A 54430-nucleotide genomic window follows, 5' to 3' on the forward strand; every position below is an offset into this window, starting at 1 on the left:
TGGCCGGGGCGCTGCTGTTCAACCGCGTGTTGGCGGTCGTGCTGTCGGCCGGCTTCCTGACGCTGGCCTACAGCCTGTTCCGCTTCCAGTCGGCCGACCTCTCCGGTCAGCGGAAGGTCAAGAAGGGCAGGGCCGAGGTCGACGCCGCGCCGGTCCTGACCACTGGTCCCTTGCCGCAGCCCCTGTTCGACCGCGCCACGGCCTGGGCCCAGCTCGTGGTCCGAACGCGCCTCGACATGGGCCAGGTGTTCAAAAGCCCGGCCTATTTCGTCTTGCTGTTCCTGGGCCTGGCCAACGCCATGGGCGCCCTTTGGTTCGCCACCGACGCCGACCGTTACGGCGGGGTGATCTATCCGGTCACCCGCGTGCTGCTGAACCCGCTTCTGGGCTCATTCGGCCTGATCCCGATGATCATCGCCATCTATTATTCGGGCGAGCTTGTCTGGCGGGAGCGGGAGCGCAAGACCCACGAGATCATCGACGCCACCCCCGTGCCCGACTGGGCCTTCGTGGCGCCCAAGACCCTGGCCATCGCCCTGGTGCTGGTCTCGACCCTGCTGGTCAGCGTGTTCGCGGCCATCCTCAGCCAGCTCTTTCACGGCTATTTCAAGCTGGAGCTCGACAAGTACCTGATCTGGTACGTGCTCCCGCAGGCGGTGGACTGGATCCTGCTGGCCGTGCTGGCGGTGTTCCTGCAGGCGATCAGCCCGCACAAGTTCATCGGCTGGGGCCTGATGGTGATCTACCTGGTCACCACGATCACGTTCGTGAACCTGGGCTTCGAGCACAAGCTCTACAACTACGGCTCGACCACCGAGACGCCGTTCTCGGACATGAACGGCCTGGGCAAGTTCTGGATCGGGGCCTGGTGGCTGCGCGCCTACTGGACGGCCTTCGCGGTGGTGCTGCTGGTGCTGGCCTATGGCCTGTGGCGGCGCGGGACCGAAAGCCGTCTCCTCCCGCGCCTGCGCCGACTGCCCGTTCGCCTGAACGGCGGCGCGGGCCTCTTGATGGGCGGCGCTCTGGTCGCCTTCGTCGGCTTGGGCGCGTTCATCTACGTCAACACCAATGTCTGGAACGACTACCGGACCAAGATCGACAACGAGAAGTGGCAGGCCGACTACGAAAAGACCCTGCTGCCGTTCGAAGACACGCCGCAGCCCAAGATCGTCGCCATGACCCTGGACGTCGACCTGAAGCCGCACGAGCCCAGCCTTGAGACCAAGGGCTCGTACGTCATCGAGAACAAGACCGGCGCGCCGCTGAAGGAGATCCACGTCCGCTTCGACCGCGACTTGTCGGTCAAGGGCCTGTCGATCGAGGGCGCGCGGCCCAAGAAGACCTTCGAGCGCTTCAACTACCGCATCTTCGCCTTCGACACGCCCATGGCGCCGGGCGAGCGGCGCAAGATGAGCTTCATCACCCTGCGCGCGCAGCGGGGCTTCCCCAACAGCGACCAGGAAAGCCGGGTCGTCGACAACGGGACCTTCGTCAACAACCTGGAGATCGCGCCGATTCTGGGCATGGGCCGCGACGGCTTGCTGCAGGACCGCGCCAAGCGCCGCAAGTACGGCCTGCCGCCCGAGCGCCGCATGGCCAAGCTGGGTGACGTTCCGTCCCGCCAATTCAACGGCCTGCGCAAGGACGCCGACTTCGTCAGCTCGGACATCACCGTCACCACGGAGGCCGACCAGACCCCGATCGCGCCGGGCTACAAGATCTCGGACACGATCAAGAACGGCCGTCGCGTGGCCCGCTTCGTCACCGAGGCGCCGATCCTGCCGTTCGTGTCGATCCAGTCGGCCCGCTACAAGGTGGCCGAAGAGACCTACAAGGGCGTCCAACTGGCGGTCTATTACGACGCCCAGCATCCTTGGAACATCGACCGGATGAAGACCGCGATGAAGCGGTCGCTGGACTATATGGGGACCAATTTCAGCCCGTATCAGTTCCGCCAGCTACGGTTCCAGGAGTTCCCGGACTACGCCCAGTTCGCCCAGGCGTACGCCAACACCATTCCGTGGTCGGAGGGGATGTTCTTCATCTCCGACTACCGTGACCCGACCAAGATCGACATGGTCACCTATGTCGGGGCGCACGAGATCGGCCACCAGTGGTGGGCCCACCAGGTGATCGGCGCCGACCAGCAGGGCAGCACGATGCTGAGCGAGACCTTCGCCCAGTACTCGGCCCTGATGGTGATGAAGCACACCTATGGCGAGGCCCAGATCCGCAAGTTCCTCAAGTTCGAGCTGGACAGCTATCTGCGCGCGCGGGGCGGCGACGTCATCGACGAGCAGCCGCTCTACAAGGTCGAGAACCAGCAATACATCCACTACCGCAAGGGCTCGCTGGTCATGTACCGGCTGCAGAGCGAGATCGGCGAAGAGGCGGTCAACCGCGCCCTGCGCAAGCTGATCGCCGACCACGCCTTCAAGGGCGCGCCCTATGCGATCACCACCGACTTCCTGACCGCGCTCCGCGCCGAGGCCCCGGCCGACAAGCAGGCCCTGATCACCGACCTGTTCGAGAAGATCACGCTCTACGACCTGAAGACCAAGAGCGCCGAGGTGAAGAAACGGGCGGACGGCAAGTTCGACGTGACGATCACGGTGGACGCCCAGAAGAAGTATGCCGATGGCAAGGGCAAGGAGACCGCCGCGCCCCTCAACGAAACGATGGACATCGGCCTGTTCACGGCCAAGCCGGGCGACAAGGGCTTCGACGCCAAGGACGTCGTGGTCTATGAGCGCCGTCCGATCCGCTCGGGCGTGCAGAGCTTCACCTTCGTCACGGGGAAGGCGCCGAAGTTCGCGGGGATCGACCCCTACAACACGGTGATCGACCGCAACGGCGACGACAACACGCTGGCGGTCGGCAAGTGAGCGGGGGAACTATCAGGCTGGACGCGGACGCCCTGAACGCGTTCCTGCGCCGCGCCTTCCCCGAGACCGATCCAGAGCACATGCCTTCCGTGCTGGAGGTCGAGCCGGGGAGGGTTTTGCTGAAGCTGCCTTATCAGACCCGGCAGTTGCGGCCGGGCGGGGTGATCTCGGGACCGACCCTGATGACCCTGGCGGACGCGGCGGCCTATGCCTTGATCCTGGCGCACATCGGCGAGGTGGCCATGGCGGTGACCACCTCGCTCAACATTCATTTCCTGAGGGGTTGCCAGCCCGGCGATCTCTACGCCGAGGGGACGCTCCTCAAGCTCGGCCGCCGCATCGCGACCGCCGATGTCCTGATGTGGACGGAAGGGCGCGAGCGGGCCGCCGCCAAGGCGACGGTCGCCTACGCCATTCCCTAGTTTACGCTTTTAGCGCTTCGGCGCGGCCTTTTCGTCGGCCTTCATCTGGGCCTTGTCGGCCTTGTCCTGGGCCTTGGCGACGTCCTCGCCGGTGTCAAAGCCCTTCTTCAGGCCTTCAGCCATGTTCAGGTGCTCCTGAACCTTCGGAGCCGTGGCGGCGGCGAAGGCCTTGATGGCGGGGGTGTCGCCGTCCTGGGCGTAGCGCTGCAGCAGGTTCAGGGCCGACTGGTGGGCGTCGACCTGGCCGTCGGCGTACTTCTTGTCGAAGTCCTTGGCGTCGGCCTTGGTCAGGTCGTCGATCTTGCCCTGGGCGTCCTCCGACAGCATGGTCGGCAGGGTGATGGTCGCGCCCGAGGCGGCGATGGCGGACTTAAGCTCCATGCTGGTGGCCATGTGGGCCTTTTCCATCGCGGCGGCGAACTTCTTCACCGACGGATTGGTCGAGCGCGTGAGGGCCAGCTTGGCGGCGGCGATCTCGAACATGTCGCTATCGGCGGCCTTCATGGCGAAGACGTCGGCCTTGGTCTCGTCCGCCGGGGTCGGGATGGTGGCCGCGGGATTGGCGTCCGGGGTCGCGGCCTGTTCGGCGGGGGTGGCGGCGCCCTTGGTCTCTTCGGTCTTCTGACCGCAGGCGGCCAGGCTGAGGGCGGCGATGGCGGCGGCGCCGAACATGATATGACGGTTCATGGCTCTGTCTTTCCCTGTGTGTTTTTCTTAGAGGTTCGTGGACAGGCGCCGCGTACGGCGTCGTGTGATCAACAAAACTTCACGGGGCCGTGAACGGTTCCGGCAAAGGTGGGGGAAGAATCGGATGACGCAGGGTCCGCTGGCCGGATTGCGGGTGATCGAGATGGGCTCGCTGATCGCCGGGCCGTTCTGCGGCCAGGTGCTGGGCGACTTCGGGGCCGAGGTCATCAAGCTGGAGGATCCCAAGGTCGGCGACCCGATGCGCCAGTGGGGCCGCTCCAAGCCCCAAGGCCTGTCACCCTGGTGGCCGGTGATCGGCCGCAACAAGAAGTCCGTCACCGTCGATCTGCGTACGGACGAAGGCCGCGACGTCGCCCGCGTCCTGATCGCCAAGGCCGACGTGGTGGTCGAGAACTTCCGCCCCGGCACGCTCGAGAAGTGGGGCATGGGCTATGACCAACTGGCCAAGACCAATCCCGGCCTGGTCATGGCGCGGGTGTCGGGCTTCGGCCAGACGGGTCCCTATGCCAGCCGCGCCGGCTACGCCCTGGTCGGCGAGGCCATGGGGGGGCTGCGGCACATCACCGGCGAGCCCGACCGGCCGCCGGCTCGGGCCGGCATCTCGATCGGCGACAGCCTGTCGGGCCTGAACGCCGCGCTCGGGGTGATGATGGCCCTGCATGCCCGCCAGCGCACGGGCAAGGGCCAGGTGGTCGACGTGGCCATCTACGAGAGCGTGCTGACGGTGATGGAGAACCTGATCACCGAATACGACCTGACCGGCTATGTCCGTGAGCGCTCGGGGGCGGTGCTGCCGGGCATCGCGCCGTCGAACGTCTATCCGACCAAGAGTGGCGAACTCGTCCTGATCGGCGCCAACCAGGACACCCTGTTCAGGCGGCTGTGCGACCTGATGGGGCGGCCGGACCTGGCCGACGATCCGCGCTACCGGGATCACGCCGCGCGCGGTTCGCACCAAGCCGAGCTCGACGCCCGCATCGCCGCCTGGACCGCCGACCATGAGATCGACGACCTGCTGCCGAAGCTGGAGGGGGCGGGCCTGGCTACCGGCCGGATCTACCGCGCCCCGGACATGATCGAGGATCCCCAGTTCGTCGCGCGGGACTCGATCGTCACCACGCCGCATCCGGTGTTCGGCCAGATCAAGATGCAGAACGCGTTCCCGAAGCTGACGGAAACGCCGGGCGGGGTGCGATGGACCGGGCCGACCCTGGGCGAGCACACGGACGCGGTGCTGACGGACGTCGCGGGGCTGAGTGGGGAGACGGTCGAGGGACTGCGGAAGCGGGGCGTTATCTGAGGACCCGTCCTCGCCCTTCGAAAGGCTCAGGGGGAGGACTACTTTTAGGGCGGTTCAGTAAGAAACCTCATCCTGAGCTTGTCGAAGGACGAGGTGTCGGCCCCGCTGACGATCAAGCCCGTCCCGTGACCCCCGCCACGGCGCGCGCGATCTGGTGGACGTTGTACGGCTTGCGCACGATCGGGGCGTCGAAGCCCATCGGCGCGGCCTTGTCCGCATAGCCCGTGGCGAACACGAACGGTCGGCCCATGGAGCGCAGGATCTCGGCGACCGGGGCCACCGACTGGCCGTTGAGGTCGGCGTCCAGGACCGCGACGTCGAAGTCCATCTCGACCATCGACAGCGCCTCGCTGAGTTCGGCCGCGCAGCCGACCACCACGACTCCGGCGTCCTCCAGGCCCGCTTCCAGCTCCAGGGCCAGCAGCAGGGAGTCCTCGACGATCAACACCTTCAGGCCGGCGATGGCGCCCGGGCGAACGGTTTCGTCGGCGGCGACCACGGTCTCGACGATGCGCTCGGGGGCGACCTCGGCCGGCTCGACCGGCGGGGCGTCGGCCAGGGCCTCGGCCGCGCCCTGGATCATGGCGGTGACGCCGCTGGACCGGTAGTTGATCTTGGCCGAGCCGCCCAGTTCGCGGCCGGCGACATCCTCGATCAGGGTCGCGCCGAAGCCTTTGGTGGTCGGCGCGACGGCCGGCGGGCCGCCGGTTTCCAGCCATTCCAGGGCGAAGCCGCCCTCGGGCGTGCGCCGCCAGACCACCTCGACCTTGCCGTTCTCGCTGGACAGCGAGCCGTAGCGCATCGCGTTGACCGCCAGTTCGTGCAGCGCCAGCGACAGGGCGGAGGCCGCGCGCGGGGTCAGGAACAGTTCCGGTCCGTCCCAGCGCGTCTGGGTGGGAGCCAGGCCGCCCAGTTCGGCCGCCGCGATCCGCGCCAGGGTCGCGCCGCGCCAGCGGGCGGCGGTCAGCAGATCGTGGGCCGAACTCATCGACTTCAGCCGCGCGGCGAAGGTCTTGAGGAAAACGTCCAGCGAGGCCGATTTGCGCGCCGACTGCGCCGCCACCGACTGGACGACCGCCAGCAGGTTCTTGATGCGGTGGTCCAACTCGGCGACGAGGTTCTCGCGCTGATCTTCCTCGGCCCGGCGCTCGGTGATGTCCTGGACGACGCCGATCAGATAGGCCGGCTCGCCGTCGGCGTCGCGGAGGATAACGCCCGAGCCATGGTTCCAGATCTCGCGGCCGTCGGGGCCGTTGGGGCGGCGGTATTCGGCCTCGTAGCGATCGGCTTCCGCCAGCTGTTCGTCGATCGATTCCTTCAGCCAGGCCTGGTCGTCGGGATGCAGGAACCGGTACAGGGCCTCGCCGTTCTCGGCCGGGATCTCACCGGGCTCGATGTCCGAGATCTTGGCCAGCCGGGGGCTGATCTTGAAGACGTCGCGTTTGATGTCCCACTCGAACTCGCCGAGGCAGGCGGCCGAGATGGCCAGGTTCAGGCGCTCGGTTTCCAGATTGAGGGCGCGACAGCGAACGGTCAGGACTTCCGTGGCCAGCGCGGCCAGGTCTTCCAGGGCCTGGAGATCCTCGTCCGAAGCCGGGCCGTTCAGGCCAGGGCCTTCGACGACGAGCGCGCCCAGAGCCTGGCCTTGACCGTTGCGGATCGGTACGCCCAGCGCCACGGGCCCGTTGGCGGCGATCACCTGGCCGGCCAGGTCGCCAGCGCGCGGACTTTCTGGGCTCGCGTAGCCGACATAGGCCTTGCGCCAGACCCTATCCTTGTCGACCAGCGCGATGGCGGCCTTGGGCGCGTCGAACAGCCGGGCGGCCAGACGCACGAGGCGCAGGAACCGAGGCTCGTTGACCGCGCTATCCAGGATGTCCAAGGCTCTCAAGGCGTTGAGCCGGGCGGCTTCCTGGCGGTCGTCGCTGACGATGGGGGCGTCCTCCATGATTCGACCTTAGACCCGCTTCGCCTTTGGCGCGAGCGCCTTTGGAGGCTTCTTGAGGGCGTGGAAGTTGCGTTCCACAGGGGATTCCACTGTGGTGAAGCTTGGGGCCTTGCGCTAACGTGGAACCCCCACGTCGAGCAGGCGTTGACGAGGCGCAGCTTCAGCGCCCCCGGTCGGTCGCCGTCGCGAACAGGAGATGATCATGCCCAGTCCCGCCGCCGCCAAGGAAGCCGAGAAGGCCAAGTCGGCCACGCTCGAGGCCGTCGAACACGCCGAGCGCAGCTTCGCCCACGCCGCCGACGCCGCGCGCGTCTCGCTGACCGAAGCCGCCAAGCGCGTCGAGAAGTCGGTCGCTGAAGGCTTCGAAACCCTGCGCGCCCAGAGCCGCACCTATACCGACACCGCCGGCCAACAGATCGAGGACGCCCAGCGCTATGCGTCGGAGCGTATCCGTGAGCGCCCGATCACCGCCACCCTCGCCGGCCTCGGCGTCGGCGTGCTGATCGGCCTTCTGCTCTCCGGCGGCCGCAGCGGCAACCGGTGATCTTCGAAAAGACCCTGATGACGCTGGCCGCGGCCGCGGCGATCGCCGCCGCCGCCGCGGTGGCCGTCGTATCCGCCGCCTTCGCGATCTACGCGGTGCTGGTTCCGTTGGTGACGGCGGCCGGCGCGGCCGCGATCGTGGCGGCCGTCGCGGCCCTGATCGTCGCGATCGCCGGCATGCTCGCCGCCCGCAAGGTCGAAGGTCGTCATCACAATCAAGGTCAGCAGCCGCCGCAGCAGGGCTTCGACATGACCAGCCGGGTCATCGAGATCGTGCGCGACAAGCCGCTGATGTCGATCGGCATCGGTCTGGCCGCCGGGATCTTCGCCCTGAAGAACCCGACCCTGACCGCCTCGCTGGCCAAGGCCTTCCTGGACCCCAAGCCGCCGCAGCGATGATCACGCCAATCGTGTTCAAGACCTACGCCACCGGATCCGTTCGGTGGCGTTTGTCTTGCGAGGTTGCTCTTTCTGATTCCCGAAAGCCCTAGGTTTTCAAGGGAATCTATCTCGAAAATTTGAGGGCGCCGCAGCGGCTTTACGCCGTGAAACGGCTTACGCTTTGCCCTGGCGCGCTCTAGATGCTTCCCGCGCGTTCCCTCCTCCCTGGAACGCCTTCCCATGGAGTGAACATGACGTACAAGCTGCCGGACCTGCCCTACGCGTACGACGCGCTGGAGCCGACGATCTCCGCCAACACCCTCCATTTCCACCATGACAAGCACCACGCGGCCTATGTCACGGCCCTCAATGGCCTGCTGAACGGCGACGACAAGGGTTCGCTGGAAGCTGTGATCAAGGGCGCCGGTCCGGGCAAGGTGTTCAACAACGCCGCCCAGGCCTGGAACCACGCCTTTTTCTGGGACGGCCTCTCGCCGACCAAGACCGCCCCGGGCGCCGATCTCGCCGCCGCCATCGACTCCACCTTTGGCGGCCTCGACGCCCTGAAGGAAAAGTTCGTCGCCGAAGGCATCGGCCACTTCGGCTCGGGCTGGGTTTGGCTGGTCTCGGACGCCTCGGGCGCCCTGAAGATCATCTCGACCCACGACGCCGAGAGCCCGGTCACCCAGGACCTGACGGCCCTGCTGGTCGCCGACGTCTGGGAGCACGCCTACTATCTGGACTACCAGAACCTGCGGAAGGGCTTCCTGGAGGCCGTGTTCGACAACCTGCTCAACTGGACCCTGGCCGACAGTCAGTACGCCGCGGCCAAGTCGGGCCAGCAGGGCTGGGCCTATCCGGCTCCGGAATAGGACCCAAATTTCCGGAACGCCCGGGAGTCGGGTGCGTTGTTTCGAAGCGAGGCCGTGGGCTTCGATCGAGACAAACGCCCCGGCTCGAAAGGCCGGGCTCATCCGGAGAGACCCATGCTGAACTGGGCCGTGACCTTCCTGGTGGTCGCTCTGATCGCCGCCCTTCTGGGCTTCACCGGCATCGCCGGGACCGCGATCGGGATCGCCAAGATTCTGTTCTACGTCTTCCTCGTCCTGTTCCTGGTGTCGCTGGTCAGCCACCTTTTTCGAGGCGGGCGCGGCGCGTCGCGCTAGATATTCCGAGACGAAACGGAGGAACGGCGCGGCTCAGGCCGCGCCGTTTTCGTTTGGGTTTCTGCGATCGCAGGCCCAGGTGCGCCAGGCATTGAACTTGCCGTGCTCATAGGCCAGGGCCTGTACGCGCACGCAGCCCGGCTCGACCTCGATGACGTTGAAGCCTGGCGCGGCGCCCCGCTCGCGGTGCGAGAGGGTGCCCGAGCCGATCGCCTGGGTCTTGCCGTCGCCGAACGGGACGGCGGTGACGAACGGCAGGTGGATATGGCCCGACAGGATGACGTCCGCGCCCGCCTGGACGAAGTGGTTGGCTGCGTTGACCCCGCCGTGGACCTTGGCCGTCATCGGTCCGCCCAGCACCTCCATCAGCGGATGATGGCAGACCACCACCTTGAGGTCGCTGGCGGGCGCCGCCCCCAGTTCGCGGACGACGCGGCGGATCTGGCCGCGCGACACCGCGCCCTTCGACCAGTTCCAGCGCACCTGGGCCGCGCGGGCGGTGTTCAGCGAGACGACGGTGACGCCCGGCGCGCGCCAGGCCGCGCCGTCCTCGTCCCCAAACCGATCCTTGAACCGCCCCCAGGTGCGGGTGAAGCGCTCGAACATCTCGCGCGGCCCGACGAAGGGGGTGTCGTGATTGCCCGGCACGACGATCATCGGGTCGGGAAGGCGCCTCAGCCAGGCGGCGGCGGCGTCGAACTCCGGCGTCTTGCCGTCCAGGGTCAGGTCGCCGGCCACGATCACAAGGTCGGGGCGGGCGTCTCGGATCCACGCGGTCGCGGCTTCGACGGCCTCCTTGTTCTCGCCGCCGAAATGGATGTCGGAGAGTTGAACCAGCCTCATTCAGCGGTCTCGTCCGTCGGGACCAGGGCGCGGAAGGCCTTGGGGCGGAAGCGGATCGACACCTCGGGATCGAACCGCGCCGGCTCGCCGTCCAAGATCGCCGGGATGCGGCCGTGGGCGCGGATCCGGCCGGTCCGGCAGCGGCCGGCGTTTACGGAGGGGTCCTCGCGCCACTGACCCCGCGCGGCGTTGAATCCGAGGCGGAAGACGTCGAGCGCGCTGGACGGATCGAGGGCCGCGGCCTCCAGGGCCCGCTCGTCGGCGTCCAGGGCGGTCGAGACCAGCGGGCACATCAGGGTCAGGGCCTCGGTCTTGATTTCGGGACGGCCATCCAGCGACACGCGCAGGCGGCCGGAGAAGGCGCGGCGGAAGGCCCGACCCGCGCGGGCGACGGCGATGCTGAACTTGCCTTCGCGGGCGGCTTCCCGCGCCGTGGCCCAAAGGGCCGGGCTGCCCAGGATTGCGGCGACGAAGAACAGGCGTCCGCCGACCTCGCCGCCGGAAATGGTCCGGGCCTCGCCGCTGTCCAGGCAGGCCTTCATCGCCGTCTGCCAGTCGCGGTCGCCATAAAGGGCGTGCGGCAGCATGTTCATGGTGCCGCCGGGAAGGGGAGCGATCAGGGGACCGTCCGGTCCGGCCATCTCCGCGGCCGCGCGGGCCGTGCCGTCGCCGGCGATGACCAGGATCGCATCCGGCGCGCTGTCGATCGCCTTCCTCAGGCAATCGACCAGCTCGCCCGGTCCTGGCGCGTGGACGGCGCCGGAAACGCCGTACTCCGCCAGCAGCCGCTCGGCGATTTGCGGCGCGTCCGGACCCACGGATCCGGATGCGATATTGGCGATGACCTCGATGCGCTTCACGCGCGCCCCTCTTCTCGTAAAAACTCGCGGACCCAACGGGCGAAGCTCGGCCGTGGTTCCGCTTGCGAACGGAACCGCCGCCTCTGGGAGTCGTTTGCTCGACACGGGTACAGGAGCTCGGAACGGAGAGCCAAGATGAAGATGACCATGATCGCCCTGATGGGCGTGGGCGTGCTCGCCTCGGCGTGCACCTCGACGGGAAATGTGGAGCGCAACGCCGCCGGCGGCGCGGCCATCGGCGCCCTGGCCGGCGCGGTGATCGGCAACAATGTCGGCAGCGGCAGCGCTAGCACCGGCGCTCTGGTCGGCGCGGCGCTCGGCGGCACGGTGGGCGCCGTCAAGGGCTGCAAGGAAGACGGCGGCTGCGGTTCGACCAACGCCAACCGTCGCCAGTACTATGATGAGCGGGCGGGCCGTTATTATTACTACGACTCCCGCAGCGGTCGTTATTACTGGGAAGATGGCGCGCCCCGCTACTAAGCTGGGAACAGGCCACGACGTCCAGGGAAAGGCGATCGGCTCAGCCGGTCGCCTTTCGTGTGTTCGCGGGTTCGAGGAGGGTTCGAATGAAGACGACAAAGATCACCTATGCCGTGCAGGCCATCAGCGTGGCGGGCGTGGTGCTGGCCTTGGCTGGTTGCGCCAGCTCCGAAAGCCCGTGGCGTACGCTGCGCAAGCCCGTGGCCGCCGCGCCGCCCGCCTGCGCCGACTTCCAGTCCTCGGTCTATTTCGAGCAGGACAGCGCCGCCCTGACCAAGGAGGCTCGCATGCTGCTCGACACCGCTCGGACCCAGGCGCGCGGCTGCGCGGTCAAGTCCGTGCGGGTGATCGGCCTGGCTGACGCCGTCGGGACCTCGGCCTCGAACCTGACCCTGTCCAAGCGCCGCGCCGAGACGGTGACCAGGGCCCTGGCCAAGGCCGGCTTCGGCAAGGTCGAGATCGACACCGCCGCCGTTGGCGACGCCGGATCCGTGGCGGCCTCGGGCGCATCCGCGCCGCTGCGCCGGCGGGCGGACATCCTGTTCGATCTGGAGAGCAAGTAGGCCAAAGCAACGGCTGGTCACGCCGGCCCGCTTGGACTCAGACAAAGCGGCCCATACGAAGGAAAGGCGGGCCGGGTGTCCCGGTCCGCCGAAGTTCGCATCAACAAAGGGGGGTGCGAAGGCGGCAGGCTGACTATCGCCAGCCTCAAGTCGGGGGGGCGTCGCCGCCTTCGCAAAGGTGAAACGAGGTTTCGCGCCAACGGTTCCCGCGGTGCGTGATTTTTTCGCGGACGGCCGCTGAGCAGAAAAGCCGGGGCTAAATCGGGGAACGCCGGTGAGCGGAACACGTTGAAGATCCAGGCGGACATGCGGTCCGCCGGGGCAGGGAGCAACGTCGTGATCCGGACCTATCAAGCCGAGCATGGCGGTATGGTTTTTGTTTCGACGCTCACCCAGCGTCAGAAAAGGATGCGCTCGCGGATCATGGCGATGGTCGTGATCGCGGCGATCGGGGCCTCCGCCGGGACGGTGCAGGCCTTCAACGCTCGCGACCGCGCGGACGCCGCCCGAACCTGGACGCCATAAGGAGGTAGGACATCATGCCCGCCGACATTCATCACGACGTCGCGCCCGAAACCCGCGGCCCTCGCCTGAACGCCACCCGCGCCCGCCAAGGCCGCTGGGGCCGTCACATTTTCTGGGTGCTGGTGATTTCCACCGTGCTCGCCGCCCTGGCCCTGTTCGGCGCCTGGTCCTTCCGCGCCCGCGATCTCGCCACGGTCGAGGTGAATAACGGCGCCAAGACCCCCGCCGAGGGTCAGCGCTATGACACCCAGCAGTCGCCGGCGCGTCAGAAGCCTTAAGGCGCGGACATTCCGTGAAATTGAAGGGCGGCCTCGAAAGGGGCCGTCTTTTTGTTTGCCTTGGAAGCGGGTTCGCCCAACGAAAAACGGCCCCCCTTCCGGAGGGCCGTTTCTCGGGTGATTCGAAGAAACCCTGATCAGGCCGCCTTGGCGGTCCGACGAGGGTGGAAGAAGAGCGCCTGGCCGATCGCCGCCTTCACCGTTTCCGGCTGGAAGGGCTTGGTGATCAGGAAGGTGGGTTCCGGGCGCTCGCCGGTCAGCAGGCGCTCGGGGAACGCGGTGATGAAGATCACCGGCACGTCCATGCGGCCCAGGATGTCCTTGACCGCGTCGATGCCCGACGAACCGTCGGCCAGCTGGATGTCGGCCAGGACGAGGCCGGGGGTGCGGCGGGCGACCGCCTCGAGCGCTTCGCCGCGGGTGGCGGCGATGTCGGTGACCTGGTGGCCGAGTTCCTTGACCAAGGCCTCGATGTCGGCGGCGATGACCGGCTCGTCCTCGATGATCAGGACGTCGGTGGCCAGTTCGGCGTCGATCTCGGCCTGGGCGTCGGAGATCAGACGTTCGACCTCGCCGAAGTCGCAATCCAGGATCTGGGAGGCTTCCGACGGCGTGAAGCCCTCCAGCGCGGTGAGCAGGAAGGCCTGCCGCGAACGGGGCGCGATGCGCATGAGACGCTGCGCGGCGTCGTCGCCGGCGGTCAGGCCTTCATCGCGGCGGGCTTCCAGCTGGGCGCCGGAGCTGAGCCAGATGGCGTGAAACACGCGATACAGCGCCACGCGTGGCGACAGATCGCCATCCAGCGACCGCTCGCCGGCGGCCAGCGCCTCGAGCGCCACGCGGACGTAATGATCGCCGGTGGACTGATCGCCGGTAAGGGCGCGGGCGTAGCGGCGGATATAAGGCAGATGCGGCGCCAGCCGAGCTAGAAGACTCATGACCCCTCCCGATGCGGTGTCTTCGAAAACATACCAACGAACGGCAAAGCTAGGCCGTTCCGTCGATGGTCGATAACGCCTCCCCCAACTGAGCGGTTCCGTCCGTTGAGGATATTTGACATCTTAAGCTCAAGCTTATGGAACCGGGCACGGAAAACCACGTTGTCGTCTGGCGGAAAGACATTCGGCCAAAGGGGGCGGACGCCGATGCAAATGCACTTCGGTGTCGAGGACATGATCGAACACGTACCCATGGAAGACAAACGCAAGAGCGCCGCGGCGCTGGATGAAGCCCGTCTGCGCCAGCAGGCCATCGGCGTGAAGCTGCGTCAGATGTTCGATGAGGTCGTCAACGAGGCTGTGCCTGACGAATTCCTCGAAATCCTCCGCAGGGCCGAGCCTCCGAAGGGAGAGCGCTGAGCATGAGCGAACCGCAAGTCGGCCGCTCGCCGCCCGACCCCGTCCGTGACAACCAGTTCAAACGCGAACTGGTCACCCTGATTCCGCATCTGCGCGCCTTCGCCCGCACCCTGACCGGCGACCCGACCGCGGCCGACGACCTGGCGCAGGACGCCATGATGAAGGCCTGGGACGCGCGGGCCAGCTTCCAGCTGGGCACCAACATGAAGGCCTGGACCTTCATGATCCTGCGGAACCAGTTCTATTCTGAAAAACGTCGCAGCTGGCGCCAGAGCCAGCTTGACCAGGAAGCCGCCGAGCGGACCCTGGTGGCGGTCGATGACCCCGAGGCGCCCGTCGCCCTGGACGAACTGCGTCTGGGCCTGGGCATGCTTCCGGCCGAGCAGCGCGAAGCCCTGATCCTGGTCGGGGCCGGCGGCTTCGCCTACGAAGAAGCCGCCGAGATCTGCGGATGCGCCGTCGGCACCGTCAAGAGCCGGGTCAGCCGCGCGCGTCGCGCGTTGCAGGCCATCCTCGAAGCGGGGGCCTATGATCGTGACGGCGCATCGGCGGGTGACGCCATGCATGCGATCCTCGCCGACGCGGAGCGGTTGAGCTCCCTGCGGTGAAGACCTTCGCCGGCCGCGCCGGGCAGGCCGTAACCTCCATCCGAGTCCGCCTGGCCTTCGCGCTGTGCGTGGCTCTGCTGCCCGTGCTGATCATCGGCGGCGCGCAGTCGATCTTCGCCTTTCGGGCGGAAGCCGATTCGCGCCGTCAGAGCCTTGAGCTTGCCGCGGGGCAGAGCGCCGCCAATGCGCGCGCCCGCATCGAGGCCGCCGGCGTGCTGCTGCAGACCCTGGGTCCCGGCTCGGTCGGGCTGGAATGCGCTCAACGACTGGCCGACGTCCGCGCCCGCCTGCCGGGCTACGCCAATCTGATCCGCTTCGACTCGCGCGGCCGCGTGGCCTGCGCGGCCGCCACCACCCCGTTCGACACCGAGCGGGAGCAAAGGCCCTGGTTCCAGGAGTTACGCGACGGCGCGAGCATGGTCGTGGCCTCGGATCCGGGCGCGGTCTACGCCAACGAGCCGGCGGTGCTGGCCGCCATCCGCGCCGGCGCGCCCGACAAATTCGAAGGCGCCATGGCCGCCGTCCTGAACCTGCGAGACCTGAAGGTCGGCACGGTCAACCGCTTCATGCCCGACGGCGCCGAGGTGGCCCTGGCCGATTCGAACGGAGCGATCTTCGCCGCCACCGACCCTTCAGCCTTCTCGACGCCGCCGCGCGGCTGGCGCGAGCGCGCGGCCAAGAGCGGCGCGGCGATCTGGAGCCACGAGGACGCGGCGCATCACGAGCGCACCTATTCGGCCGCGCCCCTGGTCAATGACGATGTCTTCGTCGTGCTGTCGGCCCCCGCGCCGGGCCTGGTGTCCTGGGCGTGGATCAACCCGATATCGCGCCTGCTGCTGCCTTTGCTGGCCTTCTTCCTGGCCCTGGGCGCGGTGCTGATCGTCGCCGAGCGAGAGGTGATTCGCTGGATCGTCTACCTGCAGCGCGTGGCGGCGATCTATGCCCGCGGCCGCTTCACCGTCCGGCCGCTTCAGGCCGAGCGCGCCCCCCCCGAAATCCGCGAACTGGCCGCCACCCTCGACGCCATGGCGGGCGGCATCGTCGCCCGCGACGCCTCTCTGCTGGACAGCCTGGCCGACAAGGACGCGCTGATGCGCGAGATCCATCACCGGGTGAAGAACAACCTGCAGATCATCACCTCGCTGCTGAACATGCAGCAGCGGGCGCTGGCCGATCCGGCGGCCAAGGCGGCGATGAACGACACTCGCCAGCGGATCACCGCTCTGGCCCAGATCTATCGCGCCCTCTACCAGGGACCGGACCTCAAGCGCGTGGACCTGCGGCCGTTCCTGGAAGAACTGACCGCTCAGCTGCTGGCCAACGACATGTCCACCTCGTCGCTGGTGAGGACCGAGGTCCACGCCGATCCACTGGTCATCGACCCCGACCGCCTTGCCCCCATCGCCCTGTTCGCCGTCGAGGCCATCACCAACGCCCAGAAACACGCCTTCGGTCCGAACGGCGGCATGCTGGCGGTGGGCTTCCATGTGCGCGGCGAAGAGGCCGAACTCTCTATCAGCGACGATGGTCCGGGCGCGCCCGACAGCGTCGGCGGCGGGGTCGGTCGCACCTTGATGACCGCCTTCGCCCGTCAGCTGCGTGGAAAGGTGGCGTTCGAAAGCCACACCCCGCGCGGATTGACGGTGCGCCTCACCTTCCCGACGCCCCAGGCGGTGATTCACGCAACCTAGGCCGGAACCGAGCTTCGCCGCTGACGTTCTTGAGGGGCAATCGTTTCAACGCCCCTTTTCCATCCCCTCGGGGGCGAACATCGGAGAAGACCATGCGTAAGCTCGTGATTATCGCCGCCGCCCTCGCGTCCCTGTCGGTCGCGGCCTGCAACACCGTCGAAGGCGCGGGCAAGGACGTCTCGTCGGCCGGCAAGGCGGTCAGCGACACGGCCAAGGACGCCAAGTAAGTCGTCCTATCTGATCTAGAGAAGGGCCCGCCGGTCTCGCCGGCGGGCCCTTTTCGTTTGAGGCCGCGTCACGTCAAAGTATTGCACGCGCGCAACCTTAGGCGGTCCGGACGATATCCGGCTGCAAGATAGCCAAGCGAGGCTTGAGCCCTGATCGAGGGGACCGAGGCGCGCTTGCCGTCAAACACCAAGACCGTCTTCGTGCACAGCGGCTGGCGCTGCTCCAGCACCTATGTGTGGACCCGGTTCCGGGCGCTGTCCGGTGTGCGCGCCTACTACGAGCCCTGGCACGAGCAGCTGGCGCGACTGACTGTCGACACCATCGACGTCGAGACTCCCGACAACAGCGGCCTGCGCCATCCGGGCGGGACGCAGCCATACTTGCGGGAATTCGAGGTCGTTCTCGACCCGGCCGGCGGGGTGCGCCGTTTCGAACCCGGCTTCGCGCTGGACCGTTTCTGGATCGAGCCCGAGACCAGCGACCTGGCCCAGCAGGCCTATGTCGAGGCGCTGGTCGGCGCGGCGCGGGCGCGGGGCGAAACGCCGGTCCTGGCCTGCTGTCGCACCCTGGGCCGCGTGGGATGGCTGAAGCGCCGGTTCGGCGGCTTCCACGTCGCGCTGATCCGCGATCCGGTGCAGCAGTGGTTGTCGTTCTATTCGCTGCGCAGGCGGCCCCGGCCGACCTATTTCGAGCTCTGCCACTATGTGCTGCTGTCCGAGATGGCCGGCTGCGCCGAGGTCTCGCGCACCCTGCTGGGTCGTGATTTCGACGGGGCTGGACCGCTCGAGGCGCGCATCGCCGAAGTCCGCCGGCGCCTGAAGCGCGCGCCGGCCAGCATCTCGTTCCAGGCATTCCTGGCGGTGTGGCTGCGCTCTTACCTCAAGGCCTTGCCGGAAGCCGACCTGGTGGTCGATGTGGACCGCCTGGCCCGCGACCGGGCCTATGCGCGTCGGATCGAGGCGGCGATCGAGGTCGGCTGTGGCCTCAAGCCCGACTTCTCCGACTGCCGCGCCCCGGCGCCGCACGGCATCGCCCCGCCGGTCGAATGGCGCAAGGCCGCGCGAGAGGTGGTCGACCTGATGGACCTGCACGACGCGATCGTCGGTCCCGACGCGCCGCCGATCCTGTTTCGCAAGCTCGCGCCGGCCTTCGCGGCGGTGACGCCGGGGCCGGTGGGCGGGATGACCAAGCTGGGAGAGGCCTTGGGCGGCCTGATGGGCGGGGCGGCGGTCGCCCGCGCGCCGGCCAAGGCTTATGCGGCGGCGGCGACCCGCACCGATGGATCGCGCAGATAGATCCCCGTTCCGCCCGGCGCCGCGGTCAGCACGTCGTCGAACTCCGAGGCGTCGTCTTCCGGATCCAGCACCAGCACGCCGTCGGCCGGCAGCAGGCTGACCAGGGCCTGGACCACCGTGGCCCGCAGCGAGGCGTCCATGTTCCGCAGCACGCCGCGCAGCAGGATCACGTCGAAGCGACCCATGACCGACAGGTCGGAGAGCAGGTTGATCCGCTTCCAGCGCACCATCTGGCGGATGCGCGGCGAGATCGCCCAGGTGTCGTCCTGGTTCTCGAAATACTTGACCAGCATCCTGATCGGCAGGCCGCGCTGGACCTCGAACTGGGTGTAGATGCCGGCCTGGGCCTTCTCCAGCGACCGTTCCGAGAGGTCGGAGCCGAAGAACTCGAACCGCGTCCCGGCCGCCAGGCCGGAGGCTTCATTGGCGGCGATGGCCAGCGAGTAGACCTCCTGGCCCGTGGCGCAGGCCGCGCTCCAGATGCGGATCGGCGTGTCGGGGCGACGCCGTGACAGGGCGGGCAGGACCTCGTCGCGCAACTGGGCGAAGGCCTCGCGGCCGCGGAAGAAGGTGGTGTCGCTGCGGCACAGGGCCTCGACCACGGCCCAGATCAGCCGGTCCTCGCGCTTGGCGCGCAGGGCCGCGAGCAGCGCCTCGATCGAATCGTAGCCCTCGCGCCGCGCCAGGGGCGAGAGGCGGCTCTCCACGAGGTAGGGCTTTTCGGTCTCGACCCGCACGCCGGCGCGGGCGCGGCCCAGAGCCGCCAGCAGGTCCATGTCTTCGGGCGTCACAGCAGGCCGGCCTCGGCGAACTTCGCCTCGATGATGTCGCCGTCGAACGGCTTCATGATGTATTCGTCCGCCCCGGCCTCGATGGCGGCGCGGATGTGGTCGGGACTGTTCTCGACCGTGCAGAAGACGACCTTGGGCGCGGTTCCGCCGGGCTCCCCGCGCAGCTGGCGCAGGAAGTCGAGGCCGTTCATCACCGGCATGTTCCAGTCGAGCAGCACCGCGTCGGGCATGGCCGCGCGGCACCACGCCAGGGCCTCCATGCCATCGGCGGCCTCGGCGATCTCGAAGCCGATGTCCTCGAGGACTCGGCGAGCGACCTTGCGGATCACCCGGCTGTCGTCGACCACCAGACAGGTCTTCACGGCATGCTCCAATTCAGGGCGCCATCGTGCGAGCGGTCTGGTTAAGGAGCGGTTTGCCTAAACCCGGATCGGGGCGCGGCAAATGTAACTTTTATGGCGGAGCTTGGGCCTGCCGCCGCCTACGCCGGAACCCAGGCGGCTATGCTGGCGCGCTCCTCGCCCAGTTCGACCGCGATCTGGCCGCCGGCCGCGCGGACCAGGGCGTTCAGATAGGCCGCCTGAACCCACGGACCGCCCAGGCCCTCGGCCAGCGGCTCGCCCTTCAGGCCGGCCAGGACCTCCGGACGCAGGCGGGCGCGGGGACCCACTGAGTCGGCGATGATCGAGAAGCGGCCGTCGGCGGCGACGCCCTTGACCGTGGCCACGCCGCCGGCGGGCAGGGCGCTGGCGGCGATCTGGGCGATGTTGAGGATGGCGCGCGACGAAGGCTTGTTCATCGCCTGCGGCTCGATCTGCCAGTCCAGGGTTGGCCGGACGTGGGCGAAGACACCCTGGGCCAGCTTTTCCAGCTCGCGCGAGTCGAAGTTCTCGGCCGAGGCCGAGGCGCCGAACGCCACGCGGGTGAACTGCAGCAGGTCGGCCAGCTTGCGGGCCGACGAGGCGATCAGGCCCATGGCGTCGTCGCGCATGTCCTGGGCGGACGGATCGTCCAGCAGATCCAGGCCCGAGACGATGGCGCTGGCCGGGCTGATGAAGTCATGGCACAGGCGCGCGGCCAGCATGGCGGCGAAGTCTGGGCCTTGGACATCCGCTTCGGAGGGCGCGGCGGCCGGGGTCGCAAGGGGGGTTTCGGGGACGATGTCGGTCATGGCGGCGGACTCTGCCGTGATTTGAGGCTTTGGCAAACCGGGGCCGCCGCTCTAAACGAAACCCGTGGTCGATCCGTTTCTAGAGCCCGGCGTCTTGGTGCGCCATCCCGGCCAGCCCGATTGGGGCCTGGGGCAGGTTCAGTCCGTGATCGGACACCGCGTGACCGTCAATTTCGAAGAGGCCGGCAAGCAGACCATCGACGCCAACCGCGTGCGTCTGGTCTTCGTCGGCGACGACCCTCGGGGATAAGAATGACTGAGAACCTGGCGGACTGGGGCCGCGCCCTGGCCAAGATCACCGAAGAGGCCGCGGTGGTCATCCTGCCGTTCTGGCGCACCGAGCTGGCCGTGGTCCAGAAGGCCGACGAGAGCCCGGTCACCGAGGCCGACCGCGCCGGCGAGCGCCTGATCCTGCAGCGCCTGGCCGAACTCTATCCCGATGTGACGGTGATCTCGGAGGAGCACGCCAGCGAGTTCGGCACGCCGGACGCCGTGGGGCCGCGCTTCTTCCTGGTCGATCCGGTCGACGGCACCAAGGCCTTCGTGCGCGGCGATCCCAACTTCACGGTCAATATCGGCCTGATCGACAACGGCGTCCCGGTCGCCGGCGCCGTCTGCGCCCCGGCCACCGGCGAGGTCTGGTTCACGACGGCCCAGGGCGCGGCCAAGCGTGCGAACCCGGACGCCGTCGAGACGCCGGCCCGCGTCCGTCCTTGGCCCGCGGGCGAGGCTTTGGGTCTCGTCAGCCACACCATGCGCGAGGAGAAGGCCGCCGAACTGGCCGCTCAGTACGGTTTCGACCTGCGCACGCCGATGGATAGCTCGATCAAGATGTGCCGCATCGCCGAGGGCTCGGCCGACATCTACCCCCGCCATGGCCCGACCTCGGAGTGGGACACCGCCGCCGCCCACGCGGTGGTGGTCGCGGCCGGGGGGACCTTTACCCAACCCGATGGCTCGCCATTCCTCTATGGCAAGGCGGATCAGGGCTTCCGAAACGGCTGGTTCGTGGTGCGCGGCGGGCCAGCGGCTTAGGGAACGTCTTCCGTCACCGCCTCGGCCGGAGTCGTCATGATCGTCCCGGCCGAGGCCGCCACAATGGCGGCGATGGCCAGCCATTGGGTCGCCGCCAGGTGCTCGCGCAGGATGACCAGTCCCGCCAGCGCTCCCGCTGCCGGCTCCAGGCTCAGCATGACGCCGAAGCCGCGCTTGGGGATGGCGCGCAGGGCGATCATCTCCAGAGAATAAGGAATGGCGCTGGACATCACCGCCGCCACCAGGCCCAGGCCGATCAGCTTGGGTTGAAGGAGCGAAGCGCCGGCCGAGGCGACGCCGATCGGCACGACGATCAGGGCCGCGGCCGTCATGCCCAGCGCCACCGAGCGCCCGGCGTGCAGGTGGCCGGTCCGCTTGCCCAGGATGATGTAGAGCGCCCACATCACCGCCGCGACGCAGGCGAAGCCGACCCCGACGGGATCCAGCGGCTTGGCGCCGGGATCGATCGGCAACAGCAGGGCCAGGCCCAGCACGGCCAGGCCGATCCAGACGAAATGGATCAGCTTGCGCGAGCTGGCGACGGACACCGCCAGGGGGCCGATGAACTCGATGGCCACCGCCACGCCCAGCGGCACCGTGCGGATGGCCATGTAGAAGCTGAGGTTCAGCACGCCCATCACCGCGCCGTACAGCGCGACCCGGCCCAGATCGGCGCGCGAGATCGGATGCCTCCAGGGCCGCCATACGAGCATCAGGATCAGGGCCGCGAAGCCGACCCGATAGGCGCTGGTCCCCTGCGCGCCGACGATCGGAAACAGACCCTTGGCCAGCGACGTCCCGACACACAGCGTGACGATCGCCCCGATCAGGGCCGCATAGGGCAGGAGCAGGGGACGGGCGGCGGGCATCGGCCGCTTTTAGGGGGCGCGGTCGGCAGGCGCTAGCGCTGCCGGATCCAATCTTCGCTCGCATGGCGCACGCGCTGGATAAGGATATCCCGGCCGTCGAGCCGATAGATGATGATGGGGCTTCGATAGGGATGGACGCGCGATAGAGCCTTCAGTTCGGTGCGTTCCCCCGCCGCGAACGGGAAATCCGACAGGAAATTGAAGATTTGCTCCAGGCCTTCATGATAGCGCTCGGCTTGGTCGACTCCGAACATCTCCACGCCTGTCACGTAGATCTGGGTGACGTCGTCCTCGGCCTTGAGGCTAAGCCTATAGGCCATGCCGCCCGCCGGCCTTTTGGCGCGCCGCGGTCAGGATTTCGCTCATCGACTTGGTGCTGACGCCGCCAGCCTCGGCTTCGTCGATAAGCCGCTGCATGGTCGCGATCTTGTCGGCCCGTTCCTGGTCTCGGCGGATCAAGTCGCGCACATAGTCGCTGGCGTTGCTGTAGCGACCGGTCTCGGCCTGTTCTTCAACCCACAGCTTCATGGCGTCGGGAAGAGATACGTTCATCGTCGCCATGGCTCACCTCCGGGGTGAGAATGGCATTCCTTGCCAAAGATTGCCATTCGAAATGGGCGCGAGCGAAGGCGCTAGGCGGCCAGGCCGCCTAGCGCCAGTCATCGTTACTTCTTCACCCAGCCGCCATCCAGCGGCTTCCAGTATTGGCCCGGCGCCAGGCGGCTGTAGAGCTGCTTGGCGGTAGCCTGGCCGGCGGCTTCGGCGGTCACGCCGGTCTTGGCGGCGATGTCCTTGTAGGCGGCGGCGCGGCCGGTGTTGATCTCGGCCACCGAGGCGCGCAGGGACGCGTCGCCGCCGGACACGATGCCCAGATAGCCGTCGGCTTGTTCGCCGACCGTGCCAGCGGCCTTGGCGGCGTCGACCTCGGCCTTGGCGGCGGCGGATTGGGCCATGGCCAGGTTGGCGCCAGCGGCGGTCATCGCCAGGCCCAGGGCCAGAACCGTCATCGTCTTGCGGATCATGTCGGCTCTCCTTCTTAGAACAGGTTGGGGTTTTGCTGGATCAGCGACTGGACTTCCTTGTCCAGCCGCACGCGCACGTCGGCGTCCAGCTTGGCGTAGATATTGATCGGGTCGACCTTCACGCGGACGGTGGGCGTGCAGGCGGCCGCGCCGAGCGCTCCCGTCGCGGCGAGGGCTAGCAAGAGGGCGCGCGTCTTCATGCGTGAAGTCTCCAGTTCGTATTCAGCTTGGCGGGTCAAGGTTGAACCGCACCTGAACGGGGTTGGGCCGGCTTCGAGAAGGCGAGCTTCCAGGCGTTGAGAAGCTCGTCGAAGTTCAGCGACGTGTCGAGGGTCAGATCGACCGGCGTCTTGGCCGGCAGGGCGATGCGCTTGTCGAAGGCGCGGCCGCGCAGCAGGTCCAGGATCCCGACGCGCGCCTTCTCGGCGACCTTGGGATCGTGCTGTCCCTTGATGTGGAAGAGCACGCTGAGGCGGCCATTGTCAGTGCTGTTCACCCCGGCCTCCAGCTGGTCGAAGGCCAGGTTCTCCATCGCCTGATAGGCGAAGTCCTGGATGGCGTTGACCTGGGCCGGGGCCGGCGGCGGCGCGCCTGGACTATCGGCGGGGCTGGCCGCGACCCCGGTCAGGGCCGCGCGCGACAGCTCGACCCGACCCGGCTGGATGGCGGTGATCTTGCCCTCGTGGAAGCGCAGGCCCTCGGGGCCGAAGGTGAAGGGCAGGCGGCCGTCGACCACGGCCTGGACCTTGACCTTCTCGGCCAGGGACGAGGCGGCGATGACTTCGCCCAGGTCGAGGTGCTCGATGACGATGGTCCCGCTGATGGTCTTGTCCAGGCCCAGGGGTACGTCGATCGGCTCGATCGAGATCCGGCCCTTGGCGGCCTCGAACGTGGCCTTCGAGACCTTCAGGCTGTCGGCGGTCAGCTGGAACACCGACTCCACGGCGGTCAGCGGCACGATCGAGTCGATCTTGACGATCTTCAGGGTCTGGCCCGGGGCGGTGGTCAGGGGCGTCAGGCTGTTGAACTCGACGGCGCCGTCCAGCGTGGCCACGAAGCCGATCGGGCTGGTGAAGTCGATCCGGTTGGCGACGAGGCGGCCGCGGCTGGTCGCGTCCCGGGCCGTCCAGGCGAACACGCCGGTAAAGCTGGCCGGGCCTTGCGCGTCGGTGGCGAAGGCGGCCATCGGCGACAGGTCGACCGGTTGCAGGCCGCCCTTGGCGAAGGCCAGTTTCGAGGCGTCGATATCGGCCTGACCGACGCCGGTCGCCACCACGTGGCGCAGGCGGATTTCGCCCAGCGGCGCGCCTACCGGCGTGGTGGCCTGGAAGCTTCCGCTCCACAGACCGCCGGACAGGCCTAGTCGCCCCTTGGCGAGGACCGGGTTGAAGCGGCGCTCGGGCGCGGCGTCGGTGACGGCGGCGCTGGCGACCTGGACGCTGGCGCGCTCGAACCCGTGAACGCCGCCTAGCGTCGCCTCGCCCTTGACGCCCCCCAGCTTTGCCTGGGCGATGGCCAGTTCGCCCTCGGCGTCTTCGAAGCGCAGGGCGGCGCTCCAGCCGTTGGCGCCGGCGGTGACCAGCGGAGCCTTGGCCGGGCACAGCCTAGCCTTGATCGCGGTGATCGGGCTGTCGCCCAGGGCGTAGGCCTTGGCGGTGATCGGCGCGCATTTGGGCATGGCGAGCGTGAAGCGGCCGTCGGCGATCCGCGCCTGACCGGCGATGAGGCCCGTGACGCCCTGGATCGGCGGCAGGTCGAAATCCTCGGCGGCGATGGTCAGCGGCGAGGCCATGACCCCGCCGGACGCGCGCCAGTCGCTGGCCGTGATCCGCACGGTCGGCAGGCGCCCGCCCGACAACGAGGCCCGCAGCGCGCCGCCCGTGCCGCCCGGGCCGGCGTTCAGCAGCAGGCCCCCATTCTTGCCAGAGGGGAGCGCGGCGGCGGTCAGGACCACGCCGTTGGGCGCGGACAGGCGCGCCTCGCGAGGCAGGGTGACCTTGGTGCGCCCGCCGCTGATCTCCAGGCCGACGGCGGGCAAGGCCAGGTCGAAGGTCCGCAGGGCCTGGCTCAGCGGCTTGCCGTAGTCCGGGTTGGGGATCAGGGCCGCCAGACGCTCGGCGTCGGGGCCGGAGATGGCGCTGCGGCCGCTGGCCGAACCGTTCAGGGTCAGGAACAGGCCTTTGGCGCTCTGGTCGATGCGGCCGCTCGCATCTAGGCGCGCCGCAGCCAGGGCCAGCGCGCCCGAGGCCAGCCGGTCGGCCCCGGCATCGATCTTCAGCGGGCCGTTGATGCTGGCGCCGTTCGCGTCGGCGATCAGGCCCAGAGAGTCGGAGGTCGCGCGAGCGTGCAGAGCGCGGACGGCGGTTCCGGCCGCCACCGCCTCGCCGGCCCGCAGCTCGGCGCTCGTGGTTCCGCGCAAGGTCAGGCGACCATCCTGCCGGCCGCCGGCGATGCGGGAGAGGTCCAGGGCCAGGCTGGCGTCGCGGGCGTCCAGCGACGGAGCCGACAGGCGCTCGCCGCGCAGGGCCGCTCGGCCTCGACCCAGGAAGGCGAAGCTGTCCAGTCCGCCGTCCAGGCGTCCGGTCAGGGAGAGGTCGCCGGTCACGACCTGGCCTTGGACGTCGCCGAAGCGGCCGTCCTCGGCGCGCAGGATCAGCCGCGCTTCCAGCGGGCCGCTGGCCGTCATCTTCGCCAGGTCGGGATAGGGCAGGTCGGCGGTCAGCTTGGCGGTGGTCTCGCTCAGGTCGGCGGCCGGCGCTTCCAGGCTGTCGATGGCCATGGAGACGTCGATCGTCAGCCGGTCGCCGCGCTTGCGGGCCGAGACGGTCGCGCCCTTGGCGTCGATGGCGAGGTCGCGGACGGCGTAGCGCAGGGGCGCCAGGCGGCCGTCGAAGCGCAGCAACTGACCGTCGTCCAGGCTGGCGTCGCCGGTGAGCCGGGCGCGGCCGCCGGGGGTGACGAGATCGATCCGCGCGTCCTCGACCAGCACGGCCGGGCCCGGGACGTTCGGCGTCTTCGGTGACTTCAAGACGTCGTCGATCAGCGGCTGCAGGGCGCCGAAACGGACCTGGCCCTTGTCGTCGATACTGGCCAGCACGCGCGGGCGAACCAGGCGCACGGCCTTGGTCTGGATGCCGAACTTCTCGCCGGTCCAGGGCGCGGAGAGGTCGTAGGCGACCTCCAGCCGGTCGGCGGCGAAGATCGGGTTGTCGCGCGAACCCAGGCGGACCTTGCCGGTGAAGCCGGTGGCGTCCAGGTCGTCGAGCTCGACGGCGGCATCGATGCCGTGGTCGCGCAGCCAGGCCTCGGCCAGTTCGCGGCTGATCTCGCGCCGGCCCGACCAGACGAGCAGTCCGGTGGCGATCAAGGCCAGCATCGACAGCGATACGGCTTCCAGGCCCAGATCGGCCAGGCGTTCGCGGCGTGTCGGGTGCTTGGGTTCGGAGGGGGTCGCGGGGTCGGCCATCAGGTCCTTGGCAGTCCAGATCCTTGAGAAAAGCCCCCCGGCCAAGCTTGGATCCCTATTTCGAGAAACCTAGCACGTCCTGCATGTCGTACAGGCCCGGCGATTTGCCCCTGACCCACACGGCGGCGGCGATGGCGCCGCGGGCGAACAGGCCCCGGTCGATGGCCGAGTGCGACAGGGTCAGGCTCTCGGATTCGCCGGCGAAGATCACGCTGTGCTCGCCGATGATGCCGCCGCCGCGCACGACCGAGAAACCGATCGCGCCCTCCTTGCGCGCGCCGGTGACGCCGTCGCGGCCTCGGTCGGCGACCTGGCCAAGGCCGACGTTGCGGCCCTCGGCGGCGGCCTCGCCCAGCATCAGGGCGGTGCCCGACGGCGCGTCGATCTTGCGCTTGTGGTGGGCCTCGTAAACCTCGATGTCCCAATCTTCGGCCGGCAGGGCGGCGGCCGCCTGACGCACCAGGCCCATCAGCATGTTGACGCCCAGCGAGTAGTTGCCCGAGCGGACGATGGCGATCTTCGTGGCGGCGGCGTCGATGCGGGCCAGCTGTTCGTCCGAGAAGCCCGTCGAGCCGATGACCAGCGCAGGTCCGCCTTTCGCGGCGGCCTCCTCGGCCAGCAGCACCGAGGCTTCCGGCAGGGTGAAGTCGATCACCGCCTCGGTGGTCGCAAGCGCCGCCTCGCGCGAGACCAGATCGCCGCCCTCGACGCCGGGGCGCTCGAAGCGCGCGGCCACGGCCGCGTCGGCGCGGCCTTCCAGCGCCTTGGCCACCGCCTGGCCCATGCGGCCGTTGGCGCCGGCGATCGCGATCTTCACGGGCTGGGACAAGTCTGGCTCCAGTACAAAATGTACCTGAGGCAAATCACCCAATCCGCCCCCTCGGGTCAACCTCTCCCGGCGTTCCCAAGCGTCAGCGCGGTTGACGCAAGGCCAATCCCAACAAGCGTTTGCTGGGATTTTCGCGTCCTTCCCCGGTTGTGACGCTCGGCGCCGGTCGCTACGGTGATCGCACATAAGGGCGTGTTCGCATTGATCGGCGCGCCCCTTCTTCGACTTGCGCAGCAGGAATGGGAAACGCCGGATGAGCGACGCGGAACGCAAGACCTTCACGGATGAGGAGGCCTTGGCCTTCCACCGTCACCCCCAGCCGGGCAAGCTGGAGGTGACCCCGACCAAGCCGATGGCGACCCAGCGCGACCTTAGTCTCGCCTATTCGCCCGGCGTCGCCGTGCCGGTCCACGCCATCGCCGCCGATCCGGACATGGCCTACGAATACACATCCAAGGGCAACATGGTCGCCGTGATCAGTAACGGCACCGCCATTCTCGGTCTGGGTGATCTCGGCGCGCTGGCCTCGAAGCCGGTGATGGAAGGCAAGGCCGTCCTCTTCAAGCGCTTCGGCGACGTCGACAGCATCGACATCGAGATCAGCTCCAAGGATCCCGACGAGATCATCACGGTGGTCAAGAACATCGGGATCTCGTTCGGCGGCATCAATCTGGAGGACATCAAGAGCCCCGAGTGCTTCCGCATCGAGACCGAGCTGCAGGACCTGCTCGACATCCCGGTGTTCCACGACGATCAGCACGGCACGGCGATCATCTGCGCCGCCGGCCTGATCAACGCCTGCCACATCACCGGCAAGAAGCTGGAGGACGTGAAGGTGGTGCTGAACGGCCCCGGCGCGGCGGGCATCGCCTCGCTGGAGCTGATCAAGGCCATGGGCGTCCACCCGGCCAACGTCATCGCCGTCGACAGCAAGGGCGTGCTCTACGAGGGCCGCACCGAGGGCATGAACCAGTGGAAGAGCGCTCACGCGGTCAAGACCGACAAGCGCACCCTGGCCGAGGCCGTGGCCGGCGCCGACGTGCTGCTGGGTCTGTCGGCCAAGGGCGCCTTCACGCCCGAGATGATCGCCAGCATGGCGCCCAACCCGGTCATCTTCGCCATGGCCAATCCCGATCCGGAGATCACGCCCGAAGAGGTCCACGCCGTGCGCCCCGACGCGATCATGGGCACCGGCCGCAGCGACTATCCCAACCAGGTCAACAACGTCCTGGGCTTCCCCTACATCTTCCGCGGCGCGCTCGATGTGCGGGCCCGCCGCGTCAATCACGAGATGAAGATCGCCTGCGCGCAAGCGCTGGCCATGCTGGCGCGCGAGGATGTGCCGGACGAGGTCGCCGCCGCCTATCACGGCCGCCAGCTGAAGTTCGGCCCGCAATACATCATCCCCTCGGCCTTCGATCCGCGCCTGATCTGGTACGTGCCGCCGTTCGTCGCCCAGGCGGCGATGGACACCGGCGTGGCCCGCAAGCCGATCGCCGACATGGACGCCTATCGCGCCGGTCTGGCCCAGCGCCTCGACCCGACCGCCGGCTTCCTGCAGAAGATCTCGGGCGCGGTGCTGGCCAATCCCAAGCGCATCGTGTTCGCCGAGGGCGAGGACCCCAGCGTCATCCGCGCCGCCTACGCCTACCAGACCGGCGGCTACGGCAAGGCCATCCTGTGCGGCCGCGAGAACCTGGTGCACGAGAACATGAAGCTGGTCGGCCTCGATCCCGAGACCGTCGGGCTGGAGATCGTCAACGCGCGCCTGTCCGACCGCAATCCGGACTATGTCGACGCGCTCTATCACCGCCTGCAGCGCCAGGGTTACCTGAAGCGCGACGTCCAGCGCCTGATCAACCAGGACCGCAACAGCTTCGCCGCCTCGATGGTCACGCTGGGCGAGGCCGACGGCATGGTCACCGGGGTCACCCGCAGCTTCGACCAGGCCCTGGAAGAGGTGCTGCGCGTCGTCGATCCCGCCCCCGGCGGCCGGATCATGGGCATGTCGGTGGTGCTGGCCAAGGGCCGGACGATCTTCGTGGCCGACACCAACGTCACCGAACTGCCCGAGGCCGAGGAGCTGGTCGAGATCGCCTGCGAGGCCGCCCGCGCGGTCAAGCGCCTGGGCTTCAAGCCGCGCGTCGCCTTCATGAGCTATTCGACCTTCGGCAACCCGATGGGCCTGCGCTCGGAGAAGGTGCGCGAGGCGGTGGCCATGCTCGACGAGATGGACGTCGACTTCGAATATGAGGGCGAGATGCCGCCGGAGCTGGCGCTGGATCCAGAGAAGCGCGCCAACTATCCGTTCATGCGCCTGACCGACAGCGCCAACATCCTGATCATGCCGGCCATCCACGCCGCCTCGATCTCGACCAAGCTGGTGCAGTCGCTGGGCGGGGCCACGGTGATCGGGCCGGTGCTGCTGGGCCTGTCCAAATCGATCCAGATCGCGCCGTTGTCGGCCTCGGTGTCCAAGATCCTGAACATGGCGATGATGGCGGCCTATGACACGCCGGAGGAGGACACGGCCGAGTAAGCTTGGCCTGACAACCTCCGCGACAGGGCGCCGCACGGTCTACCGTCGGCGCCCCGCATACCCATCTTGGTTCTGTCGGCGGCAGTAAGCCGACGCGTAAGCCCTCCGGCCGGCGTCCACCCCTTGCGACGCCGGCCGGCCCTTACGCGAGAGCGCCCCCCGGTCGCGGGAGGGCTCACGGGGATCGAGCCCGCTCTATCCCCGGCGTTGGCGAGATTGAGCCTCACGAAATCAACCGCTTGTCGATTTTATACGCCTCTGAATGATCGGCGTTCAGAACGCCCGCACAATGGCTCCACCTCGTCGCGAGGAAAGGGCGCATGGCCAGCGACCGTTGCGGCGACGGGGGGCGATCGAGCGGGCGCGCTCGTCGGTGCGGGGGAGACTCCGCAACTGCACCATCCCCGAGGTAGTCGACCCTGGAACACAAAAACGACGGTGGATGCAGGCCGAAGAGAGCGACAGGGGAGTCGAAAGGCTCCCGACCGGGACTGGATCTCGCGATCCGGCCCGCCCGTCGGAGGCTTCAAGGGCGTCGAGGCGCGAACAGCGTCGGGGCGCCACGCTTCCGGATAACGACCGCGCGGAGCGTCTGGCTTCGTCGAAACGGTACTTCCTACCCCTACACCGGGCGCGGCCCGGCGCTCCGCATCCCTTTCACCCACTCGCAGCCGCTCGGCGCGAGGGAGATCAGTCACGTTCCCTCCCCCTGGAGGGGGAGGGGCAGGGGTGGGGGTCACTACGGCGTTCGATGCAAGGCAGGGCGGCTGGCTCGGCATCACCCCCATCCCCGACCCTTCCCCATCGAGGGGGAAGGCGGCCTTCATCAGAATCCCTGGGCTTGCCTCTTTCCTTCCCCGCACGTAACTCCTCCGCACCATGAGCATGCCCGCCCTTGGGGCCAAGATCTGCGGACTGTCGACGCCCGAGACGGTGAAGGCCGCCTTAGACGGGGGGGCGGCGTTCCTGGGGTTCGTCTTCTTCGACAAGAGCCCGCGCAACCTCGCGCCCGAGACCGCCGCGCGGCTGGTCGAGCCGGCCAAAAGCGAAATGTGGCGCGGTCGCGGCGTGAAGACGGTCGCCGTCACCGTCGATCCCGACGACGCCCTGATCGAGCGCCTGATGGCCACCATGGGCCCCGACCTGATCCAGGTGCACGGCAAGGAAACGCCCTCGCGGGTCCGCGAGATCGCCGCACGGAGCGGCGTCGGCGTCATCAAGGCCTTCTCGGTGTCATCCTCCGCCGATGTTGACCAGGCGGGCGCTTTCGACAGCGTCGCCGAGCACCTGATGTTCGACGCCAAGCCCGTCGAAGGCTCCGTTTTGCCAGGCGGCACGGGCGCCCGGTTCGACTGGGGGCTGCTGGAAGGCCGACGCTTTTCGCGGCCGCATTTCCTGGCCGGCGGCCTGGATCCGTGGAACGTGGCGGAGGCGATCAAGGTCTCCGGAACCCCGATCGTGGACGTTTCTTCTGGCGTGGAGCGCGGTCCGGGCCTAAAGGACCCGGCTCTGATCACGGCGTTTCTCGACGCCGTCAAACGCGCCCAAGACTGAAAAGCCCAGCTCGGAAGCTCTCGTGAACGCTCCTTCAAAGCCCAACGACTACTCGGCCTATCCCGACGCGGACGGCCGCTTCGGCGGTTTCGGCGGCCGCTATGTGGCCGAGACCCTGATGCCGCTGGTGCTGGACCTGGGCAAGGCCTATGCCGAGGCCAAGGCAGATCCGGCGTTCCAGGCCGAGCTGACCAGCTACAACACCCACTACGCCGGCCGGCCGAGCCCGCTCTATTTCGCCGAGCGGCTCACCGAGCACTTCGGCGGGGCCAAGATCTATTTCAAGCGCGACGAGCTGAACCACACCGGCTCGCACAAGATCAACAACGCCCTGGGCCAGATCCTGCTGGCCATGCGCATGGGCAAGACCCGGATCATCGCCGAGACCGGCGCGGGCCAGCACGGCGTGGCCACCGCTACCGTCTGCGCCCGCTTCGGGCTGCCGTGCGTCGTCTATATGGGCGCCACCGACGTCGAGCGTCAGAAGCCCAACGTCTTCCGCATGAACCTGCTGGGCGCGGAAGTCCGCCCGGTGACTTCGGGCACGGGCACCCTGAAGGACGCCATGAACGAGGCCATGCGCGATTGGGTGACCAACGTGCACGACACCTATTACCTGATCGGCACCGCCGCCGGACCGCACCCCTATCCGGTGATGGTCCGCGACTTCCAGAGCGTGATCGGGACCGAAGCCCGCGAGCAGATCCTGGAAATGGAAGGCCGCCTGCCCGACGCGGTGGTCGCCTGCATCGGCGGCGGCTCCAACGCCATCGGCCTGTTCCATCCGTTCCTGGCCGACGAGGGCGTGCGCCTGATCGGCGTCGAGGCGGCCGGCCACGGCGTCTCCACCGACAAGCACGCCGCCTCGCTGACCGGCGGCCGTCCGGGCGTGCTGCACGGCAACCGCACCTACCTGCTGCAGGACGACGACGGCCAGATCATCGACGCCCACTCGATCTCGGCCGGCCTCGACTATCCGGGCATCGGCCCCGAGCACTCGTTCCTGCACGAGATCGGCCGAGCCGAATATGTCTCGACCACCGACGAGGAGGCCCTGGCGGCCTTCCAGCTGTGCTCGACCCTCGAAGGCATCATTCCGGCCCTGGAACCGGCCCACGCCCTGGCTCGGGTCGGCGAGATCGCCCAGGAGCTGGGCAAGGGCAAGATCGTGGTGATGAATCTCTGCGGTCGCGGCGACAAGGACATCTTCACGGTGGCCGAAGCCTTGGGACGCTCGATTTGATCGGCGATGTTTTTAAGCTCCCTTCCCCCTTGATGGGGGAAGGGTCGGGGATGGGGGTGCTCGCATGGCGTTGGCCGGCGAGTGCGTGCGGCGTTGACGGCCACATCACCCCCACCCAACCCTCCCCCATCGAGGGGGAGGGCTCGGGGAACGAGAATCCATGACCAAAGACCGTATCGACCGCCGTTTCGCGGCGCTGAAGGCCGAGAACCGCGCCGGCTTCGTGACCTATGTCATGGCCGGCGATCCCGACGCCGCCACGACCCTGAGCGTGCTCAAGGGCCTGCCGGGCGCCGGCGCTGATCTGATCGAGCTGGGCTTTCCCTTCTCCGATCCGATGGCCGAGGGCCCGACCATCCAGCGCGCCGCCCAGCGCGGCCTCAAGTCCGGCATGACCCTGCAGGGCACGCTGGATCTGGTGGCCGCCTTCCGCGAGGGCGACGCCGACACCCCGATCATCCTGATGGGCTATCTGAACCCCGTGCTGAACCGGGGTTTCGAGAGCTTCGCCGCCGCGGCCGCCAAGGCCGGCGTGGATGGCCTGATCATCGTCGACTGCCCGCCCGAGGAAGCCGATCCGCTGTCGGACGCCCTGGAGGCCGAAGGCATCGCCTTGATCCGTCTCGCGGCGCCGACCACCGACGACGCGCGCCTGCCGATGGTGGTCCGCCGCACGTCGGGCTTCGTCTATTATGTCTCGGTCGCCGGGGTGACCGGGGTGAAGTCGGCCGACGCGGCCGACGTGGCCCCCGCCGTCGAGCGGCTGCGCAAGGCCTCGGGCCTGCCGGTCGCGGTGGGTTTCGGGATCCGCACGCCCGAGCAGGCCGCCGCCGTCGCCCGCGTGGCCGATGCCGCCGTGGTGGGCTCGGCGCTGGTCGACGAAATCGAGTCGGCGGCCAAGTTGAACGAAAACGTGACCGAGAAGGTTCTTCTCAAGGCGTCGGCGCTGGCTAAGGCTGTGCGCTCGGCGCGAGTCGGGACGAAGTGAGGCTCTAAGGCTATGGCTATGGCTGAACCCCAGGACCCGAAAAAGGGCGAGAAAAAAGTGGCGACTGACCGCCGAGGCGGCTGGCTGTCGCGGATCGCACCGGGCGTGCGCGGCGCGTTCGCCAAGCGCGAGACGCCGGAAAATCTCTGGGTCAAGTGCCCCGACACGGGCGAGATGATCTTCCGCTCCGACCTGGAGGCGGCCCTGTGGGTCACGCCGGCCGGTCGTCACATGCGGATCGGGCCTGAAGCCCGCTTCAAGTTCACCTTCGACGACGGCCAGTACGAGGCCCTGCCGACCCCGGCGGTGCCCGAGGATCCGCTGAAGTTCTCGGACGGCAAGCCCTACAAGGATCGCCTGATCGCCGCCCGCAAGGCCACCGGCGAGCCGGACGCCATGGCCATCGGCTACGGCAAGGTCGCCGGTGTCGACGCCGTCGTGCTGGTCCAGGACTTCGCCTTCATGGGCGGGTCGCTGGGCATGGCCGCGGGCGAGGGCTTCATCGCCGCCGCCAAGGCCGCCCTGGAGCGCCAGGTCCCGATGATCGCCTTCACCGCCGCCGGCGGCGCCCGCATGCAGGAAGGCGCGCTGTCGCTGATGCAGATGGCTCGCACGACCCTGGCCATCAACGAACTGAAGGACGCGGCCCTGCCCTATGTCGTGGTCCTCACCGACCCGACCACGGGCGGCGTCACCGCCTCCTACGCCATGCTGGGCGATATCCACCTGGCCGAGCCGGGCGCCCTGATCGGCTTCGCCGGTCCGCGCGTCATCGAGCAGACCATCCGCGAGACCCTGCCGCCGGGCTTCCAGCGCTCGGAATATCTGGTCGAAAAGGGCATGGTCGACCGCGTCACCCACCGCAAGGACCTGCCGGCGGTGCTGGGCTCTGTGCTCGGCACCCTGATGATGGGTCGCGACCGCAAGGCGGCCTGAGCTCGAACTTGGCCGAGCATCTCCGCGCTCACGACGCCGCGCTCGAGCGGCTGAAGGCGCTGCATCCCAAGCTGATCGACCTGTCGCTGGACCGGATGCGGCGTCTGTGCGCGGCTTTGGGCGATCCGCAGGACCGCCTGCCGCCGGTGATCCACGTGGCCGGCACCAACGGCAAGGGCTCGACGGTCGCCTATCTGAGGGCCATGGCCGAGGCGGCGGGGCTCAAGGTCCACGTCTTCACCTCGCCGCACCTCGTCCGCTTCGCCGAGCGCATCCGCCTGGCCGGGACCCTGATCACCGACGACCACCTGGCTGACGTGCTGGACCGTGTCGAGGCCGCCAATGCCGGCCTGCCGATCACCTTCTTCGAGATCACCACGGCCGCCGCCTTCGTGGCCTTCGCCGAGGTCCCGGCCGACCTGTGCATCGTCGAGGTCGGGCTGGGCGGAATCCTGGACGCCACCAACGTCATCCAGAAGCCGGCGGTCTGCGTCATCGCCCCGATCGACATCGACCATCGCGAATTCCTGGGCGACACCATCGCCAAGATCGCGGTCGAGAAGGCCGGGATCATCAAGCCGGACGCGGCCGTCGTCTCGGCCCGCCAGCACGGCGACGCCGAGGACGTGCTGGAGACCACGGCCGCGCTGGCCGGCGTCGAGCTGACCCTGATGGGCCGCGACTTCGACGCCTGGAGCGAACGCGGCCGGCTGCTGGTGCAGATGCAAGACCGTCTGCTGGACCTTCCAGCGCCCTCGCTGCCGGGCGAGCACCAGTTCGCCAATGCCGGCCTCGCCGTCGCCGCGATGCTGGCCCTGGCCGATCCGCGCATCGACGAGGCGGCCATGGGGCGGGGGATCGCCGGCGCGGTCTGGCCGGCCCGCTTCCAGCGCCTGACCACCGGGCCTCTGGCCGAGCGCGCCAAGGCGGCCGGGGCGGATCTCTGGCTGGACGGCGGCCACAATCCGCACGCCGGCCGCGCCGTCTCCCGCGCCGTCGCCGACCTCGCCGCCCGCGACGGCCGCCCGGTGGCGCTGATCTCGGGCTTGCTGGCCAACAAGGACGCGACCGGCTTCTTCGGCCCGTTCCGGGGCGTGGCGGCCAAGGTCTTCACGGTCACCCTCGAAGGCGCCGCCGCGGCCAGCGCCGCCGATACGGCCGCCGCCGCCGAGCTCGCTGGCCTGCGGGCCTGCGCCTGCGATTCGGTCGAGGACGCCCTGGACCGAGCCCTGAAACTGGAGCCGACGCCCCACGTCCTGATCTGCGGCTCGCTCTATCTGGCCGGCGAAGTGCTGGCGATGAGCCCAGAGACTTGGCCGATCTAAACGCGTAAGGCTGAACCCACGCCGATAGGGCGGCGCGGCCCGCTGGACATCCTCGGCGAGCGCACCCGTCCTGGCAGGAACCGCCGATGGCCAAGGGTCAGAAGAAGTCGAACAAGGAAGCCCGCAAACCGAAGGCCGAAAAGAAAGCCCCTCCGGTCTCGGTCTCGCCGTTCATCGTGACGCCCAAGAAATAGGCCGACACGAAAAACGCCCGCCCCGGAGACCGGAGCGGGCGTCTTCACTTCAGGCAGAAAACCCGCCTAGGCCGGTTGAACGCCGGCTTCGTTCAGCCATTCCAGGATCTTCTGCTTGGGCATGGCGCCGACCTTCATCGAGGTCATCTGGCCATCGCGGAACAGCATCATGGTCGGAATGCCGCGGACGCCGTAGCGCGACGGGGTCGTCGGGCTGTCCTCGATATTGACCTTGGCGACGGTGACGACGTCTGCCAGCTCTTCGGAGATTTGCTCCAGGGCCGGGGCGATCTGCTTACACGGACCGCACCACTCGGCCCAGAAGTCCACCAGCACGGGCTTGCTGGCCTTCAGGACGTCGGCTTCGAAGGTGGCGTCGGTCACCGCAACGGTGCTCATGGCTTGCTCCAGTCTGGCGTCACGCGGTCGGCGCGGAGGACGCGATAAGGGTCGAATGCCCGGATTCGTTCCGAGCGCTTGCAGCAGATGTAGGAGGACGGGGCGCGTCCGGCAACGGCCTTAGGTCAGTCGCGCCAGAGCCTGGGCCATCACCTTTTCTGGAACCGGCATCAGTTTGGGGCCGTCCGTCCAGACCAGGGCCGCTTCCACGGCCCGTCCGGGGAACACCTCTCGCAGCACGGCGGCATAGACGGCCATCTGCGCCAGATAGGCCGGATCGGCGTCCTCGATCCGGTCGGGAGAGGGGCGATTGGTCTTGTAATCGACGACCAGGACGCGGCCCTCATCCACCACCAGCCGGTCGACGCGGCCCGAGACGGCGAGGCCCTTGGGCAAGTGGGTGCTGGTCCCGGCCAGGGCGACCTCGGCGCGGGAGCCGGGGCCGAACACGGCGGAAAAGCGCACATCGTCCAGCACGCCGAACGCGGCGGCCGCCATCTCCTCGCGCTGCGCTTCGGTCAGGTCGCGTTCGGCGGCCAGCAGGCGCTTGGCCGCGTCCGCCCTCCGATCCGGCGCGACGTCGGGCAGCAGTTGCAGCAGCTTGTGGACGATCTCGCCCCTGCGATAGCGGCCCAGGCCCGAGACGCGGGCCAAGGGCGAGGGCGCCGGGACGCGGGCGTTGTCCTCGATCCGCGACGGCGCGGCGTAGCGGGCGGCGGCGGGCTCCGGCGGCGCGTCGACCTTGATCCAGGCCGGCGCGGACGCCGAATCGCGGACGGTCTCCTCAAGGCGCGGGGCGCTGATTGGATCGGGACCGTAGCGCAGGAAGGCGGTCTCATCCTCGCCGATGGTCCTCACCTCCGGGGCGATGTCGGCATGGCCAAAGGCGGCGCGGGCGGCGGCGTACCAGCCACCGACCTTGTCGTCCTTGGTCCTGGCGTCGATGCGGCCGCACAGGATCAGCCGGTCCCGGGCCCGTGTAAGAGCGACATACAGCAGGCGCAGCGCCTCCTGGCCTTCCTTGTCCTCGCGCAGCTTGCGAGCGCGGGCCGAGGCGTCGCAGTCGCCCTTGCCGCTGGCGCACCACAGCAGGCCGCCATCCTCGGTGACCAGCAGTGGCGAGCCGCCGGCTCCGCGCTTAACGGTCGTCTCGGGCAGGAAGACGATCGGCGCCTCCAGGCCCTTGGAGCCGTGGGCGGTCATCACCCGCACCTCGCGGCGGGCGCCTTCCATCTCGCGCTTGACCACGATGTCCAGCGCCGCGAAGTCGGCGACCAGGGCCTCCAGATCGCGGACGCCGCGTTGCTCGGCCTCCATCACCTGAGCCAGGAACTCGTCGAGCGCCTCCTCCGCCTCTGCGCCGAGGCGGGTCAGCACCTTGGCGCGATGCGAGCGGCCGGCCTCATCGACCAGGCCCAGCCAGCCAGCGAAGAACTCGAACGGCTGCCGGCGACGGCCCTCGGTCAGAGCCCAGTCCAGCACGGTCCGCGCCGTGGTCCATTCCGGACGCTCCTCGGCCCGACGGCGCAGCTCGGCCCACAGCGTCGCCCGGCGGCCCTTGGCGAGGGCGTAGACGTCTTCGTCGGTCAGGCCGCAGAACGGCGACTTCAGCAGCGCCGCCAGGGTCAGGTCGTCATCCGGGAACAGGATGAACCGGCCCAGGGCCAGGAGGTCCTCGAAGGCGATGTGGCTGGACAGCGACAACCGGTCGGCCCCGGCCACCGGCACGGCGCGCCGCTTCAGGGCCCGGATGATCTCCTCGAACAGCACCTTGCGGCGGCGGACCAGGACGAGGATGTCGCCTGCGTGGGCGGCGCGGTGGCGGCCGATCTCCTTGTCGAAGACGGCGTCGCCGCGCTCCAGGATCGCTTTCGTCTCGGCGGCGATGGCCTCGGCCAGACGCCGATTGGCGCTGCGTTCGCCTTCCGAGTCGACCGGCGCCTCCCAGGCCTCGCGCTCCTCGCCGGGCAGTTCTCGGGTCAGGGGCCACAGGTCGACGCAGCCCGAATGGCCGTGACGGAACAGCTCGTGACGAACGAGGTCCTGGCCCGCCGGCGGCGGCACGCCTTCGCGGGTCTCGGGATCGGAGAACAGGGCGTCGACGAAGCTCAGCACCTCGCGGGTCGAGCGATACGACACCGTCAGCGGCACGCCCTTGCCGACCGCGCCGACCGCCGCGATGCGGGTGATGTAGCCCTGCGTCTCGACCAGCAGCCTTTGCGGGTCGGCGCCCTGGAACGAATAGATCGACTGCTTCTCGTCGCCGACCACGAACAGGGTCCGCTCAGCGCGCCGGCCGCTCCAGCCTTCGGAGGTCTCGCCGACGAAGAAGTCGGCGGTCAGGGCGCTGAGGATTTCCCACTGCTCCGGCGCGGTGTCCTGGGCCTCGTCCAGCAGGATATGGTCGATGCCGCCGTCGAGCTTGTAGAGCACCCAGGCCGCCTCGACCTTCTCGGTCAGCAGCACGCGGGTCTTGTCGATCAGGTCGGTGAAGTCCAGCGCGCCGCGAGCATCCTTCTCGATCCGGTGCGAGGTCACATAGAGAACCGCCAGCCGCAGGGCGCCCTCGGTGTCCTCGGCCACCTTGGCGGCGCGGACCCGTTCGCGGGCGGCCTCCAGCTTGGCCTGGTCCAGCAGCAGGGCCTCGCGCAGGTCCTCGCGGCTCTTCAGGCCCGAGGTCTTGCCCGGCCAGGTCGCCGGCGTACCCTCGCCGCCTTCGGTGAACAGAGCGCGGAGAGCAAGCTCCAGCGTCGCGTCCGGATCGCGGGCCACGGCGGCCAGGGCTTCGGCATATTTGGCGTCCTGCTTGCCGCCGCCGTCGAACAGCACTGTCGCGGCGGAGCGCCAGGCGCCGAGGTCGAGCCGCGCCATCGCCTGAGCCGCCAGGTCAGCGGCCGAGGTCGGCTCGTTAAAACCGCAGCGTTCCCAGGCATCGGCCACGGCTTCTTGGAGGCCGCCGCATCGCGCCACATAGGCCATGATCTGACCGCGCCGCGCCTCGAAGCCGGCGAACATGTTTTCGAAGCTCTGGAAGTCCAGCGCCACGGAGAAGCGGGCATAGGCTTCGGCGAAGGCGTCCTGGTGGATATCCACCCACTGGGCCGTGGCGCGGCGGGCGGCGCGGGCGATGGCGGCGCCGGCCTGGTCGTCCATCACCGTGAAGCCGGGCGAGACCCCGGCCTCCAGCGGGAAGCGTCGCAGCAGCTTCTCGCAGAAGGCGTGGATCGTCTGGATTTTCAGGCCGCCGGGCGTCTCCAGCGCCTGGGCGAAAAGGGCGCGGGCCTCGGAGAGGCGCTTGGCGTCATAGGTGGCTTCCGCTTCGCCGACCAACTTGATCAGCTCGGCCCGCAGGTCGGCGTCGCTGGTCACCGACCATTTGCCCAGACGCTCGAACAGGCGGCGCTGCATTTCGGCGGCGGCGGCCTTGGTATAGGTCACGCACAGGATCGCCTCGGGCTTGACCTTGGCCAGCAGTAGGCGCGCGACGCGGTCGATCAGGGTCTTGGTCTTGCCCGAGCCGGCATTGGCGGTGACGAAGGCCGAGATCGTCGGGTCGGCGGCGATGCGCTGATAGTCTGGACCGCTCATTCGCCGTCCCCGTCGTCGCCGCTGGTCGACCATTCGAAAACCCGCGCCAGATGGGCATAGTCGCCGGGGTGCTCCTTGACGAACTGCGGCGCGACCCGCGAGCGATAGGGCTCGTCCGGATCGTCATAGCGAGCGATCAGGGTCGAGAGGCCTTCCAGGGCTTTCACGGCGGCGGCGGCGCTCTCTTCGCCAGCCAGGGCGCGGACCTGCTCTTCGCCAGCGGGACGCCTTCCGGTCACGCGGACATAGGTCAGGTCGCCCGGCGTTGGCTTGCCCAGATCCGGGAAGCCGCCGTTCATCAGGATCGCCGCCGTCAGGGTCAGCTGTGGTGAGAAGCCGGTGTCGACCTGCTTCTGCGACGGCGCGGCGCCGGTCTTGTAGTCGAGGATATGGGCGGTGCCATCGGCGGTCGGCTCGATCCGGTCGGCCTTGGCGGTCAGGGTGAAGGGGCGGCCGTTGATGTTGAGCGACAGCTCGCCCGCCGCCTCGACCACCACCTTGCGGGCCGTGGTGCGGCGATGGCGCTCCCAGTCGGCGACCCACAGGGCGGCCTCTCGGGCCAGGGCCTTTTCGCGGGCCAGGGCGGTCGGCGGCATGCCGGCCGCGACCAGGGCGTCGATATAGAAGCCCTCGAACACGCTGGCGGCCTCTAGCGGCACGGCGTCGGGATAGGTCTCGGCGAAGGTCTCGAAAGCCGCGTGGATGGCGGTGCCGCGCGCCCTGGCCTCGACCGGCTCGTCGGGGCGCTCCAGCGGATAGAGCTTGAGGATATCGCGGGCCCAGACGGCGTAGGGATCGCGGGTCAGGGCCTCGACGCGGGTGACGGCCATCTTGCGCGGACGATCCTCGACCGGGGGCGTCGGGGCAGGGCGGCCGATCGGCGCGTAGGGATCGGGCGCGTCGAGGGCGCGGACCCAATCCAGCACGTCGTCGCGCCGGGGTAGAGCCAGGCCCGCGCCGGCGGCCAGGGTTTTCAGGCGCCACAGCCAGCGCGACTCGACGGCCGGCGCGCCGCCGCGTCGTTCGCAGTGGACCAGCACCACATCGGGGGCGCTGGCGGCCTGGGCGAAGTCGTGGGCGGTCAGGCCGATCTTCCGCTCGGGCGGGGGCAGGCCCAGGCGCGAACGCATCGGCCGCGACAGGAACGGATCGATCGGCGCGCCCTGCGGCCAGACGCCTTCCTCCAACCCGGCCAGCACCAGGCGGTCGGCGCGGACCAGGCGGGCCTCGATGGCGCCCAGGATGCGCAGGCGGGGATGGGTGGCGCCGCCGACGCGGACGGTCTCCTCGTTGACCAGTCGGTCGAGAATGTCGGCGAAGGCCTGGGGCGAGGCGTCGGGCAGGGGCTCGCCATCCTGGATCAGGGCGGCCATCAGGGCGCCCAGGCACTCGCCCGCGCCGCCGGCCCACAGGCGATTGACGGGGATCAGGCCTTCCAGCGCCTCGACCAGGGCCTGGGCGGCGCGGCAGGGCGGCGCGAAGCCGTCGGCATAGGGCGCGGCGGCGTGGTCGACGGCGGCCAGGACGCGGTCGCAGAGCGCCAGGGCGTCTGGCGCGTCCCTCAGCCGGGCGCGCAGGACATCTTTAGAACCTGGCGCGGCGCCGCGCAGGCCCTTGCGTTCGAGTAGAGCGGCGGCGGGCGCCTCGTCCTCGCCCAGCACCAGCGGATGCTTGGCGAAGGCCAGCAGGCGGACCGGGTCCAGCGGCGCCTCGACCAGGCGCGCCAGATGCAGGGCCAGGATCGCAGAGCCGGCCGCGGCCAGCGGCGCGCCGGCCGAGCTATCGGGGATCACGCCCCAGCGCTGCAGGCGGGTCATCACCCGGCGGGCCAGGGTCTGGTCGGGCGTGACCAGGGCGGCGGTCTTTTCTGGCGTCTCCAGCGCCTCGCGCAGCAGCAAGGCGCAGGCCCCGGCGGCCTCCTCCTCGCCGCGGGCGGCGATGACCGAGAAGCCCGTCAGGCCCTCGGCGACGGGGTCGAGATCCGGCGCCTCGGCGCGCAGGGCGGCGATCTGCGCCAGCCAGTCGGCCGTGGCCTCGGCCGGACGCAGGGCCTCGTTGACGATCCGCCGTCGCCAGCGGCCCCGGCTGTCGACATCGGGGACCCAGGCGCGGACGTCCGAACGGTCGACGCCGGCGCGATCCAGCAGGCGCTTCATCGCGCCTTGCGGATGCTGCTCGCCCTGGGAGCCCTCGATCTGGCTCCAGGCGCTGTCGGCCAGATCCTCGTCCAGACCCGGCAGCACCACGGCGCCTTTGGGCGCGGCGGCGATGACCCGCAGCAGGTCGGCGGTGGCGGGCGCGGTGCCGGTCGAGCCGGCGGCGACGAGAACCTCAGTCGGCGGGTTCTCGGCCCATTGTTTTTCCAGGGCGCGCAGCAGCTTCACCCGGCGCTCGGAAACGTCGATCAGGCCGAGGTTCTTCAGGCGCTCGGGCCAGGCGGTCAGCACGCCCTTCAGGAAGCGCGCCGAGACCTGCCAGTGCTGAGCGAGGTCGCCCTCGGCCAGACCATCCAGCTTGTCAGCGAACGGGACCTCCTCGATCTGACAGCTGTCGAGGAAGTCGGACAGGGCCTTGGCCAGTTCCAGGGCCTGGACCGGGCCAGGCTTGAACGACAGCTTGTCGCCGTGGTCGACGACCAGCCGCGCCAGCTCGAACCGGCGGCGACGCGAGGAGATGGCCGGCGGGAAGTCGAGGGACAGCTCACCGGGTTCGAAGGGCGGCTCGCCTTCGTCCAGGTCGCCCAGCGGCCGGATCTGCGGCAGCAGCAGCGCCCGCCCGCCGCCGACCGCCAGGAAGGCGTCCGCCAGGGCGCGGGCGCCGCGGCGGGTCGGGGTCAGGACGGTGGCGCGGGGCAGGGCCTCGGGACCCAGCGGCTCCAGCGTGTTCAGCAGCCCGCGCGCCAAGTCATCGACGAACGGCCGATGGGCGGGGATCGAGAACCAGCGCGGCCCCGGTCTTTCGAAGAAGGGGGCCGGTCCGCTCATCTCTCAGCCAGACTGTCTTGGGAGAGCTTGGCTTCGGCGGCCAGCTTGGCGTCGGGGTCTCCGACGTGCATCCAGAGGCCGTCGGGCGCGACACCGTGGACGCGGTGGTCGGCGGCCAGGCTTTTCCACAGCGGCAGCAACGAGAACGGACCCTCGGGGCCATCGGCGGTGATCGCCGGCTTGCAGATATGGACGCCGACATAGACCAGCGGCGCGATCTCGCCGGGATTCTTGAAGCGGACGACGCCGTCCGCGAGGAACACGTCGCCGCTGTCGTGGAAGCCCAGCGAGCCCGAGGTCGAGGCCAGCATCAGGCAGACGTCCATCGTCTCCGGGTTCCAGGCGGCGGCCACGGCGTCGATGGCCGGACCGGCGTGCTCGGTCCACACGGAGTCGATATTGGCCACGAAGACGGGACCTTCACCCAGCAGCGGCAGGGCGTGCTTGACGCCGCCGCCGGTTTCCAGGGCCTGGGGGCGTTCGTCGGAGATGACGATCGTCGGACCAAGCCCCTTGGCCTGGCGGGCCTTCAGGTGGGCTTCGACCAGGTCGGCGAAATAGTGGACATTGACCACGGCGGTCTCGACCCCGGCGGCGGCCAGGCGGTCCAGCATGTGATCGATCAGCGCCTTGCCGGCGACCTCGACCAGAGCCTTGGGCCGATCGTTGGTCAGGGGGCGCATGCGGGTGCCGAGGCCGGCGGCCAGCACCATCGCGACCTTGGGTCCAGGGGGGGGAGCGGTCATCGGCGGGCCTCGGCGGGAATGTGCTGGTCGAACCAGGCCTTGAGACCAGTCATCGCCGGATCGTTCAGGTTGCGCTCCAGATAGCGCCAGGTTCGCGGCATGAAGGCCTCGTATTGCCGGCGGCCCAGCAGGGCCTGGCGGGCGAAGACCCGGCCCAGGATGCGGGCGGCGTTCGAGGCGGCCAAGGCGCGGTAGTCAGCGATGAAGGCCTCGCGGTCGACTTGCGGCCGGGCGGCCAGGTAGCGGTCCAGCATGGCCGCTTCCAGTTCCGGCGACACGTCCCGGCGGGCGTCCTGCAGCAGATGGGTCAGGTCCCAGGCCGGGTGGGCGCGCAGGGCGTCCTGGAAGTCCAGCAGGCCGACGCGCGCCACGCCGTCACGCTCGGGCAGCCACAGCAGGTTCTGGGCGTGATAGTCGCGATGGGTGAAGACATTGGCGCCGGCTTCGCCGCGCACCCAGACGGGCGCCCATAGCGCGTCCCAAACGGCGACGGCCTCGGGGCTGAAGGCCGGGATCCCGGTGAACTGGGGCCACCATTCCAGGAAGGTGTCGGTGGCGTGCTTCAGGGCCAGGGTGTCGTAGGTCAGCAGCGGCCAGCGGATCTCGTCGACGGCCAGAACGTCCGGCGGCGTCTCGGCGTGCAGGGCCACCTGGAGGTCGACAGCGGCCTCGTAGAGCGGGCGCTCGTCCTGGCCTTCGGCGATCAGGGTGGCGTAGAGGCCGTCGCCCAGATCTTCCAAGACCGCCAGGCCCTGCGCCACGTCGTAGGCGAAGATGCGCGGGGCCGAGAGGCCGCGCCGGCGCAGATAGTCGGCGGCGGTGACGAAGGCGGCGACCGAACCGGCGGCCAGGCGCGCGGCGGCGTTATAGCCCAGGGCGATCCGCTCGGCGTCCGTCGCGCCCGGCGGGCACACGACGCTTTCCAGCGCCGGGGGCTGGTCCATGAAGATGAAGCTGGATCCGTCCTCATCCGCGTTCTTGGCGCGGTGCAGGCGCTCGTACGATCGCGTCGAGGCGTCGCCGCCCAGGCTCTCGCGGCGGACGTCCCCGAAGCCGTGGGTTTCCAGGAACGCGGCCTTCGCCACATCTCTCTCAGAACTCAAGATCACGTCCCTCGAAATCGCCGTGCCGTGTGATGGCGGCGCGCCGCGCGGCGCCGTCGAGGGCGATGTCTATATCGAGCCGAGTCGTGGGCAAACGCCCTTCGAGCCGTTGGGGCCATTCGATCAGGGCGACCCCGCCGTCCAGGGCCTCGTCCAGGCCGATCTCATAGGCCTCGTCGGGGTCCGACAGGCGGTAGAGATCGAAGTGGGCCAGGGGGAAGGCGGCCGTTTCGTAGAACTGCACCAGGGTGAAGGTCGGGCTGGGCACCTCCTCGTCCGGCGTGGTCAGGGCGCGGATCAGGGCGCGGGCCAAAGTCGACTTGCCGGCGCCCAGCGGGCCGGTCAGGCAGAGGGCGTCGCCGGGCCGCAGAGAAACGGCCAGGACCCGGCCCAGCGCCTGAGTCGCGGCCTCGTCGGGCAGGTAGAGCATGTTCATCCCCCTCCCATAGCGCTTCGCTCCCTTCATGTTGAGAGGCGCAAGACGCTTCCCCCCGCGCCGCTCTCGCGCTAACCGCAGTCCTCGATGCCGACATCTCTACGCACCGCCTATCGCGAGCGCCTGGCCCAGGGCGACATCCGGCCCGACGTGGCCCAGGCCGCCGCCGTGGACGCCCTGTCCCGGCTGGAAGCCGATCTCGACAACGCCGGCGAGCCCGGCTTCTCGCTGTTCGGCCGCAAGCCTAAAAGCCAGCGCGGGGTCTACCTCTGGGGGCCGGTCGGGCGGGGCAAGTCCATGCTGATGGACCTGTTCTTCGACAGCGCCCCGATCACCAAGAAGCGCCGCATTCACTTCCATGCCTTCATGGCCGAGGTCCACGCCGACATCGACGCCTGGCGCAAGGGCGACGCGGCGGCGCGCAAGGCGCGGTTCGGCCAGCACAAGGGCGACGACCCGATCGTCCCGACCGCCGATCTTATTGCCGCGAGCGCCCGCCTGTTGTGCTTCGACGAGCTGCAGGTCACCGACATCGCCGACGCCATGATCCTGGGCCGGCTGTTCGAGGCGCTGTTCGCGCGCGGCGTGACCCTGGTGGCCACCTCGAACCGTCCGCCGGACGACCTCTACAAGGACGGCCTCAACCGTCAGCTCTTCACGCCGTTCATCGCCATGCTGAAGGACGCCATGGACGTCGTGGCCGTGCGCGGGCCGGTCGACTTCCGTCTGGACCGCCTGCGGGCGGCGCGGACCTGGCTGGCTCCGAATGACAAGGCCAACCAGGCCGAGTTCGAGCGACTGTGGACCGACATGCTGGATGGCGCGGCCGAGACGGGCGCGACGCTGGAGGTGCTGGGCCGCAAGATGCGTTTGCCACGCGCCGCGGGCGGGATGCTGCGCTCGTCCTTCGCCAGCCTGTGCCAGCAGGCCCTGGGGCCGCAGGACTATCTGGCTGTCGCCGAGCGTTTCCACACCATCTTCCTGGAAGACGTGCCGCGCCTGACGCCCGCCCGGCGCGACGCGGCCAAGCGCTTCAACACCCTGATCGATGCGCTCTACGAAGCCGACGCCAAGCTGGTGGCCCTGGCCGACGCAGAACCCGAACAGCTTTATCCCGAGGGCGACGGATCCTTCGAGTTCGAGCGAACGGTCTCGCGCCTGCAGGAAATGCGTTCGGCCGACTATGTGGCGCGGGTGCGGGAATAGAGCATTTTCCGATCCACCTGGATCGGTGAAATGCTCTAGCTCTTTGTTTTAACGCATTTTCCGACGACGAACCGGTGCCCCCACTTCGTCGGAAAATGCTCCAGGAGAACACGATGAGCGTCAAGGACCGGATCCGGGTCAACGAGACCAGGCTGCTCTCCGACAATTGGTACGTCCTGAAGACGACAAGCTTCGACTGGAAGCGTCGCGACGGGACGTGGCAGACCCAGCATCGCGAGCACTACGATCGGGGCAATGGGGCGGTGCTGCTGCCTTACAATCTGGCTAATCGCACGGTGCTGCTGGTGAAGCAGTTCCGCTGGCCGGCCTTCGTCAACGGCTATGACGACCTGCTGATCGAGGCGGCCGCCGGCCTGCTCGATGACGCCGAACCCGAGGTTCGTATCCGCGCCGAGGTCGAGGAGGAGCTGGGTTACCGCCTGGGCGCGGTGCGCAAGGTGTTCGAGGCCTTCATGAGCCCGGGCTCGGTGACCGAGATCCTGCACTTCTTCGTCGCCGAGTACGACGCGGCCATGCGGATCGGCGAGGGCGGCGGCCATCCCGACGAGGGCGAGGACATCGAGGTGCTGGAGCCGAGCCTGGATGAGGCCCTGACCATGATCGCCGACGGCCGCATCCGTGACGCCAAGACCATCATGCTGCTGCAGCACCTGGCCTTGACGGTGTTCAGAGCTTAGCGGGGTCGAGCTAACCGAAGTCCCGCGCAAGCGGCACGTCGAACCGGACGAACAGGCCGGCCGGGCTGTAGTCGGCCACGATCGCGCCTCGGAGTTCGCCGGTAATGCTGCGCTCGATCAGACGTGAGCCGAACCCTCGTCGGGTGGGCTGACCGGCGGGCGGGCCGTCGAGCTCGCGCCATTCGAAAACGAGGCGCTCGCCGTCGCGCACCGACCAGGCAAGCGCCAGTCGGCCGGCGTTCGACAGGGATCCGTACTTGGCGGCGTTGGTGGCCAGTTCGTGGAACACCATGCCCAGCGACAAGGCCACGCGGGCGGGCAGGTGGACGTCCGGGCCGTCCATGACGATGCGCTCGGGGCCATAAGGTCCGAGTTCCTGGACCAGGAGCTGGCGCAGGCCCGCGCCGGCCCACTGGCTGTCGGTCAGGGCGTTGTGCGTCTGAGACAGGGCCAGCAGACGGGCTTCGAACGCGGCGGCGAAGGTCTGTGGCGTCGTCGCGCCGCGCAGGGTCTGCTGGGCGATGGCCTGCACCGTGGCCAGGGTGTTCTTCACGCGGTGGTTCAGCTCGTCCAGCAGCAGGCGCTGGCGCTCGTCGGCCTGAACTTGATCGGTCATGTCCACGCCTTCGACGAAGACGCCCGACGCCTTTCCATCCGCCTCGACGATCGGCTGATAGACAAAGTCGAGGTAGCGTTCCTCGAGCGCCGCATCGGCGTTGCGTTGCAGGGCGACCCTCACGCGCCGGCCGACGAAGGCCTCGCGGGTCGCCAGCACGCGGTCGAGCAGATCGATGAAGCCCTGCTCGACGACTTCCGGAAGCGCGGTTCGCACCGGCAGGCCTGTCACCTCGCGAAGGCCGATCAGCTGAGCGTAGGCGTTGTTGACAAGGTCGAAGACGTGATCTGGGCCGCGCAGCACGGCCATGAAGCTGGGCGCCTGCATGAAGAGGCTCCGCAGCTGCCGACTCTGCGATTGGACGGTCTCGGCTCGCCGAAGCACTTCGTCGCCCAGCATGGTCGCCGACCGCGAGCCGAAGGCCGCCTCCTTGAGGCGCTGGATCGCGGTGACGTCCTGGGTGTGCTGGAGGATGTAGCGCGTGGCGCCGGTTTCGTCGGGGATCGGCGTATGGGTGGCGCTCCAGATCCGCTCCTCGGCGCCGCCGCCCAGATGAGGTGGTCGTTCGATCGCGTAGTGGATCAGCGGCAACTCGGTCACCTCGCCGCGGTCTCGGGCATGGACCAGGGAGGCTTCCAGCTGCGCTCGCGTCTCGCCCTCCGAAGGGAAGGCGTCAAAGACATTGCGCCCTTCCAGTTCGTCCCAACCGCGTTGCACCGTGGCGAGATAGGCGGCGTTCGCCGCGACATACCGAAGGTCCCGGTCGACCAGCATGTAGGGGGAAGGGATACGGTCGAAGATTTCGCCGAAATCGATCGGACCGGTCGTGCGCACGCCCTGTTTCCCCTTAAAGCGACGGAACATAACGCAACCTTGGCCTTGGCGGTTCCCTGACTTGTCCGGAGTGAAGCTGAGAACGTTTCTCAACAGTGCCCGCTTTAATTGACACCCCCGCCCTCGCGCTTAAAAGCATCCCGCAACGCACAAAGGCTACTGGGGCTGGACCTCTCATGACCGACACGAGCCGGGGGCTGCCTGAGCGCCCGATGTCGCCGCACCTGCAGGTCTGGCGCTGGCATATCACCATGGCCTGCTCGATCCTGCACCGCGCCTGCATCGTCGGCCTGTGGGTCGGCGCCGTGATCCTGGCCGCCTGGGCCGCCGCCCTGGCCGCCGGTCCGGACGTCTATGCCGGCTTCCTGAGCATCCTGGGCTCGCCGATCGGCAAGCTGGTCTTGCTGGGCGAGACCTTCGCCGTGTTCTTCAACATCGCCTACACGATCCGCCAGACCTTCTGGGACACTGGCAAGGGCTTCGCCCCGCGTATCGCCGACATGACCGGCGCCATGGCGATCGCTTTCGCGGTCGTGGCGACGATCGTGACCTGGGTCATCGCCGGCGCGAACGGAGCGTTCTGATCATGAGCAAGAACGATATCTTCCAGCCCATTCAGTTCCGCACCCCGCTGTCGCGCGCGCGCGGCCTGGGCGCCTCCCGCCACGGTGTCGGCCACTTCATCACCGAACGCGTCTCGGGTCTGGCCTTCGCGCCGCTCTCGATCTGGGGCGTATTCGGAGCCCTGAAGCTGATCGGCGCCGACCAGCACACGGCCGCGGCCTGGATCGGCCAGCCGCTGAACGCCGTGCTCCTGAGCCTGCTGCTGATCTCGGCCCTGATCCACCTGTCGAACGCGGTCCAGGTGGTGATCGAAGACTATATCCACCGCTTCACGAGCAAGTCGGCCCTGGTGATCGGCAATCTGTTCGTCTGTGTGCTGGCCGGCGCCGTGGGGGTCTTCTCGATCCTCAAGGTGGCCCTGACCGTGACCGGAGCCCATTGATGTCGGCCTACAAGTTCATCGACCACAAGTTTGACGTCGTCGTCGTCGGCGCCGGCGGTTCGGGCCTCCGCGCCGCCCTGGGCGCCGCGCAAGCCGGTCTGAAGACCGCCTGCATCACAAAGGTGTTCCCGACCCGCAGCCACACCGTGGCGGCGCAGGGCGGCATCTCGGCCTCGCTGGGCAATATGGGCCAGGACGACTGGCGCTGGCACATGTTCGACACCGTCAAGGGCTCGGACTGGCTGGGCGACCAGGACGCCATCGAGTATCTGACCCGCAACGCGCCGGCGGCGGTCTATGAGCTCGAGCACTGGGGCGTGCCCTTCTCGCGCACGGCCGACGGCAAGATCTATCAGCGCGCCTTCGGCGGCATGACCAAGAACTACGGCGAAGGCCCGATCCAGCGCACCTGCGCGGCGGCCGACCGCACCGGTCACGCCATGCTGCACACGATGTACGGCCAATCGCTGGCCCACGATACCGAGTTCTTCATCGAGTACTTCGCCCTCGACCTGATCATGGACGACGGCGTCTGCCGCGGCGTGACGGCGTGGAAGCTCGACGACGGCACCCTGCACCGCTTCCAGGCCCAGACGGTGATCCTGGCCACGGGCGGCTACGGCCGCGCCTACTTCTCGGCCACCTCGGCCCACACCTGCACGGGCGACGGCAACGCCATGGCGCTGCGCGCCGGCCTGCCGCTGCAGGACATGGAATTCGTGCAGTTCCACCCGACCGGCATCTACGGGGCCGGCTGCCTCATCACCGAGGGGGCGCGCGGCGAAGGCGGCTACCTGACCAACTCGGAAGGCGAGCGCTTCATGGAGCGCTACGCCCCGTCGGTGAAAGACCTGGCGCCCCGCGACATGGTCAGCCGCGCGATGACCATCGAGATCCGCGAAGGTCGCGGCGTGGGCCCGAACAAGGACCACATCTTCCTGCACCTGGATCACCTGGATCCGAAGATCCTGCACGAGCGCCTGCCCGGCATCTCCGAGACCGCCAAGGTCTTCGCCGGCGTCGACGTGACCAAGGCCCCGATCCCGGTCCTGCCGACCGTCCACTACAACATGGGCGGCATCCCGACGAACTATCACGGCGAGGTCGTGACCAAGTCGGGCGACAATCCCGATCAGGTGATCCCGGGCCTGATGGCCGTGGGCGAGGCCGCGTGCGTTTCGGTGCACGGCGCCAACCGCCTGGGCTCCAACTCGCTGATCGACCTGGTGGTGTTCGGCCGCGCCGCGGCCCTGCGATGCGCCGAGGTCCTGACCCCCGGCGCCAAGCAGCCGGAACTGAAGGACGCCTGGACCGACGGCCATCTGGCCCGCTTCGACCGCTTCCGCAACGCCTCGGGCTCGACCGGCACGGCCGAACTGCGTCTCGAGATGCAGAAGGCCATGCAGGAAGACGCGGCGGTGTTCCGCACGGGCGAAACCCTGGTCGGCGGCGCTCAGCGACTGGCGACGGTCTGGGACAAGGCCAGGGATATCAAGGTCAGCGATCGCGGTCTGGTGTGGAACACCGACCTGATGGAGACCCTGGAGTTCGACAACCTGATCGGCCAGGCGGTCGTGACCGTGGCTGGCGCGGTCAACCGCACGGAAAGCCGCGGCGCCCACGCCCGCGAGGACTTCTCGAGCCGCGACGACGCCGAATGGATGAAGCACACCCTGGCCTGGCTCGACGTCGAGACCGGCAAGGTGAAGATCGATTACCGTCCGGTGCACAGCTACACGATGTCGGACGACATCGCCTACATCCCGCCGAAACAACGGGTCTACTGAGGGTACGATGGTCGAACTCGCACTCCCCAAGAACTCGCAGGTCAAGTCGGGCAAGCATTGGCCCGCGCCGGCCGGCGCCAAGAAGGTCAAGACCTTCAAGATCTACCGCTACGATCCGGAGGCGGGCGGCAATCCGCGTTGGGACACCTACGATGTCGACGTCGACACCGTCGGTCCGATGGTCCTGGACGCCCTGCTCTATATCAAGAACACCATCGACCCGACGCTGGCCTTCCGCCGGTCGTGCCGGGAGGGTGTCTGCGGCTCGTGCTCGATGAACATCGGCGGCCGCAACACCCTGGCCTGCACCCATGGCTGGGCCGAGGTGCCGGGCAAGGCCGTGCAGATCAGCCCGCTGCCGCACATGCCGGTGGTCAAGGACCTGATTCCCGATCTGACGCTGTTCTACGCTCAGTATGCTTCGGTCGAGCCTTGGCTGCACACCGATACGCCCGAGCCGCAGACCGAGTGGAAGCAGTCGCCCGAAGACCGCGAGAAGCTCGACGGCCTCTATGAGTGCATTCTCTGCGCCTGCTGCTCGACCTCGTGCCCCAGCTACTGGTGGAACGGCGACAAGTATCTGGGCCCGGCGGCCCTGCTGCACGCCTATCGCTGGCTGATCGACAGCCGCGACGAAGCGACCGGCGACCGCCTCGACCAGCTTGAAGACCCCTTCAAGCTCTATCGCTGCCACACGATCATGAACTGCGCCCAGGTCTGCCCGAAGGGTCTGAACCCGGCCAAGGCCATCGCCGAGATCAAGAAGATGATGGTTGACCGCGTCGTCTGACGGGATCTCCAACTCGGCAAACGCGGGGCGGCTTCGGAAACGAGCCGCCCCGTTTTACATCCGCCTCTATCAAGGCGCTTGCCAATAGGTGACGCCGGCGTCATTTTTGACGAAAGGGAGGGCGTCATTGAGCGCTGAAGCCAATCAGAACGCGTGCGTCGTCATCGTCGGCGCCGGTCATGCCGGCGGCTCGGCGGCGGCGTTCCTGCGTCAGTACGGTCACCAGGGCCGCATTGTCCTGATCGGCGACGAGCCGCTGCTGCCCTATCAGCGCCCGCCGCTCTCGAAAGCCTGGCTGAAAGGCGAGGCCGACGCGGACTCGCTCTCGCTGAAGCCCGCCGACTGGTACGCGCAAAACAATGTCTCCCTGCGCCTCGAAGGCGTGGCCGAGCGGATCAACCGTTCGGAAAAGACGGTCACGCTCGCCTCGGGCGAGGCCATCGCCTACGACTTCCTCATTCTGGCGACCGGCGCTCGCGCCCGGGAGCTGCCGATTCCGGGTTCCGATCTTGCCGGCGTGCTGTCCCTCCGCACGGCGGCCGACGCCGAACGGCTCAAGCACGCCCTCGGCCCTGACAAGCGCCTGGCCGTGATCGGCGGCGGCTATGTCGGCCTGGAGGCGGCCGCCTCGGCCCGGGCACTGGGCAGCCACGCCATGGTCATCGAGCGTGAAAGCCGGGTGCTGGCCCGCGTCGCCTGCGAGACCCTGTCACTGTTCTTCCAGGATTATCACGGCAAGCATGGGGTCGTGTTCGAGCTGAACGCCGGTGTCGCCGGCTTCGAGGGCGAGAACGGCCACGTCACCGGCGTGAAGTTCTCCGACGGCCGCGTGGTCGACTGCGACGTCGCCCTGGTCGGCGTCGGCGCGGTCCCCAATGATGAGCTAGCCAAGGATGCGGGCCTGGCGACCGCCAATGGCGTGGTCGTCGACCTGGAGGCGCGCACCGAGGATCCGTCGATCTTCGCGATCGGCGACGTCACCCATCGCCCACTGCCTCTCTATGAGCGTCAGTTCCGCCTGGAGAGTGTTCCCAACGCGCTGGAACAGGCCAAGCAGGCCGCCTCGGCGATTCTCGGACGTCCGGGTCCCGCGCCCGAGGTCCCATGGTTCTGGTCCGACCAGTATGATCTGAAGCTTCAGATCGCCGGCCTGCCGTTCGAGGCCGACCGCCAGATCGTGCGCGGCGACGTCGCCGCCGCCAAGTTCGCGGTCTTCCATCTGAAGGGCGACCTTCTGCAGGCCGTCGAAGCGGTCAATGCGCCGCCAGAGTTCATGGCCGGCAAGCAGCTGATCGCCAAACGCACGCCGGTCGACGCCGACAAGCTCGCCGATCCGTCGGTGTCCATGAAAGAGGTGGCGGCCTAAGGTCGCCCTATAGAGAGCCTTCCAGGGGTAACGGGAAACAGATGGCCAAGATCACCTATATTGAACACGACGGCACGGAACATGCGCTCGACGTGAAGTCGGGACTGACCGTCATGGAAGGCGCCGTGAAGAACAATGTGCCGGGCATCGACGCCGACTGTGGCGGCGCATGCGCCTGCGCCACCTGCCACGTCTATGTCGATCCGGCCTGGCTCGATAAGACCGGCGACAAGTCCGCCATGGAAGAGTCGATGCTGGACTTCGCCGAGAATGTCGAGCCCAACAGCCGCCTGTCCTGCCAGATCAAGGTGAGTGATGCGCTGGACGGCTTGGTCGTGCGCCTGCCGGAAAGCCAGCACTAGGATAGAAGCCTTGAGCCCGCCGCGGCGGGCTCCAGAGGGCGGCATTAATCACGGCGTCAAAAGAGCGTCGTTATATTGTCGCGAGGGGGTTGCCAGTCGTCTGGGTGGGGACTAGATCAACGCCTCGCTCGGAACGGCATCGCGACCGGACGACGCGGCCCCCGAAAGGGAGTTGCATCGGTTCAGACGCTTCGCTAGAAACCGCGCTCCAATCGACTCTATGACGGATCCGCGAGGGCGGCCACGGTGGCCCTGAGGATCCTTCTTTTGTCTTTTCGATTCCCGGTTTCGGGTGTTCGAAAAAGGCCGAAAAGAGTTGGTTGACTTCGGAGTGTCGCCTCTTTAGAAGCGCCCCTCCGATGCATCGCCGCCAAGACTTCGCAAGAAATCAGCGGCGCGATGCAAGGTTAGGCAAGTAATCGTTTTGAAGTTTCTTCAAAATTATCGCTTGACTGACTTGGGTAG

General features: G+C 68.5%; 55 protein-coding genes and 1 pseudogene (1 of these 56 cut by a window edge). 33 read left to right on the forward strand and 23 right to left on the reverse strand.

Features of this window, described 5'->3' with window-relative positions; all coding sequences use genetic code 11:
* On the forward strand, nt 1-2885 hold the 3' portion of the coding sequence (locus tag ACW175_RS25130) for an ABC transporter permease/M1 family aminopeptidase (protein ID WP_492102608.1). It extends 700 nt beyond the left edge of the window; 2885 of the gene's 3585 nt are visible here — the last part of the coding sequence; its start codon lies off the left edge, out of view; its stop codon occupies nt 2883-2885.
* Nucleotides 2882-3307, forward strand: coding sequence for a PaaI family thioesterase (locus ACW175_RS25135; RefSeq protein ID WP_492102609.1), 426 nt, complete (start codon nt 2882-2884; stop codon nt 3305-3307). The genes ACW175_RS25130 and ACW175_RS25135 overlap by 4 nt, the downstream gene beginning before the upstream one ends.
* Nucleotides 3308-3316: 9 nt before the next feature.
* On the opposite strand, the gene ACW175_RS25140 is transcribed toward ACW175_RS25135, so the two are convergent.
* A complete protein-coding gene (locus ACW175_RS25140; RefSeq protein ID WP_492102610.1) occupies nt 3317-3994 on the reverse strand; it encodes a DUF4142 domain-containing protein in 678 nt (225 codons plus the stop codon).
* 124 nt (nt 3995-4118) lie between these two features.
* Between ACW175_RS25140 and ACW175_RS25145 the strand changes: the two genes are divergently transcribed.
* On the forward strand, nt 4119-5315 hold the full coding sequence (locus ACW175_RS25145; RefSeq protein WP_492102611.1) for a CaiB/BaiF CoA transferase family protein: 1197 nt from the start codon (nt 4119-4121) through the stop codon (nt 5313-5315).
* A 112-nt stretch (nt 5316-5427) separates the two neighbouring features.
* Here ACW175_RS25145 and ACW175_RS25150 read toward each other — a convergent pair whose 3' ends face one another.
* The gene (locus ACW175_RS25150) at nt 5428-7263 is read right to left on the reverse strand and encodes an HWE histidine kinase domain-containing protein (RefSeq protein ID WP_492102612.1); all 1836 of its coding nucleotides are present in this window, start codon (nt 7261-7263) and stop codon (nt 5428-5430) included.
* A gap of 202 nt (nt 7264-7465) precedes the next feature.
* Between ACW175_RS25150 and ACW175_RS25155 the strand changes: the two genes are divergently transcribed.
* The 4 genes from ACW175_RS25155 (at nt 7466) to ACW175_RS25170 (ending at nt 9353) form a co-directional block, all read left to right on the forward strand.
* Entirely contained in the window at nt 7466-7807 is a 342-nt protein-coding gene (locus ACW175_RS25155; protein WP_492102613.1) for a hypothetical protein, read from the forward strand.
* Nucleotides 7804-8205, forward strand: coding sequence for a hypothetical protein (locus tag ACW175_RS25160; protein ID WP_492102614.1), 402 nt, complete (start codon nt 7804-7806; stop codon nt 8203-8205). Before ACW175_RS25155 ends, ACW175_RS25160 begins: the two co-directional genes overlap by 4 nt.
* A 233-nt stretch (nt 8206-8438) precedes the next feature.
* Complete coding sequence (locus ACW175_RS25165; protein WP_099575325.1) at nt 8439-9059, forward strand: superoxide dismutase; 621 nt, start codon at nt 8439-8441, stop codon at nt 9057-9059.
* Between the two features lie 114 nt (nt 9060-9173).
* On the forward strand, nt 9174-9353 hold the full coding sequence (locus tag ACW175_RS25170) for a DUF1328 domain-containing protein (protein ID WP_492102615.1): 180 nt from the start codon (nt 9174-9176) through the stop codon (nt 9351-9353).
* Nucleotides 9354-9386: 33 nt separating this feature from the next.
* Here the strand turns inward: ACW175_RS25170 and ACW175_RS25175 are convergent, their stop codons facing one another.
* Nucleotides 9387-10196, reverse strand: coding sequence for a metallophosphoesterase family protein (locus ACW175_RS25175; protein WP_492102616.1), 810 nt, complete (start codon nt 10194-10196; stop codon nt 9387-9389).
* Nucleotides 10193-11056, reverse strand: a complete 864-nt coding sequence (locus ACW175_RS25180) for a diacylglycerol/lipid kinase family protein (protein ID WP_492102617.1) — start codon at nt 11054-11056, stop codon at nt 10193-10195. Before ACW175_RS25180 ends, ACW175_RS25175 begins: the two co-directional genes overlap by 4 nt.
* Before the next feature lie 135 nt (nt 11057-11191).
* Here ACW175_RS25180 and ACW175_RS25185 point away from each other — a divergent pair, with 135 nt between their 5' ends.
* From ACW175_RS25185 to ACW175_RS25200, 4 genes are all read left to right on the forward strand, one after another.
* Nucleotides 11192-11536, forward strand: a complete 345-nt coding sequence (locus ACW175_RS25185) for a YMGG-like glycine zipper-containing protein (protein WP_492102618.1) — start codon at nt 11192-11194, stop codon at nt 11534-11536.
* Nucleotides 11537-11622: 86 nt separating this feature from the next.
* Nucleotides 11623-12099, forward strand: coding sequence for an OmpA family protein (locus tag ACW175_RS25190; protein ID WP_492102619.1), 477 nt, complete (start codon nt 11623-11625; stop codon nt 12097-12099).
* Nucleotides 12100-12387: 288 nt separating this feature from the next.
* The gene (locus tag ACW175_RS25195) at nt 12388-12624 is read left to right on the forward strand and encodes a hypothetical protein (RefSeq protein WP_492102620.1); all 237 of its coding nucleotides are present in this window, start codon (nt 12388-12390) and stop codon (nt 12622-12624) included.
* 14 nt (nt 12625-12638) lie between these two features.
* Entirely contained in the window at nt 12639-12902 is a 264-nt protein-coding gene (locus ACW175_RS25200) for a hypothetical protein (protein ID WP_492102621.1), read from the forward strand.
* Between the two features lie 137 nt (nt 12903-13039).
* Here the strand turns inward: ACW175_RS25200 and phyR are convergent, their stop codons facing one another.
* A complete protein-coding gene (phyR, locus tag ACW175_RS25205; protein WP_492102622.1) occupies nt 13040-13840 on the reverse strand; it encodes an anti-anti sigma factor/receiver protein PhyR in 801 nt (266 codons plus the stop codon).
* A gap of 234 nt (nt 13841-14074) precedes the next feature.
* Here phyR and nepR point away from each other — a divergent pair, with 234 nt between their 5' ends.
* The 5 genes from nepR (at nt 14075) to ACW175_RS25230 (ending at nt 18082) form a co-directional block, all read left to right on the forward strand.
* Complete coding sequence (gene nepR / locus ACW175_RS25210) at nt 14075-14260, forward strand: anti-sigma T factor NepR (RefSeq protein WP_199170696.1); 186 nt, start codon at nt 14075-14077, stop codon at nt 14258-14260.
* Between the two features lie 2 nt (nt 14261-14262).
* Nucleotides 14263-14868 carry a sigma-70 family RNA polymerase sigma factor gene (locus ACW175_RS25215; protein WP_492102623.1) on the forward strand — a complete coding sequence of 202 codons (606 nt, stop codon included), beginning with the start codon at nt 14263-14265 and terminating at the stop codon, nt 14866-14868.
* On the forward strand, nt 14865-16559 hold the full coding sequence (gene phyK, locus ACW175_RS25220; protein ID WP_492102624.1) for a sensor histidine kinase PhyK: 1695 nt from the start codon (nt 14865-14867) through the stop codon (nt 16557-16559). Before ACW175_RS25215 ends, phyK begins: the two co-directional genes overlap by 4 nt.
* Nucleotides 16560-16651: 92 nt before the next feature.
* Nucleotides 16652-16786: an entericidin A/B family lipoprotein gene (locus tag ACW175_RS25225; RefSeq protein ID WP_492102625.1), complete on the forward strand. Its 135-nt coding sequence runs from the start codon at nt 16652-16654 to the stop codon at nt 16784-16786.
* Between the two features lie 174 nt (nt 16787-16960).
* Complete coding sequence (locus ACW175_RS25230; RefSeq protein ID WP_492102626.1) at nt 16961-18082, forward strand: hypothetical protein; 1122 nt, start codon at nt 16961-16963, stop codon at nt 18080-18082.
* Here ACW175_RS25230 and ACW175_RS25235 read toward each other — a convergent pair.
* The 3 genes from ACW175_RS25235 to chpT form a co-directional block, all read right to left on the reverse strand.
* Nucleotides 18040-18873: a CheR family methyltransferase gene (locus ACW175_RS25235; protein WP_492102627.1), complete on the reverse strand. Its 834-nt coding sequence runs from the start codon at nt 18871-18873 to the stop codon at nt 18040-18042. The genes ACW175_RS25230 and ACW175_RS25235 overlap by 43 nt on opposite strands.
* The gene (locus tag ACW175_RS25240; protein WP_492102628.1) at nt 18870-19247 is read right to left on the reverse strand and encodes a response regulator; all 378 of its coding nucleotides are present in this window, start codon (nt 19245-19247) and stop codon (nt 18870-18872) included. Before ACW175_RS25240 ends, ACW175_RS25235 begins: the two co-directional genes overlap by 4 nt.
* Before the next feature lie 107 nt (nt 19248-19354).
* The gene (chpT, locus tag ACW175_RS25245; protein WP_492102629.1) at nt 19355-20044 is read right to left on the reverse strand and encodes a histidine phosphotransferase ChpT; all 690 of its coding nucleotides are present in this window, start codon (nt 20042-20044) and stop codon (nt 19355-19357) included.
* Between the two features lie 64 nt (nt 20045-20108).
* Between chpT and ACW175_RS25250 the strand changes: the two genes are divergently transcribed.
* Together ACW175_RS25250 and cysQ are read left to right on the forward strand one after the other, a co-directional pair.
* Nucleotides 20109-20294, forward strand: a complete 186-nt coding sequence (locus tag ACW175_RS25250; RefSeq protein WP_099575342.1) for a DUF3553 domain-containing protein — start codon at nt 20109-20111, stop codon at nt 20292-20294.
* Nucleotides 20295-20296: 2 nt separating this feature from the next.
* Nucleotides 20297-21079 (forward strand): 3'(2'),5'-bisphosphate nucleotidase CysQ, encoded by a 783-nt coding sequence (gene cysQ / locus ACW175_RS25255; protein WP_492102630.1) that lies wholly within the window; start codon nt 20297-20299, stop codon nt 21077-21079.
* Here the strand turns inward: cysQ and ACW175_RS25260 are convergent.
* The 7 genes from ACW175_RS25260 to dapB all read right to left on the reverse strand — a co-directional run bounded on the left by ACW175_RS25260 (nt 21076) and on the right by dapB (nt 27265).
* On the reverse strand, nt 21076-21948 hold the full coding sequence (locus ACW175_RS25260) for an EamA family transporter (RefSeq protein WP_492102631.1): 873 nt from the start codon (nt 21946-21948) through the stop codon (nt 21076-21078). The genes cysQ and ACW175_RS25260 overlap by 4 nt on opposite strands.
* A 32-nt stretch (nt 21949-21980) precedes the next feature.
* Nucleotides 21981-22268 carry a type II toxin-antitoxin system RelE/ParE family toxin gene (locus tag ACW175_RS25265; RefSeq protein WP_492102632.1) on the reverse strand — a complete coding sequence of 96 codons (288 nt, stop codon included), beginning with the start codon at nt 22266-22268 and terminating at the stop codon, nt 21981-21983.
* The gene (locus ACW175_RS25270) at nt 22258-22509 is read right to left on the reverse strand and encodes a type II toxin-antitoxin system ParD family antitoxin (protein WP_492102633.1); all 252 of its coding nucleotides are present in this window, start codon (nt 22507-22509) and stop codon (nt 22258-22260) included. The genes ACW175_RS25265 and ACW175_RS25270 overlap by 11 nt, the downstream gene beginning before the upstream one ends.
* A 104-nt stretch (nt 22510-22613) precedes the next feature.
* Nucleotides 22614-22970: a YdbL family probable chaperone protein gene (locus ACW175_RS25275; RefSeq protein ID WP_492102634.1), complete on the reverse strand. Its 357-nt coding sequence runs from the start codon at nt 22968-22970 to the stop codon at nt 22614-22616.
* Between the two features lie 14 nt (nt 22971-22984).
* The gene (locus ACW175_RS25280; RefSeq protein WP_099575348.1) at nt 22985-23170 is read right to left on the reverse strand and encodes a YnbE family lipoprotein; all 186 of its coding nucleotides are present in this window, start codon (nt 23168-23170) and stop codon (nt 22985-22987) included.
* A 35-nt stretch (nt 23171-23205) separates the two neighbouring features.
* Nucleotides 23206-26436: an intermembrane phospholipid transport protein YdbH family protein gene (locus ACW175_RS25285; protein WP_492102635.1), complete on the reverse strand. Its 3231-nt coding sequence runs from the start codon at nt 26434-26436 to the stop codon at nt 23206-23208.
* 55 nt (nt 26437-26491) lie between these two features.
* Nucleotides 26492-27265, reverse strand: coding sequence for a 4-hydroxy-tetrahydrodipicolinate reductase (dapB, locus tag ACW175_RS25290; protein ID WP_492102636.1), 774 nt, complete (start codon nt 27263-27265; stop codon nt 26492-26494).
* A 253-nt stretch (nt 27266-27518) separates the two neighbouring features.
* On the opposite strand from dapB, the gene ACW175_RS25295 reads away from it, so the two are divergent.
* Nucleotides 27519-29804: an NADP-dependent malic enzyme gene (locus tag ACW175_RS25295; RefSeq protein ID WP_492102637.1), complete on the forward strand. Its 2286-nt coding sequence runs from the start codon at nt 27519-27521 to the stop codon at nt 29802-29804.
* Nucleotides 29805-30077: 273 nt separating this feature from the next.
* Here ACW175_RS25295 and ACW175_RS25300 read toward each other — a convergent pair.
* Nucleotides 30078-30169 (reverse strand): annotated as a pseudogene (locus ACW175_RS25300) (hypothetical protein); the annotation flags it as partial.
* 514 nt (nt 30170-30683) lie between these two features.
* Between ACW175_RS25300 and ACW175_RS25305 the strand changes: the two are divergent.
* The 6 genes from ACW175_RS25305 to ACW175_RS25330 all read left to right on the forward strand — a co-directional run bounded on the left by ACW175_RS25305 (nt 30684) and on the right by ACW175_RS25330 (nt 36044).
* Nucleotides 30684-31358, forward strand: a complete 675-nt coding sequence (locus ACW175_RS25305) for a phosphoribosylanthranilate isomerase (RefSeq protein ID WP_492102638.1) — start codon at nt 30684-30686, stop codon at nt 31356-31358.
* A 22-nt stretch (nt 31359-31380) separates the two neighbouring features.
* Entirely contained in the window at nt 31381-32601 is a 1221-nt protein-coding gene (gene trpB, locus ACW175_RS25310; RefSeq protein ID WP_492102639.1) for a tryptophan synthase subunit beta, read from the forward strand.
* A 160-nt stretch (nt 32602-32761) separates the two neighbouring features.
* Nucleotides 32762-33589, forward strand: a complete 828-nt coding sequence (gene trpA / locus ACW175_RS25315; RefSeq protein ID WP_492102640.1) for a tryptophan synthase subunit alpha — start codon at nt 32762-32764, stop codon at nt 33587-33589.
* A gap of 12 nt (nt 33590-33601) precedes the next feature.
* The gene (locus ACW175_RS25320) at nt 33602-34525 is read left to right on the forward strand and encodes an acetyl-CoA carboxylase carboxyltransferase subunit beta (protein WP_492102641.1); all 924 of its coding nucleotides are present in this window, start codon (nt 33602-33604) and stop codon (nt 34523-34525) included.
* A gap of 8 nt (nt 34526-34533) precedes the next feature.
* The gene (locus tag ACW175_RS25325) at nt 34534-35850 is read left to right on the forward strand and encodes a bifunctional folylpolyglutamate synthase/dihydrofolate synthase (protein ID WP_492102642.1); all 1317 of its coding nucleotides are present in this window, start codon (nt 34534-34536) and stop codon (nt 35848-35850) included.
* An 86-nt stretch (nt 35851-35936) separates the two neighbouring features.
* Nucleotides 35937-36044, forward strand: coding sequence for a hypothetical protein (locus tag ACW175_RS25330; RefSeq protein ID WP_492102643.1), 108 nt, complete (start codon nt 35937-35939; stop codon nt 36042-36044).
* Between the two features lie 66 nt (nt 36045-36110).
* Here the strand turns inward: ACW175_RS25330 and trxA are convergent, their stop codons facing one another.
* From trxA to tsaE, 6 genes are all read right to left on the reverse strand, one after another.
* Nucleotides 36111-36443 carry a thioredoxin gene (gene trxA / locus ACW175_RS25335; protein WP_291876896.1) on the reverse strand — a complete coding sequence of 111 codons (333 nt, stop codon included), beginning with the start codon at nt 36441-36443 and terminating at the stop codon, nt 36111-36113.
* Between the two features lie 120 nt (nt 36444-36563).
* Nucleotides 36564-40031 carry a double-strand break repair helicase AddA gene (addA, locus tag ACW175_RS25340; protein ID WP_492102644.1) on the reverse strand — a complete coding sequence of 1156 codons (3468 nt, stop codon included), beginning with the start codon at nt 40029-40031 and terminating at the stop codon, nt 36564-36566.
* Nucleotides 40028-43015: a double-strand break repair protein AddB gene (gene addB / locus ACW175_RS25345; RefSeq protein WP_492102645.1), complete on the reverse strand. Its 2988-nt coding sequence runs from the start codon at nt 43013-43015 to the stop codon at nt 40028-40030. Before addB ends, addA begins: the two co-directional genes overlap by 4 nt.
* The gene (gene murU / locus ACW175_RS25350) at nt 43012-43761 is read right to left on the reverse strand and encodes an N-acetylmuramate alpha-1-phosphate uridylyltransferase MurU (protein ID WP_492102646.1); all 750 of its coding nucleotides are present in this window, start codon (nt 43759-43761) and stop codon (nt 43012-43014) included. Before murU ends, addB begins: the two co-directional genes overlap by 4 nt.
* Entirely contained in the window at nt 43758-44864 is a 1107-nt protein-coding gene (gene amgK, locus ACW175_RS25355; RefSeq protein WP_492102647.1) for an N-acetylmuramate/N-acetylglucosamine kinase AmgK, read from the reverse strand. The genes murU and amgK overlap by 4 nt, the downstream gene beginning before the upstream one ends.
* Nucleotides 44854-45300 (reverse strand): tRNA (adenosine(37)-N6)-threonylcarbamoyltransferase complex ATPase subunit type 1 TsaE, encoded by a 447-nt coding sequence (gene tsaE, locus ACW175_RS25360; protein ID WP_492102648.1) that lies wholly within the window; start codon nt 45298-45300, stop codon nt 44854-44856. Before tsaE ends, amgK begins: the two co-directional genes overlap by 11 nt.
* 87 nt (nt 45301-45387) lie before the next feature.
* Between tsaE and zapE the strand changes: the two genes are divergently transcribed.
* Both zapE and ACW175_RS25370 read left to right on the forward strand, forming a co-directional pair.
* Entirely contained in the window at nt 45388-46506 is a 1119-nt protein-coding gene (zapE, locus tag ACW175_RS25365; protein WP_492102649.1) for a cell division protein ZapE, read from the forward strand.
* 113 nt (nt 46507-46619) lie between these two features.
* Nucleotides 46620-47204, forward strand: coding sequence for a GDP-mannose pyrophosphatase (locus tag ACW175_RS25370; RefSeq protein WP_492102650.1), 585 nt, complete (start codon nt 46620-46622; stop codon nt 47202-47204).
* A gap of 10 nt (nt 47205-47214) precedes the next feature.
* On the opposite strand, the gene ACW175_RS25375 is transcribed toward ACW175_RS25370, so the two are convergent.
* Nucleotides 47215-48654 carry a sensor histidine kinase gene (locus tag ACW175_RS25375; protein WP_492102651.1) on the reverse strand — a complete coding sequence of 480 codons (1440 nt, stop codon included), beginning with the start codon at nt 48652-48654 and terminating at the stop codon, nt 47215-47217.
* A 176-nt stretch (nt 48655-48830) separates the two neighbouring features.
* Between ACW175_RS25375 and sdhC the strand changes: the two genes are divergently transcribed.
* From sdhC to ACW175_RS25405, 6 genes are all read left to right on the forward strand, one after another.
* Entirely contained in the window at nt 48831-49238 is a 408-nt protein-coding gene (sdhC, locus tag ACW175_RS25380; protein ID WP_099575365.1) for a succinate dehydrogenase, cytochrome b556 subunit, read from the forward strand.
* The gene (gene sdhD, locus ACW175_RS25385) at nt 49205-49660 is read left to right on the forward strand and encodes a succinate dehydrogenase, hydrophobic membrane anchor protein (protein WP_492105047.1); all 456 of its coding nucleotides are present in this window, start codon (nt 49205-49207) and stop codon (nt 49658-49660) included. Before sdhC ends, sdhD begins: the two co-directional genes overlap by 34 nt.
* Nucleotides 49660-51447: a succinate dehydrogenase flavoprotein subunit gene (sdhA, locus tag ACW175_RS25390; RefSeq protein ID WP_492102652.1), complete on the forward strand. Its 1788-nt coding sequence runs from the start codon at nt 49660-49662 to the stop codon at nt 51445-51447. The genes sdhD and sdhA overlap by 1 nt, the downstream gene beginning before the upstream one ends.
* 7 nt (nt 51448-51454) lie before the next feature.
* Nucleotides 51455-52237 (forward strand): succinate dehydrogenase iron-sulfur subunit, encoded by a 783-nt coding sequence (locus ACW175_RS25395; RefSeq protein ID WP_492102653.1) that lies wholly within the window; start codon nt 51455-51457, stop codon nt 52235-52237.
* 127 nt (nt 52238-52364) lie between these two features.
* The gene (locus ACW175_RS25400) at nt 52365-53603 is read left to right on the forward strand and encodes an NAD(P)/FAD-dependent oxidoreductase (protein WP_492102654.1); all 1239 of its coding nucleotides are present in this window, start codon (nt 52365-52367) and stop codon (nt 53601-53603) included.
* A 41-nt stretch (nt 53604-53644) separates the two neighbouring features.
* Nucleotides 53645-53965 carry a 2Fe-2S iron-sulfur cluster-binding protein gene (locus ACW175_RS25405; RefSeq protein ID WP_492102655.1) on the forward strand — a complete coding sequence of 107 codons (321 nt, stop codon included), beginning with the start codon at nt 53645-53647 and terminating at the stop codon, nt 53963-53965.
* The last annotated feature ends 465 nt before the right edge of the window (nt 53966-54430 follow it).

It is taken from the genome of Caulobacter sp. FV1ye6ST, from assembly GCF_058681225.1.

Coding starts and splice junctions, on each gene's coding strand:
- ACW175_RS25140 (WP_492102610.1), bottom strand. CDS start 3,994: ATGAACCGTCATATCATGTTCGGCGCCGCCGCCATCGCCGCCCTCAGC.
- ACW175_RS25145 (WP_492102611.1), top strand. CDS start 4,119: ATGACGCAGGGTCCGCTGGCCGGATTGCGGGTGATCGAGATGGGCTCG.
- ACW175_RS25150 (WP_492102612.1), bottom strand. CDS start 7,263: ATGGAGGACGCCCCCATCGTCAGCGACGACCGCCAGGAAGCCGCCCGG.
- ACW175_RS25155 (WP_492102613.1), top strand. CDS start 7,466: ATGCCCAGTCCCGCCGCCGCCAAGGAAGCCGAGAAGGCCAAGTCGGCC.
- ACW175_RS25165 (WP_099575325.1), top strand. CDS start 8,439: ATGACGTACAAGCTGCCGGACCTGCCCTACGCGTACGACGCGCTGGAG.
- ACW175_RS25170 (WP_492102615.1), top strand. CDS start 9,174: ATGCTGAACTGGGCCGTGACCTTCCTGGTGGTCGCTCTGATCGCCGCC.
- ACW175_RS25175 (WP_492102616.1), bottom strand. CDS start 10,196: ATGAGGCTGGTTCAACTCTCCGACATCCATTTCGGCGGCGAGAACAAG.
- ACW175_RS25185 (WP_492102618.1), top strand. CDS start 11,192: ATGAAGATGACCATGATCGCCCTGATGGGCGTGGGCGTGCTCGCCTCG.
- ACW175_RS25190 (WP_492102619.1), top strand. CDS start 11,623: ATGAAGACGACAAAGATCACCTATGCCGTGCAGGCCATCAGCGTGGCG.
- ACW175_RS25200 (WP_492102621.1), top strand. CDS start 12,639: ATGCCCGCCGACATTCATCACGACGTCGCGCCCGAAACCCGCGGCCCT.
- phyR (WP_492102622.1), bottom strand. CDS start 13,840: ATGAGTCTTCTAGCTCGGCTGGCGCCGCATCTGCCTTATATCCGCCGC.
- nepR (WP_199170696.1), top strand. CDS start 14,075: ATGATCGAACACGTACCCATGGAAGACAAACGCAAGAGCGCCGCGGCG.
- ACW175_RS25215 (WP_492102623.1), top strand. CDS start 14,263: ATGAGCGAACCGCAAGTCGGCCGCTCGCCGCCCGACCCCGTCCGTGAC.
- ACW175_RS25225 (WP_492102625.1), top strand. CDS start 16,652: ATGCGTAAGCTCGTGATTATCGCCGCCGCCCTCGCGTCCCTGTCGGTC.
- chpT (WP_492102629.1), bottom strand. CDS start 20,044: ATGACCGACATCGTCCCCGAAACCCCCCTTGCGACCCCGGCCGCCGCG.
- cysQ (WP_492102630.1), top strand. CDS start 20,297: ATGACTGAGAACCTGGCGGACTGGGGCCGCGCCCTGGCCAAGATCACC.
- ACW175_RS25260 (WP_492102631.1), bottom strand. CDS start 21,948: ATGCCCGCCGCCCGTCCCCTGCTCCTGCCCTATGCGGCCCTGATCGGG.
- ACW175_RS25265 (WP_492102632.1), bottom strand. CDS start 22,268: ATGGCCTATAGGCTTAGCCTCAAGGCCGAGGACGACGTCACCCAGATC.
- ACW175_RS25270 (WP_492102633.1), bottom strand. CDS start 22,509: ATGGCGACGATGAACGTATCTCTTCCCGACGCCATGAAGCTGTGGGTT.
- ACW175_RS25275 (WP_492102634.1), bottom strand. CDS start 22,970: ATGATCCGCAAGACGATGACGGTTCTGGCCCTGGGCCTGGCGATGACC.
- ACW175_RS25280 (WP_099575348.1), bottom strand. CDS start 23,170: ATGAAGACGCGCGCCCTCTTGCTAGCCCTCGCCGCGACGGGAGCGCTC.
- ACW175_RS25285 (WP_492102635.1), bottom strand. CDS start 26,436: ATGGCCGACCCCGCGACCCCCTCCGAACCCAAGCACCCGACACGCCGC.
- ACW175_RS25295 (WP_492102637.1), top strand. CDS start 27,519: ATGAGCGACGCGGAACGCAAGACCTTCACGGATGAGGAGGCCTTGGCC.
- ACW175_RS25305 (WP_492102638.1), top strand. CDS start 30,684: ATGAGCATGCCCGCCCTTGGGGCCAAGATCTGCGGACTGTCGACGCCC.
- trpA (WP_492102640.1), top strand. CDS start 32,762: ATGACCAAAGACCGTATCGACCGCCGTTTCGCGGCGCTGAAGGCCGAG.
- ACW175_RS25320 (WP_492102641.1), top strand. CDS start 33,602: ATGGCTATGGCTGAACCCCAGGACCCGAAAAAGGGCGAGAAAAAAGTG.
- ACW175_RS25330 (WP_492102643.1), top strand. CDS start 35,937: ATGGCCAAGGGTCAGAAGAAGTCGAACAAGGAAGCCCGCAAACCGAAG.
- trxA (WP_291876896.1), bottom strand. CDS start 36,443: ATGAGCACCGTTGCGGTGACCGACGCCACCTTCGAAGCCGACGTCCTG.
- addA (WP_492102644.1), bottom strand. CDS start 40,031: ATGAGCGGTCCAGACTATCAGCGCATCGCCGCCGACCCGACGATCTCG.
- addB (WP_492102645.1), bottom strand. CDS start 43,015: ATGAGCGGACCGGCCCCCTTCTTCGAAAGACCGGGGCCGCGCTGGTTC.
- murU (WP_492102646.1), bottom strand. CDS start 43,761: ATGACCGCTCCCCCCCCTGGACCCAAGGTCGCGATGGTGCTGGCCGCC.
- tsaE (WP_492102648.1), bottom strand. CDS start 45,300: ATGAACATGCTCTACCTGCCCGACGAGGCCGCGACTCAGGCGCTGGGC.
- zapE (WP_492102649.1), top strand. CDS start 45,388: ATGCCGACATCTCTACGCACCGCCTATCGCGAGCGCCTGGCCCAGGGC.
- ACW175_RS25370 (WP_492102650.1), top strand. CDS start 46,620: ATGAGCGTCAAGGACCGGATCCGGGTCAACGAGACCAGGCTGCTCTCC.
- sdhC (WP_099575365.1), top strand. CDS start 48,831: ATGACCGACACGAGCCGGGGGCTGCCTGAGCGCCCGATGTCGCCGCAC.
- sdhA (WP_492102652.1), top strand. CDS start 49,660: ATGTCGGCCTACAAGTTCATCGACCACAAGTTTGACGTCGTCGTCGTC.
- ACW175_RS25395 (WP_492102653.1), top strand. CDS start 51,455: ATGGTCGAACTCGCACTCCCCAAGAACTCGCAGGTCAAGTCGGGCAAG.
- ACW175_RS25405 (WP_492102655.1), top strand. CDS start 53,645: ATGGCCAAGATCACCTATATTGAACACGACGGCACGGAACATGCGCTC.